49 protein-coding genes and 2 tRNA genes (1 of these 51 running past the window's edge) are annotated in these 57,671 nt (G+C 56.1%); 19 read left to right on the forward strand and 32 right to left on the reverse strand.

The genetic code is table 11. The features are described 5' to 3' along the window. The first annotated feature begins 8 nt into the window (after positions 1–8). Positions 9–99, forward strand: a tRNA-Ser gene (locus tag NUV55_RS04740). 61 nt (positions 100–160) lie between these two features. Continuing rightward, a tRNA-Arg gene (locus tag NUV55_RS04745) sits at positions 161–237 on the forward strand. Between the two features lie 63 nt (positions 238–300). Here the strand turns inward: NUV55_RS04745 and NUV55_RS04750 are convergent. From NUV55_RS04750 to NUV55_RS04805, 12 genes are read right to left on the reverse strand one after another with little or no spacing between them, the layout of a single operon-like run. After that, positions 301–1,362: a tyrosine-type recombinase/integrase gene (locus NUV55_RS04750; protein ID WP_296670837.1), complete on the reverse strand. Its 1,062-nt coding sequence runs from the start codon at positions 1,360–1,362 to the stop codon at positions 301–303. Then, entirely contained in the window at positions 1,334–1,573 is a 240-nt protein-coding gene (locus tag NUV55_RS04755; RefSeq protein WP_296670839.1) for a DUF4224 domain-containing protein, read from the reverse strand. Before NUV55_RS04755 ends, NUV55_RS04750 begins: the two co-directional genes overlap by 29 nt. Positions 1,574–1,580: 7 nt before the next feature. Beyond that, positions 1,581–4,772 carry a hypothetical protein gene (locus tag NUV55_RS04760; RefSeq protein WP_296670841.1) on the reverse strand — a complete coding sequence of 1,064 codons (3,192 nt, stop codon included), beginning with the start codon at positions 4,770–4,772 and terminating at the stop codon, positions 1,581–1,583. 25 nt (positions 4,773–4,797) lie between these two features. Further along, positions 4,798–5,295 (reverse strand): hypothetical protein, encoded by a 498-nt coding sequence (locus NUV55_RS04765; protein ID WP_296670842.1) that lies wholly within the window; start codon positions 5,293–5,295, stop codon positions 4,798–4,800. Between the two features lie 4 nt (positions 5,296–5,299). Then, a complete protein-coding gene (locus NUV55_RS04770) occupies positions 5,300–5,992 on the reverse strand; it encodes a hypothetical protein (RefSeq protein ID WP_296670844.1) in 693 nt (230 codons plus the stop codon). After that, the gene (locus tag NUV55_RS04775; RefSeq protein ID WP_296670845.1) at positions 5,989–6,234 is read right to left on the reverse strand and encodes a hypothetical protein; all 246 of its coding nucleotides are present in this window, start codon (positions 6,232–6,234) and stop codon (positions 5,989–5,991) included. Before NUV55_RS04775 ends, NUV55_RS04770 begins: the two co-directional genes overlap by 4 nt. After that, positions 6,231–6,527 carry a hypothetical protein gene (locus NUV55_RS04780; protein ID WP_296670846.1) on the reverse strand — a complete coding sequence of 99 codons (297 nt, stop codon included), beginning with the start codon at positions 6,525–6,527 and terminating at the stop codon, positions 6,231–6,233. The genes NUV55_RS04775 and NUV55_RS04780 overlap by 4 nt, the downstream gene beginning before the upstream one ends. 3 nt (positions 6,528–6,530) lie before the next feature. Beyond that, a complete protein-coding gene (locus tag NUV55_RS04785; RefSeq protein ID WP_296670848.1) occupies positions 6,531–8,096 on the reverse strand; it encodes a terminase family protein in 1,566 nt (521 codons plus the stop codon). Beyond that, positions 8,093–8,773 (reverse strand): hypothetical protein, encoded by a 681-nt coding sequence (locus tag NUV55_RS04790; protein ID WP_296670850.1) that lies wholly within the window; start codon positions 8,771–8,773, stop codon positions 8,093–8,095. The genes NUV55_RS04785 and NUV55_RS04790 overlap by 4 nt, the downstream gene beginning before the upstream one ends. Then, positions 8,770–9,270 (reverse strand): sigma-70 family RNA polymerase sigma factor, encoded by a 501-nt coding sequence (locus NUV55_RS04795; protein ID WP_296670851.1) that lies wholly within the window; start codon positions 9,268–9,270, stop codon positions 8,770–8,772. The genes NUV55_RS04790 and NUV55_RS04795 overlap by 4 nt, the downstream gene beginning before the upstream one ends. Continuing rightward, positions 9,257–10,000, reverse strand: a complete 744-nt coding sequence (locus NUV55_RS04800; RefSeq protein ID WP_296670853.1) for a hypothetical protein — start codon at positions 9,998–10,000, stop codon at positions 9,257–9,259. Before NUV55_RS04800 ends, NUV55_RS04795 begins: the two co-directional genes overlap by 14 nt. Next, on the reverse strand, positions 9,919–10,200 hold the full coding sequence (locus NUV55_RS04805) for an AlpA family transcriptional regulator (protein ID WP_296670855.1): 282 nt from the start codon (positions 10,198–10,200) through the stop codon (positions 9,919–9,921). The genes NUV55_RS04800 and NUV55_RS04805 overlap by 82 nt, the downstream gene beginning before the upstream one ends. Before the next feature lie 559 nt (positions 10,201–10,759). On the opposite strand from NUV55_RS04805, the gene NUV55_RS04810 reads away from it, so the two are divergent. Continuing rightward, positions 10,760–10,966: a hypothetical protein gene (locus NUV55_RS04810; RefSeq protein WP_296670857.1), complete on the forward strand. Its 207-nt coding sequence runs from the start codon at positions 10,760–10,762 to the stop codon at positions 10,964–10,966. A gap of 619 nt (positions 10,967–11,585) precedes the next feature. Further along, positions 11,586–12,344: a recombinase family protein gene (locus NUV55_RS04815; protein WP_296670859.1), complete on the forward strand. Its 759-nt coding sequence runs from the start codon at positions 11,586–11,588 to the stop codon at positions 12,342–12,344. A 29-nt stretch (positions 12,345–12,373) separates the two neighbouring features. Here NUV55_RS04815 and NUV55_RS04820 read toward each other — a convergent pair whose 3' ends face one another. The 4 genes from NUV55_RS04820 to NUV55_RS04835 all read right to left on the reverse strand — a co-directional run bounded on the left by NUV55_RS04820 (position 12,374) and on the right by NUV55_RS04835 (position 15,563). Further along, positions 12,374–12,622, reverse strand: coding sequence for a hypothetical protein (locus NUV55_RS04820; protein WP_296670861.1), 249 nt, complete (start codon positions 12,620–12,622; stop codon positions 12,374–12,376). A gap of 69 nt (positions 12,623–12,691) precedes the next feature. Beyond that, on the reverse strand, positions 12,692–14,926 hold the full coding sequence (locus tag NUV55_RS04825; protein WP_296670863.1) for a bifunctional DNA primase/polymerase: 2,235 nt from the start codon (positions 14,924–14,926) through the stop codon (positions 12,692–12,694). 20 nt (positions 14,927–14,946) lie between these two features. Then, positions 14,947–15,147 (reverse strand): hypothetical protein, encoded by a 201-nt coding sequence (locus NUV55_RS04830; protein WP_296670865.1) that lies wholly within the window; start codon positions 15,145–15,147, stop codon positions 14,947–14,949. 59 nt (positions 15,148–15,206) lie between these two features. After that, positions 15,207–15,563: a hypothetical protein gene (locus tag NUV55_RS04835; RefSeq protein ID WP_296670866.1), complete on the reverse strand. Its 357-nt coding sequence runs from the start codon at positions 15,561–15,563 to the stop codon at positions 15,207–15,209. 448 nt (positions 15,564–16,011) lie between these two features. On the opposite strand from NUV55_RS04835, the gene NUV55_RS04840 reads away from it, so the two are divergent. Next, positions 16,012–17,412, forward strand: a complete 1,401-nt coding sequence (locus NUV55_RS04840) for a TIGR03013 family XrtA/PEP-CTERM system glycosyltransferase (RefSeq protein WP_296670868.1) — start codon at positions 16,012–16,014, stop codon at positions 17,410–17,412. 20 nt (positions 17,413–17,432) lie between these two features. On the opposite strand, the gene NUV55_RS04845 is transcribed toward NUV55_RS04840, so the two are convergent. Continuing rightward, positions 17,433–18,335, reverse strand: coding sequence for a DnaJ domain-containing protein (locus tag NUV55_RS04845; protein WP_296670870.1), 903 nt, complete (start codon positions 18,333–18,335; stop codon positions 17,433–17,435). Between the two features lie 477 nt (positions 18,336–18,812). Here NUV55_RS04845 and NUV55_RS04850 point away from each other — a divergent pair, with 477 nt between their 5' ends. The 10 genes from NUV55_RS04850 (at position 18,813) to NUV55_RS04895 (ending at position 30,587) form a co-directional block, all read left to right on the forward strand. After that, positions 18,813–19,445, forward strand: coding sequence for an XrtA/PEP-CTERM system exopolysaccharide export protein (locus NUV55_RS04850; protein WP_296670872.1), 633 nt, complete (start codon positions 18,813–18,815; stop codon positions 19,443–19,445). Positions 19,446–19,460: 15 nt separating this feature from the next. After that, a complete protein-coding gene (locus NUV55_RS04855) occupies positions 19,461–20,999 on the forward strand; it encodes an XrtA system polysaccharide chain length determinant (protein ID WP_296670873.1) in 1,539 nt (512 codons plus the stop codon). Position 21,000: 1 nt separating this feature from the next. Further along, complete coding sequence (locus NUV55_RS04860) at positions 21,001–21,942, forward strand: CpsD/CapB family tyrosine-protein kinase (RefSeq protein ID WP_296670874.1); 942 nt, start codon at positions 21,001–21,003, stop codon at positions 21,940–21,942. Between the two features lie 3 nt (positions 21,943–21,945). Further along, positions 21,946–23,295, forward strand: a complete 1,350-nt coding sequence (locus NUV55_RS04865; RefSeq protein WP_296670875.1) for an outer membrane beta-barrel protein — start codon at positions 21,946–21,948, stop codon at positions 23,293–23,295. 7 nt (positions 23,296–23,302) lie between these two features. Then, the gene (locus NUV55_RS04870) at positions 23,303–24,376 is read left to right on the forward strand and encodes an AAA family ATPase (protein WP_296670876.1); all 1,074 of its coding nucleotides are present in this window, start codon (positions 23,303–23,305) and stop codon (positions 24,374–24,376) included. After that, complete coding sequence (locus tag NUV55_RS04875; RefSeq protein WP_296670878.1) at positions 24,345–25,733, forward strand: GNAT family N-acetyltransferase; 1,389 nt, start codon at positions 24,345–24,347, stop codon at positions 25,731–25,733. Before NUV55_RS04870 ends, NUV55_RS04875 begins: the two co-directional genes overlap by 32 nt. Before the next feature lie 142 nt (positions 25,734–25,875). After that, the gene (locus NUV55_RS04880; RefSeq protein WP_296670880.1) at positions 25,876–26,718 is read left to right on the forward strand and encodes an XrtA system polysaccharide deacetylase; all 843 of its coding nucleotides are present in this window, start codon (positions 25,876–25,878) and stop codon (positions 26,716–26,718) included. Positions 26,719–26,763: 45 nt separating this feature from the next. After that, positions 26,764–28,239: a lipopolysaccharide biosynthesis protein gene (locus tag NUV55_RS04885; RefSeq protein ID WP_296670882.1), complete on the forward strand. Its 1,476-nt coding sequence runs from the start codon at positions 26,764–26,766 to the stop codon at positions 28,237–28,239. 26 nt (positions 28,240–28,265) lie between these two features. Next, the gene (locus NUV55_RS04890; RefSeq protein ID WP_296670883.1) at positions 28,266–29,519 is read left to right on the forward strand and encodes an O-antigen ligase; all 1,254 of its coding nucleotides are present in this window, start codon (positions 28,266–28,268) and stop codon (positions 29,517–29,519) included. A 42-nt stretch (positions 29,520–29,561) separates the two neighbouring features. Next, entirely contained in the window at positions 29,562–30,587 is a 1,026-nt protein-coding gene (locus NUV55_RS04895; protein WP_296670885.1) for a polysaccharide deacetylase family protein, read from the forward strand. On the opposite strand, the gene NUV55_RS04900 is transcribed toward NUV55_RS04895, so the two are convergent. The 11 genes from NUV55_RS04900 to NUV55_RS04950 all read right to left on the reverse strand — a co-directional run bounded on the left by NUV55_RS04900 (position 30,584) and on the right by NUV55_RS04950 (position 45,950). Beyond that, complete coding sequence (locus NUV55_RS04900) at positions 30,584–32,191, reverse strand: hypothetical protein (RefSeq protein WP_296670887.1); 1,608 nt, start codon at positions 32,189–32,191, stop codon at positions 30,584–30,586. The two genes, NUV55_RS04895 and NUV55_RS04900, sit on opposite strands and share 4 nt — an antisense overlap. Before the next feature lie 19 nt (positions 32,192–32,210). Beyond that, positions 32,211–32,870: a polysaccharide deacetylase family protein gene (locus tag NUV55_RS04905; protein WP_296670888.1), complete on the reverse strand. Its 660-nt coding sequence runs from the start codon at positions 32,868–32,870 to the stop codon at positions 32,211–32,213. A 2-nt stretch (positions 32,871–32,872) separates the two neighbouring features. Then, complete coding sequence (locus NUV55_RS04910) at positions 32,873–34,222, reverse strand: hypothetical protein (protein WP_296670890.1); 1,350 nt, start codon at positions 34,220–34,222, stop codon at positions 32,873–32,875. After that, positions 34,219–35,310 (reverse strand): glycosyltransferase family 4 protein, encoded by a 1,092-nt coding sequence (locus NUV55_RS04915; RefSeq protein ID WP_296670891.1) that lies wholly within the window; start codon positions 35,308–35,310, stop codon positions 34,219–34,221. The genes NUV55_RS04910 and NUV55_RS04915 overlap by 4 nt, the downstream gene beginning before the upstream one ends. After that, positions 35,307–36,503 (reverse strand): glycosyltransferase family 4 protein, encoded by a 1,197-nt coding sequence (locus tag NUV55_RS04920; protein WP_296670893.1) that lies wholly within the window; start codon positions 36,501–36,503, stop codon positions 35,307–35,309. The genes NUV55_RS04915 and NUV55_RS04920 overlap by 4 nt, the downstream gene beginning before the upstream one ends. A 16-nt stretch (positions 36,504–36,519) precedes the next feature. After that, positions 36,520–37,611: a glycosyltransferase gene (locus NUV55_RS04925; protein ID WP_296670894.1), complete on the reverse strand. Its 1,092-nt coding sequence runs from the start codon at positions 37,609–37,611 to the stop codon at positions 36,520–36,522. A gap of 29 nt (positions 37,612–37,640) precedes the next feature. Next, on the reverse strand, positions 37,641–38,753 hold the full coding sequence (locus tag NUV55_RS04930; RefSeq protein ID WP_296670896.1) for a hypothetical protein: 1,113 nt from the start codon (positions 38,751–38,753) through the stop codon (positions 37,641–37,643). Continuing rightward, the gene (locus NUV55_RS04935; RefSeq protein WP_296670898.1) at positions 38,753–39,907 is read right to left on the reverse strand and encodes a glycosyltransferase family 2 protein; all 1,155 of its coding nucleotides are present in this window, start codon (positions 39,905–39,907) and stop codon (positions 38,753–38,755) included. Before NUV55_RS04935 ends, NUV55_RS04930 begins: the two co-directional genes overlap by 1 nt. 22 nt (positions 39,908–39,929) lie before the next feature. Then, positions 39,930–41,645 (reverse strand): phosphotransferase, encoded by a 1,716-nt coding sequence (locus NUV55_RS04940; RefSeq protein ID WP_296670900.1) that lies wholly within the window; start codon positions 41,643–41,645, stop codon positions 39,930–39,932. A gap of 324 nt (positions 41,646–41,969) precedes the next feature. After that, positions 41,970–43,859 (reverse strand): right-handed parallel beta-helix repeat-containing protein, encoded by a 1,890-nt coding sequence (locus tag NUV55_RS04945; RefSeq protein ID WP_296670902.1) that lies wholly within the window; start codon positions 43,857–43,859, stop codon positions 41,970–41,972. A gap of 153 nt (positions 43,860–44,012) precedes the next feature. Next, complete coding sequence (locus NUV55_RS04950; protein ID WP_296670905.1) at positions 44,013–45,950, reverse strand: Ig-like domain-containing protein; 1,938 nt, start codon at positions 45,948–45,950, stop codon at positions 44,013–44,015. Between the two features lie 367 nt (positions 45,951–46,317). On the opposite strand from NUV55_RS04950, the gene NUV55_RS04955 reads away from it, so the two are divergent. After that, the gene (locus NUV55_RS04955) at positions 46,318–47,241 is read left to right on the forward strand and encodes an SDR family oxidoreductase (protein WP_296670907.1); all 924 of its coding nucleotides are present in this window, start codon (positions 46,318–46,320) and stop codon (positions 47,239–47,241) included. A gap of 11 nt (positions 47,242–47,252) precedes the next feature. Here the strand turns inward: NUV55_RS04955 and NUV55_RS04960 are convergent, their stop codons facing one another. From NUV55_RS04960 to NUV55_RS04970, 3 genes are all read right to left on the reverse strand, one after another. After that, positions 47,253–48,227 carry a DUF3187 family protein gene (locus NUV55_RS04960; protein ID WP_296670909.1) on the reverse strand — a complete coding sequence of 325 codons (975 nt, stop codon included), beginning with the start codon at positions 48,225–48,227 and terminating at the stop codon, positions 47,253–47,255. A gap of 165 nt (positions 48,228–48,392) precedes the next feature. Beyond that, a complete protein-coding gene (locus tag NUV55_RS04965) occupies positions 48,393–49,064 on the reverse strand; it encodes a TVP38/TMEM64 family protein (protein ID WP_296670912.1) in 672 nt (223 codons plus the stop codon). Then, positions 49,061–49,909 carry a sterol desaturase family protein gene (locus NUV55_RS04970; protein WP_367280355.1) on the reverse strand — a complete coding sequence of 283 codons (849 nt, stop codon included), beginning with the start codon at positions 49,907–49,909 and terminating at the stop codon, positions 49,061–49,063. Before NUV55_RS04970 ends, NUV55_RS04965 begins: the two co-directional genes overlap by 4 nt. A 196-nt stretch (positions 49,910–50,105) precedes the next feature. On the opposite strand from NUV55_RS04970, the gene ppsA reads away from it, so the two are divergent. The 3 genes from ppsA to NUV55_RS04985 all read left to right on the forward strand — a co-directional run bounded on the left by ppsA (position 50,106) and on the right by NUV55_RS04985 (position 54,457). Further along, positions 50,106–52,499: a phosphoenolpyruvate synthase gene (ppsA, locus tag NUV55_RS04975; RefSeq protein WP_296670915.1), complete on the forward strand. Its 2,394-nt coding sequence runs from the start codon at positions 50,106–50,108 to the stop codon at positions 52,497–52,499. A gap of 116 nt (positions 52,500–52,615) precedes the next feature. Then, positions 52,616–53,332 carry a DsbC family protein gene (locus NUV55_RS04980; RefSeq protein WP_296670917.1) on the forward strand — a complete coding sequence of 239 codons (717 nt, stop codon included), beginning with the start codon at positions 52,616–52,618 and terminating at the stop codon, positions 53,330–53,332. Positions 53,333–53,371: 39 nt separating this feature from the next. Next, on the forward strand, positions 53,372–54,457 hold the full coding sequence (locus NUV55_RS04985; RefSeq protein WP_296670918.1) for a DUF484 family protein: 1,086 nt from the start codon (positions 53,372–53,374) through the stop codon (positions 54,455–54,457). A 98-nt stretch (positions 54,458–54,555) separates the two neighbouring features. On the opposite strand, the gene NUV55_RS04990 is transcribed toward NUV55_RS04985, so the two are convergent. Then, a protein-coding gene (locus tag NUV55_RS04990) for an exodeoxyribonuclease V subunit beta (RefSeq protein WP_296670920.1) crosses the window boundary here: on the reverse strand, positions 54,556–57,671 show its 3' portion. 358 nt of this gene lie beyond the right edge of the window; the window shows 3,116 of its 3,474 coding nt (coding positions 359–3,474); its start codon lies off the right edge, out of view; the stop codon is at positions 54,556–54,558.

Here is a 57,671-nt window from a genome sequence, read left to right on the forward strand (position 1 = left end):
GCTTGCAAGGAGAGATGGCCGAGTGGCCGAAGGCGCGCCCCTGCTAAGGGCGTATGGGACAAAATCCCATCGAGGGTTCGAATCCCTCTCTCTCCGCCAGTGTTTTCTTCAAATATTGCCTTTTTCATCCCCTCACTGTTCAGTATAATCCGCGGCCCATGCGCCCGTAGCTCAGCTGGATAGAGTATCAGGCTACGAACCTGAGGGTCGGGAGTTCGAATCTCTCCGGGCGCGCCATTTTTAAGATGTTTTCGCGGTGTCGAAAATAGGCATTGTGCTATTAAAAGCCGTTTGTGCTATTCAGCGCAGTGGTTTTACTCGCTCCGGTTTCCGCCGGTAAATCCTGTTTGTTGTGGCGCTGCTGGCGTGCGCGAGTAGTTGCTGCGCGTGCGCCAGGGTGTCGGCATCGGAGGCGCACTTAGCCCTCAGGTCGTGTTCCGTGAACCGCTGCTCAAGACCTGTTTCCTTTATTACGCGATCCATGAACCGCTGCCACATGCTATCCCAGCCGTTCGCGGTGCCGTTGTCCTTCACATAGCATTCGCCGTCAGCGTTGCAGAACAGCCACGGTGCGATATGCACCGGGCGTGCCGATTTCGCTTCATCCACGGCATCCTGTAGAGCCTGCGTCCATTCTATAATCAGGCGCTTCCCCGTGGTTTGCGCGGTTTTGTGCGGCTGCACATGGATGCCGTCTGCTTGCAGGTCGCCGATACGAAGGCGCAGCAGATCGCCACGGCGTAGCCCAGTCAACAGCTTGACGCGCATGTAAGCCTGCACCGCCAGCACGCTGCCGCGCTTGCGGCGCGGCTTGAGGGATAACGCCTTGACGATCTCGTCGTCCTCCACGTATCGCATGCGTGGCGGGGTCGGTATTTTACGGAACTTCCCTTCGATCATAGGGTGCGTTTCTCGCGCACCCCACTCAATCGCCTTAGTGAAGGCGTGGCTCAAAACTTCCAGTTCGCGGTTTGCGGATGTTGGTGCTAGCTTGCCGCGCTTGTCCCGATATTGGTACGCGTGAATCGGTTTGAAGTCGATAACCGGCACGCCGCCAAAAACAGCCTTCAAACGACGGATCGCTTCGCTGTTGGCGGCTTGCGTCCTCGGCGCCTTCGCGGGCACGACTTCAAGCGAGTAGCGGTCCAGCAGGTCGTCGATCGTTCGCAGCTTCGTATCGGCGGCCTGTAGCCTGGCCGCCCATGCCCGGTAGGCTTCCGGTAGCGTGCTTCCGAGTTTGAATTGCTTTTTCCCCTCCCATCGGTTTTCCATTCCGGGGGGAACTTGGTAATAGTAGGCGCCGTGATAGTGGCGCCAGCGGGCGGGCAGTCCTTTATTTTCGGATCGTCTCGGCCGTGACATTCAGCGTATCCCAGTTAGGTTCGGCCCCGCGCGAGCGAGTGGAGAAGGGCAGGGTGGCACCCATTCTAACCTCAACAGCGGCACGGAGCACAAGCGGGCGCCCATCGGCGTCCCGCAGCGCCTCGAATCCGTTAGCGCGCAGCCAGCGTGTTTGTGCGCCGTGTCGCACTCGTCCGGTCAGGTCGCGCATTTCGTCGGTGGTCAAAAACATTATCGTGTCAGCGGGTTAACTGCGCCGCCATTTCGTTGGCGATCCGCTGTATTTCCACTGCTCGCGCTTCCGGCGGCAGGGCCACTAGGGCGGCTTGCTGCCTCGCGCCTCGTAAAACCTTCGAGTAAATGCCTTCTTTCACGATGTCCGGTATGCGGTCCCAACCTTCGCTGCCCACGATACGGGCCAGCAGGTCGTGCGCAAACTCGCCTTGCTTCTGCGTGTAGGCGTTGCGGGCTTCCGGCGTGATCTCCACGTCCCCGATCTTGCCGGTGCCGCGGCCGACGTGGACTTTCTTCGGCGCGATCGGCAGGCGGATACCCATTCGCGCCGCCTCGGTTAATACTTTGTCCTTGGACTCGCGCGTGACCGCCACCGGGGCCATCGGGAATAACCTCTCGGGTTCGACGGGCTGCCCGGTCAACAGATTCCTTTTTGGCAACAGTTGCTCGCGCCAGATCGGGATGCGGCCCTGGATGGCATCAAAAATAGAATTAATCTCGCGTGTATGCGGATCCATCGCCGCGGCTGTTTGACCGAGCGCGGCCGGGATGAGTGAGGCCGCATACTGGTCGAGGAACCGCCCGCCGTATCGTTGCGGATCGGTGACGGCGCTGACCAAGTTCGACAACCCGGAGAGGTAGGTTTTAGAAATGGTCGCGTTGCCGATAGCGGCGACGATCGTGCCGTACATATCGATTTTACTGGAATCTTCGTTGGCCGCCAGCGTGATCTCAGCCATGTCCGCGGCAGCGCCGACCATCAACCCGAGCGGGTCCAGGCGTTCGTAACTGTAGTAACTGTCGCCAATCTTGATACTGTATGGCTGCCAACCGGCGGCCATCATGGCGCGGCGCTTGTCCGGGTCGGAGATGCCTCCCCCCGTTATGCCCCCATCTTTTACCGCAGCGACGACGATTGTCGCCACCACGCCCCCGACAATGGTGCGCGCGATCGCCAGGTCTTGCGCCACCTTGCCGTTCTTGCCAGCCAGATCGCTGCGCGCGCTTTCCATCAGCAGGTTCACGCCGGGAATGCGTTCCGCTGCCCACTTAACGAGGTTGACGGGGGTACGAATGAACGGCATGACGAATTCCAGCGGTGTGCCGCGCGTCATCCGCTGTAAAGCGACACCCATCTTTCCGAGCTTGTTGGTGAACACGGCTTTGTCGCCGGCCGCAAGGGAGGTTTCCAGCATTTTCTCCGTGGGGTTCTGCACCAGGTCTTCGACGCGGGTGTTGAACTCGCGTGTCTGAGGCGCTAATTTTTCTTTGTACGCTTGACGCACCGCGAGTGCGTACATCTCCCCGCGCTCAGCCATCGTGCGGAAAAACACATCTTCGGCGGATAGCGCCCGGAACGGCGTGCGGATGACTTTACCCGCCGTGCCCTTGATCGCCCCCTGCGGGCGTTTCACATCGACCTTTTCGCTCAACGGTTCGCGCCCAGCCAGCACTTCCCGCGCCATTTTTAATCCGTCCATCACACCGCGCGACATACCGGTTATAAGCGCGTGCGTCTCGACGAGTTCTACGCGTTCCCCAGCCGCGGAACCGCGGACGCGACCAATAAACCCTGCCAGCGCCCGTTCAGGGATGGTCATACTGAGGCTGCTGATGTTGCCGGTGAGGTTCGCCATGTGGGTGGTGGGTCCAGACAGGATGCTGGCCTTCCACGCCTCGATGACCTTTTCCAACACGGTCGGGTCGCTGTATTTTCTGGCCGCCCTGCCCGCGGCGGCCGGGCTATCAGCCTCGCTCGCAACGCGAGCAAACTCGGTGATGCGCTCGCGCCCGCCGTAGGACTCGATGACCTCCGTCATCTGTTCCAGCTTCTTCGTCAGCTTGGAGGTGGACTTCAGCATTTCCAGCGCCCGGCCGGCTTCCGCGCGCACGCCCATGAACTCCGAGAAGATCATGGCGGTGCGCTCGGTCTGCGCCAGGAACTGCGTGACCTGCTCCCCTGTCGCGTTGGCGCCTAACTCGGAAATGGCTTTTCCTTTTTGCATCAGGTCGACGTAAGCGCGCTCGGCGATGAACGCTCGCGCCATAATTTCCGCTTGGTTGCCGGCCGTTCCAGGCAACCGTTCGCCGGTTGTCCCCAATATGTCGGCCAGTTTCTGTTTCGCTTCCAGCAGAGACTGTTCGTGCGACACCGTGCCACGGCGCTGCGCCTGAATTTTGTCCCCGTACAGTTCGATCGTGCGCGCCACGGCCGATTGCAGCTCGGCCGGGTTGTTGATGTAATCGAACTTCGGCAGCGTGATTTCGCTCTGCAAGTCCTTTGGTTCGATGAAGGGTTTCTCCATGAACTTCACCGCCGTCGCACGGTCTTGCAATTCGGGGACCGCGGCCTTGGCGTTTTCGGCGGCGGCCAGTTCCTGATACTTTGTTGGTACTTCTCCCGATTTCGCCAGTTCCGCTTTCAACGCCGGATCCTTCATCGCGTCCATCGCCACCTGCTCGGGCGGGATGCCGGTCTTGGCGTAGATGTTGCGTATGCGGCCAACCGTAGCCGCTACTCCGTGCAGCCCACCCACCACGATCGCGGCGTCCAGAAAATCCTGTGCGGTCGGCATCCGACCTTCGAGCGCGCTGCCGGTCCCGACCAGCGCCGTGACTTCCGCGCCGGTTCGGGCGACTACGCCCCCGCCGAGGCCACGGACAAACTTGCCCGCGCCACCGGTAGCCGCGCCAATGACGGCGCCTTTACCGCCACCGATTACTCCGGCCTTGGTGATTTCCCAAACCTCTTCCCAGGTATCAACCGCCCCGCCTTCGTAAGCCGTCATCAGGGCTTCACGGATAGCGGAAGGCACGGCGAATGCACCGGCGGCTGCTGTAACGGGAGAAGCTGGGCCACCGCCTATTGCTCCCCCGACAAGTATTCCCGGAATATCGCCGACCAGGCCGGCCGCAGTTCCGAAAGCACGTTCGTACCATGCAGCATCTTCGGACATCACTGTGTCGGGGGCTTTACCGCGCACCATGAGCCCGCCGGAGCTGGCTTGCAGATTGGCGATGATAGAGTTGAGAATGCCGCCCGGCGCGTTGACGTGCGGCTGTTCGAGCATTTGCACCCGCTGCGCTACGTCCCAAGGCTCGACGACGCCCCTAGCTGGCGCAGCTTGGGGTATTTCCCACGGTTCGATGACGGCAGGTTCGGTCATTGGCCGGGTACGATCTGATTCATCAGTCATTTGTTTTTCCTCCTAACGCACGCCATTAATCGAATCCACCCGGGCCGTCATCGTACCGGCTGGCAATGGGTACAGGCCGGCCGTAGTCATACGCCCGGGCGCCACCCATGAGCAAACTGCTTGCGGCGCCGAAGTACCCCGAGGTCTTAGCCGTCTTACCTTCAGCCCCGTAAAGCAAGGCATCAGTCGCGTAACCGCGCTCCCGCAACGTACCGGCATATTCGGCCCTTTGAAGGTCCAAGGTGGACTCAATTACCGATTCCTCCAACACCTCAAGTGGCGATCCCTCCATTGTCACGCCAGAAGCGCCCACAGCAGCGCGGATCGCTCCGAGCTGCTGGTACTGTTTCTTACGCAGGCTGATGACGTCGGCCTTCGTCTGCTGCTTGGCAATTTCAGAATTCTGAAGCGAGATGTCTCTATTGAAATCCGCCGCCTGCGATTTAGCCTTCGCGGACGCAATGGACCCCACCGCCTGCATCCCGGCGCCCGCAAAAAGCATTATGCCTGCCGTTGCGCCCATATCATCACTCCTTTCTTTTGCGCATGGACAAGCGTTCCGCCTGCGCTGAAACCAGATTGATTATCATGGCGCTGTTTCCAAGCCCGGATTGATCTATGAAGTCGAGAATACCTGGCTGTTTTGCGTCCAGCTCGGTCAGCAATTGCCGCGCCAAGTTCATGCGTTCGCTGAATTTATCCTTCCACAGGCTTTGCAGCTTGAATGCCTGATCGCGCTTGTAGAATTCTTTTTGGTTGTCGTCCATTTTGGAATGCGCGTCGATCACCTTGCGCGCTTCCGCCGCAAGGCTCGATCCGACATCGCGCGGGAACTTGGCGCCGGCCAGCCAGTTGCGAAGCTGCATGTCAGCTTGGCGGTCTTTGGGTGTCATCTCGCCGGCCGGCTTGGGAAAAATGTAATGCTCCGGCCGCGCGGGTTCGAAGCCAAGCTCGGCGGGCGCGGCACTGTCCACGCCATCCGCCTTCAGCATTTCGTCAGCTTGTGTTTGTGTGAGCCTGCCGGCTTGCGCTTCGTTTGTAACCAGGAATTTCAGTTGATCGGGATTCAGGCCGCCATCACTCATCTGCGATTTGAAATCGGCCTCACTCACGGCGGCCAGGTCGGGGACCGGATCGGGCGCGGGCGCCGCTGTTGCTGCTGCCGGCGCTGCTTCGGGAGGCGTCATTAAAATTTGTGAAGGGCTGGCGTTCTCGGTCATTGCTTTGTTTCCTCATTCACTTTTGTATGTCGGTAAACCTTGGCGCGGTGCTGGCTGCAATAGCTCCCGCGTCGTGCTGCCGGTGCATTGCAGAACACCAGGCCGGTGCGCCTCGTTGATCGGACGACGTACTGGCATCCAAATGGCACGGCGGTGTCGCCGTCGTCGAAATCGACCGCCTCAGACGGCGCAGGGCCAACGATCTCGACCATACCCGGCACCTCGATATCCCCCTTGTTCACACGTAGTCAAACATTGCCAAGGAGCTGGGAATCATGGAGCTTTCGTCACCTTCCAATGTCGCACGGCGGCGCTGGCGCTCAAGCCACCTTAGCTCGCGCGCTGCTCCGCACTCGCGTTCCGCTCGTATGGTGTGTTCGGCAACAAGACGCTCGTCAACGTCGAAAGCCTTCGCTCCAATATCGATCGCGGCGCCCGTCGCAGTCTCGCCTCGGCGGATCAGAAAGCGGGCACGCGCCACGGCTTGATATAACCGCGTCGGGTCAGAAGTAGCCGTTTGGTGTTCCTCTTGCATTTTTTAATCCTCCGTCGCTATGCGCGGCACCCGTCGCGGCCGGTCGCCGTGAATCTGGGCGTATCGCATTTCGGCTTCTGGATTCCCAGGGAAACGTCTTGGCAGATCGAAAGATGCAGACGTAGACGAGGGGTTGTCGTATATCGGCGAATCGCCGATCCCGACCGCCATGAAGGGCTCGCGGCGCTTCCGCTTGCCGCCGGGGCCAACGTCGGTCTTGGCGTGCCGGATCATCATCAAGCCGATGCGCAGGGCGGACAGCAGGTCGTCATTCTCTTTTACGATCAGCCCGTCCTTGCGGTGATACACCCGAAACTCTTCGAAGAACGGTTCGAGATGGCTGAAAACCCGCAGCGTGCCGTTGTGGAAACGGTTCGCCATGAGTTGGACGCCGGCTTCCGTGCTGTAGCCGCCCGCCTCGAAGGTTGCGTGCTCTTCCAGCATGTTCAGCCCTTCGTTTTTGAATAGCTTGGCGAATGACACGCCGCTTGTTGGATCCTGGCGGGCGGCATCGTGCGGCCACGCTACCGGGATCGTCTCGCCGCGGGCGCGAATGGCGCTCGCCATAGTGACCATGATTGAGGCGCCGGGTATGCCGCGGGCTTTCCAAGCGTCGTACAGGTATATCGTGTCGGTGTCGCGATCGTGCGCGAGGAAAGCCGCAGCACTCGGATGATCGAAGCCGAGGTCTATGCCGGCGATACGGGCCCAATGAGAGGGGATTTCCATCGGATCGACTTTTATGACGGACTCGGAAATCTGGAACACCCGACCGCTGCCAAGCATGGGCACGCCCTTGGTGCGTGCTTCGCGTTCGTGCTCGGGGTATCCGTCGCTAATGCGCTGCCGTTCTTCGGGCGTAAAATGGCCGGACTCTTCCAGGCTCATCTGCACATACGCGCGATCAGGCGAGGGCTCGGAAATGAATCGCTGGATAACAGCCGTCATACCCTTGAGCGGTGTCGCGGTCAGGTAAACCATTCCGCCCGTGGCGGCCACGCGGGCCATTGATTCGGAATACACATCCAGGTCGGGCTCTTCGTCCCAAGCCACAACATCCAGGGTTTCACCTTGCAGCTTCTCGCGGCCTTTTTCCTGTGACTTGAAGCTGAGCTGGGACACGCCGCCGCTGCTGTGGCGGACGAGCACCGTATCAACGGCATCGGCAATACCTCGCCCCATGTTTACTTCAAGGATTGCATCGGCAGGGATTGACCCGGTGCCTTGTTGCCCTAGTGAGCCGAGCAGAAGTCGTTGCAGCGTGTCGCGCGTTGACTCGCCGGTCATGCCCACCGCCCAAGCGCGCACCGGGCGCACGAATTTGCGGCCGGTCCACCATTCGGGATAGCGGCCGGTCAGGTGCGCGGCCAGCTCCATCGCGTTCGCCCAGGTCTTGCCGGATTGGTTGGCGCCCAGCAGCAGCCGTTCACGCTTCGTCGCGCCCAGCGTGTGGAAGTCCCGCTGCTTGGGGTACGGCGCATAATAGGCGAGTTTATTCTGAGCCCGGCGCCGTTCCAGTTCGGACAGCGTAGCGTGGTACTCGCGCAGCTTGTCGTTACTGTCCGTCATTTCTTTACCTCGATCACTTCCGCGTCGATCGCGTTCGATTTATCCATGCCCAAGTCGCGCGCCAGTTGCGCCGCGTGCGCGCGCAGTTCGTCGTCGGTGCGGGTGTCTGTGATGGTGTGCTCGTGCTTATGCCGAATTTCGCCGGACACTTTATGGTCTTGAAGATGGCCGGCGATCTTTGACTTAATCTCGATGCACCGCACGAGCCCAATAGGACTCTTGTTGTCTTTCGAGAATTGCATCGCGTCATTCAGTTCGGTGAATGTCTCCCGGATTCCGTAAGACAGTTTCGTCGCAAGGCTTCGGCGAATGTGCGCGAGTGCGATCTGTAACCGCCTGTTTCGCGCCAGTGGGTTTTCGTATGCGTACCCAGCGGCACGCGCCGCCCGAGCGGCCACTCCGTGCTCCATGTAGCTTGAGAGGAAGGCAAACTCCTGCGGGTCCAGTTCATCGAGCGCCTTCCGCACATCCTCGTCTAGCAGGTCAGGCAGGGCGGCCAGTTCGCGCGGCTGTTCGGGTTGTGACACGCTGGGTTGCTCGAAAAAATTGGCAAACGGATCGACCGCAAGAGATTCAGGCGTGTCTAGGCCGAGCATATCGGCCAAGGTGGGGGCATCGGCTGCCGCCGGCTCGTCGTCATCGAGTGAGGCGAGAAAATCATTTTTGGCGTCGTTCAATTCAAAAATTCCTGTATGGTCTTGCGGGTGCGTGATACACGATCGCGCGCGGCATCGGCGCTACAGCCCAGCGCGCGGCCGATCTCGGGGAAGCTGCGCCCGGCTGCGCACAGCTTGATCGCGTCGTGTTGTTTGTCGCTTAACTGATCGCAGGCGCGCAGGATGTCACGCGCATGATCCGTATTTGAATCGTGCCCGACTTCCATGTCGGAGATGTTTTCAAGCCAGCCGTGCGGATGTCCTTCATCGTCGGCGCCAACGTCCACCAGATGTCCTTCTGGTCGGCGCTTCGTGTGCCGCAAGTAATCAAAAGCCGTGTTTCGCATGATCGTGTTAATCCAGCCTTGCAGGTTCTGCCCGTTGAACGTGTCGTATTTTTGCCACGCCTTCAGCAGCGCGACTTGTGCCACGTCCTCGGCCGCATCGCCAACGATGCTCCGCGCGATTCGCACGAGCCGCGGCCGGTGCTCGCGCGCGATCTGCTCAAAGTCGGACATTCGCGCGCACGAGGGCATGCTGGTCTGCCGTGATCTCAGCCAGTGGCCGCGTCGTAAGATGTCTTTTGTAGCCATCGGCGGCTTCGCCCAGCAGCACGCGCAAGTTGCCCCGAATCGCATCGAGGCCGATATACTGGACTGCCGGCCCCATGAGCGCCGCCAAAAGCGCGGTCTGGTGCTCGATGTCGCGTAGTGCCTCGGCCAGTTCCACCAGCGCCGCATCAGCGCGGGCGCCTGCTTGCTCCCGGCGAGCGGCGATCTCGTCCACCTGCCGCCACACTGCGGCATCGACCGCACGTTTCTCCGCTGCTTGGGCGTCGGCCAGTCGCCGCGATTGGCGGTCCAGCACGATTTCGAGGTCGCGTAACTCATCCTTGAGGCGCCGCGCATCCTGGCGTGCCGTGTCGCGTGCTTCGGCGGCCTCGACCATGCCATCGGCAAGGGCCAGCAGTGCGCGTTCCTCGCCGGCCAGTGCCTCGTCGAGCTGTGATCGGGTCTTACCGATGCTTTCCTGAGTCGTGGTGATATGGGCGCGCGCTTCGGTTGTTGAAGGCGTGCGGCTGATAAAGCTGATTACCCGCCCGGTAAGGGTGGGCTGTTCGGGTCGTATTTTTGCCATCGGGTCGGTTCCTTTCGTTGTCTCAATAACTAGACGACGGCGGGGGCTGAAACCGAAGGCGTGCGTTTTGATGTCCGGCGAGGGGCTGCCGGCGCCAACTCTGCCAGCCACCGGGCGATATCCGAATGTCGCCAGGCGATCTTGTTGCGCGACAAGGCAATGCGTTTCGGAAATTTCTTACGCTGCTCCCACCGGAAAATTGTCACGTAGCTGGCGTCGATGCCGAACAGCGGCTCCAACTCGTCAAATTTGACCAGGCGGTCGTGATCGTGGAATGCTCTCGCGTCTGCCGAATCCGTACCTGCATCCATTGAGTATCCTCCGCGCAGTGCGGTGTGTTGACGCCCTAATCATGGTTGAAGGGTGCGCGTTGGCATAAGGTTGCAAAGTGTTGTTGCTTGTGGGCTTAAAAAAATCAGTTGCTCTAAAAAATTAATATTTGCATTCAAGGGTTTTCGGTTGTGCTTTTTGCCGCAGGTCGCAAAATTTACGAAGGGGAGCGGGTCGCGCGAAAGGAAAACAAAACTTTTTGAAGTGGAGGGGCTGCGCGCGGGGCGAACACATGCGTATGTGGGACCTAGGCTCTTCACGTTACCGGACGCAATCGGCCCCCCACCCCCCTCGATTTGAGAATCAGACTTTTTTAACCTTTCCTGCCTGGGAAATATTTGACGGTCGATCTGGGCGGGCTCGCTTTCGACGCCAGATGCGCCGGCACGATCGACGACGGAGCGAGGGCACGATGGTCGAGGGCACGACGGTCGAGGGCACGATGGTCGAGGGCACGACGGTCGGTGTTGACAACATACAAACGAACGTATAGATTTGTAGTCGGTAGGCAATCCCGCCCACCAATAACGAGGAAACACCATGAAAACCCGATATATGCACACAGTAAACGGGCAACCGGCCGCACTCCGCTCTTGTGGCTGGATATGCAAGGCAAGCCGCAACATCAAACTGGCGGCCAGTCTGAGACAGATACAGGCAGATCAGCGGGCATCCGCGGCACGCCTGGGCAAGATGGGGGTACGCCAGGCGATCAGCCAGCTTGGATACCTGCAAGTAGCCGTTTAGCTATCCCGAAGCGCGCTGATTGCCAGTGCGCTTCGGCGTGGCGTAACTGTTGCCGATTTCACAACGCGATGCGGAAGCGGCAACACGTGCGCGGGGTACTGACCTACGCATTTAAAAGGGCGGTTTTTGGCTTGTGACCATAGGGGGAGGCGAATTGAAAAACGGCAACACGGTTACAGAACGGTTACGCGTTTGCCGCTATGTTTAAAGCCACTGTAACCGTTGTAACCGTTGTAACCGTTTTTAAATTAAAGTTAAGGTAAATATATGTATGTCGTCAGCACCGCCAGCCCATCTGCCCCGCGCCAACTCGCGCAGGCCATGGTAAAACGGCAACACGGTTACAATTACAAAAAACACCCGCATTTATAGCGTAAAATCTGTATCCGTTCTGTAACCGTTGTAACCGTTTAACGATACCGATCCATGGCGGATGCAGATAAGAGACAAGGGAGGCGCGGCGGCGAGAGCTGGCGCCCTTTGCTGTTGGCGGCGCTGGCCTCCCTGGTGTTCTGGTTGCTGTTGACTTGCTACCTGATCTGCTAGCCGGCGCGCCTCAGCAGCACCGCGCGCCCTGCGGCGCCGATTTTAACCGTATATCCCAAAGGAAAAAGCGACAATGAAAACAATTCGGCAGAAAATATCTACCCCGCCCACAGGAAAAGCAGCGGCGCATCCTGACTTGAGCGGAATCGACGCCAAAAACCGAAAGTTTGTGGCTTACTATCGCGTGAGCACGGCCAAGCAAGGCCAATCGGGGCTCGGCCTCGATGCCCAGCGGGAAGCCGTCATGCAATACCTGAACGGCGGGCGCTGGGAACTGCTCAAGGAATTCGTTGAGATCGAGACGGGGCAGGGCGCCAACGCGCTGGATCGTCGGCCGGTCCTACGCGAAGCGATCAACTACGCCAAGCGCCACAAAGCCACCCTCGTCATCGCTAAACTCGACCGCTTGGCGAGGAACGTCCGGTTCCTAGCCGGCCTTATGGAGCAAAAAGTTGATTTTGTTGCGGCTGATCTCCCTTTCGCTGACAAGTTTATGCTTCACATACACGCAGTATTCGCCGAGCATGAACGGGACCGCATCAGCGAACGCACGAAAGCCGCTCTTGCCGCGGCCAAGGCGCGGGGAAAGAAACTCGGAAACCCAAATTTGCGAATAGACAACAAGAAGCGCCGGCAGCAGGCGGTACAGTTCGCAAAGACGCTCCGCCCCACCCTGCGGGCGTTCTTGGCGCAAGGGATGTCACAGAGACGCGTGGTCGATGAATTAAACGCGCTCAAGGTGCAGGCGCCACGAGGTGGAAGCTGGAAGCTCGTGCAGTTGCAGCGGGTTCTAAAACGGCTCGATATGTCGCCGCCGGCTGCGTTCCGGTGAATGACGACAGTGCTGTTGCTTGTGCCGGCCTACCCGGGAAGCGGTTTCGCGCGATACGAAATTGATTGGCTGATTTTAAATTGCAGAGGATCATCTTCGTCGTACACTGAAAATCCGCCGTTAAACGAGCAGTAGTAAACGGCGGCCGTATGGCCGCATTTTTTGATTGCTTGCACCCTGTCCCACGCCAAATCGGCGTCCGGGTGCGTACCTTCGCCCATGAGACGCCACAGGCGCTCTACACTTACCGCGTATTGCTGCTTCGCTTTTTTGCTCACTGGCTGTTCCCTCGGAGGTTTTCGCGCGAAACTATACAACACATCTCGCGGGCGGCAAATTGGGCTGCGCTACGTCGGCCACTCAACCTCATCCCCGATGAAGTGGTTCCATGCGGCCCGGCACTCCACCAGCTCGGGCAACGTATACACCCGCATCAGTTCGTCGCCGCGGCGCCGTTGCACGCGAACTGCTCCCGGCGCGCAGCGTTTCAACAACCATCCGAACGCGCGCCCGTCTGGCGCCCATGAATGGATGTTCCGATCCTTGCTATAACGTCGGAACGCCGATCTAAACCGCTCGGTTTCGACTTCCTGCGGCCAGTCGCCGCCGAAGTCGCTGCCGACGATCTGCCCTTCGGACAAACACTCATACCACCAAGATTCGAGCGGCTTCAGGCTCTCGTGTTTCTGATCCAGCAGAGCGGCTGTTTTAGGCGCGGCGTTCACGTCTACCGTACTCAAATCGAAGTCCAGCAGGTAGCGCAGCAGCAGCCCGTAGCCTTCGCCGCCGTCCGCCGCCATGCCGTCCTTCATCTCTTGAAAGAAGGCGCGGTCCTGCCGGCGCCCGTTGCCGACGTGAAACACGGAGTAGCGTCGTTCATCGACTGAGGCCGGCACAAGGTGCCCGTCGTTCCCCAAGATCACCACGCGGGTCAAATTCTCGGCGGGGTAAGGCTCGAAATTTTTTAATTCAATTATGTGCTTCTGGCCCGTAATGAGGGCTTTTAGTTTTCCCTCCATGCGTCGGTCGCCGGCCCAAAAAGTTTCATCCAGACCCAGCAGCAAGCACCGCTCCAAATGGGAATTAAAGTTCCCGACGACATAGCGGTCGTCTGCCGTGACCATAGCGTGCGCCCCCAGCAGATCACACACGCGCTCGATAAGGGCGTTCTTGCCCGTCCCTTTCTCACCGTACAGGCAGAGCGCCACGAAAGGCTTGTCGTAAGGACGCTGTAGTAGATGACCGAACCATCCTGTAATCCAGCGGGCGTGCTCATCGTTGCCCCCGGCGACGTTCTCGCGGAGATGATCTTTCCAGGCTTCCACCGCCGCGCGAGCGCGAGGCGAGCCGGTGCTTTTCGGTTCGACAGCGAAGCCGCGGAACAGGTTGTAGTATCCTGCGGGCGCCTTGCGCCCTGGCATAAAGCGCATCCCTGAATACGATCGGCGGGATTTGTCGCGCATCCATTCCTGTGTGACCGGCACGCTTTTTTTGCCGGTCTGCATGAGCCAGGCGGCGTGCTTGTCGTGGAACGCTTCTTTTCTGAGTATTTCGACGGTCGGTTGCCCACGTTCGTCGGTTGTATCCCACAAGATCGCGGATCGACCCTTAATTATCACAAAAGCATGCTCGCGGTTTAATTTTGCGAATGGATGCAGATCCTCGCCGTCGCTCTCGGTCCGATCCACCGGCTCGAATTGCACCTCCGGCGCCGCCGCTCCCGGCGTTTCTTTACCGTACCGATAGGCGTTTGCCACCTTCACGGCCAGATCATCGTCCCGCCACGGCGGCGTGCATCGTTCGTTCCAGTGTTCGATCAGCAGCGCCAGGGCATCCGCTTCTGATACGCCAAAATCCTTCAGCCGGGCGGCCACGGTGAATGCCACTTGATCGCCGCCGCTGCCCTCGACCGCCAGCAGCGCGCTGCCGGTCAGGTATTCGATCGCGCGCTTGCGTGCCCGCGGTGCGTCGATATGCGCGACCGTTGCGCTTGGGCGCGGCTTTTTCTTCTCGGCCGGCGCGCTGCACAGCTCGACGAGCCAAGCCGGCGCCTCGGCGATCGGCGCGGAGTTCTTCCAGACGTACTCACCTTGGTCGGTCGTGCTGCCCGGTGCGACGACGTAACCGTGATGCCCGCGCACGTCTACACCCGGCGCCAGCTTGGAAGCGCTATTAGCTGTCGGTCGACCGCTGGTATAAAACAGATGAAACCCGCCGCTGGGCGTTTTGGCGGTCAGAGTTTCGGGGATGCCGCCGTGCGGTTCCGCCAGCTTGCGCAGCTCGGCAAGCCCGTCTTTTCCGTTCTTCCGGTCAAGGTCGATCACGAGCATGAATCGGTCGGTTTTCCCGTCCCACCATCTTGTCGTGCAAACGCCTACATTGTGCGACTGGCCCCAATCCGTAACAGGGCAAGACCACCAGGCTTTGATCTGCTTCGGATCCCGGGTCGCCTTCTCGGGCCATGCGTCGATCCGGGGTGTTTTGCCGTCACACGGGAACACATAAAGGCCGCGCTCGGCGAGCGCCAGGACGTGCTCTAGCTTCGAGCCGGTGGCGGGTTTGGTAATTGCTGCCTGATTCATGCGAAAATCTCCGGCGTTGTTCATGGTCCGTTTTGGCCGCCTGGTGTGGATGGTTCCCGAATATCGAGCGCCAGTGTCAGCAGTTTGTCAGCCAGCTCCCCGAGCTTGCGCGCCAGGCGTAGCCGCCGGGCGCACGTGTCCGCGTTCTCGACGGCATAACTGAGCGTTTCGAGTTCGTTTGCCAGCCGGTCGAGCTGTTCCGCGTTGGTATCTTGTCCCATACCATGTAGACGCCAAGCAGGGGCAAAACCGCAGGCGTCAAAGGGCCGCTATTTTTAGGTTAATGCACCCACAGCTTTTCGGTTTCGTACTCGTAAGCAATAACGGCTTGCCCCTCCGGTGGCGCCCGCCACTCCACGCGGCCCTCAACAACGACGGCGGGCGTGAAGCCCGAGTATTGCAAGCAAACGACCGCAGAAGTGCCGAATACGGTGTCGACCAACATACGCACCGTGCCGCTTTCGGGACCGGACTCGTCTATGAGTAACCGGCTACCTAGTTGCAGGAAGCGAACCGGATCGCGGACGATGGCGCGGTGCAAATTAACTGCACGCCTTACTTCGTCGCCGACCAGCGAGTGCCCCCCTTGGCCGAGGGGGCCGGCGGGCTGTACTGCGGTTCCTGTGGCTCTTTTCATTTGTGCTATTCGGGCAATAGGTTTGACGTAAGTTCAGCGGCTTAGCTGTTTCGTGCTCATTGTTGAGTAGCACAACGACTGCCGAAGTTTGCCATATCCATTAGTGTGTTACCTCGATTAGAATTACTCCCTACGAACCTGAGGGTCGGGAGTTCGAATCTCTCCGGGCGCGCCAGACAGCAAACGGGGCCCCTTTGGCCCCTTTTTGTTTGTTTCACCTTTGTTTTCATAACACGAGTTTTCATGAATCTTAAAATAAACAGGCACTTTCACGTGTCTGGCACAGTACTTGCAAAATCCTGCTAAGTAACCGTTAGTTTAGTTAAGGCCATGCATGACGGTGGCCTTGCGTTAAACCCGAATTGGATTGTTCACGACAGAGTGAACAGGTTCGCCAGGTTAGCGCAGCTAAACGGAGCCTTTGTAAAGGATTGACAGAGCCGCTCTTATGATTCGATTGTTCAAGCACTATGTGCCGTTGCCGCTTTTCCTCATGGCTGTTACCGAGGCAGCGGTTCTCTTTGGTTCCATGTACGCCGGCGCGTCCCTGCGTTTTCTCTGGGAAGATGTCGGCGACATCAGGTTAATCGGCCCCATTTTCCCTCGCGCCCTGGTTTTCACCGCTGTCATGCTCAGCATCCTGACCGCTTTCGGGTTGCATCAGCGCGATGTCCGGGTGGAGGGACAATGGGGCTATCTCGTCCGGTTTTTCGCCAGCTTTGCCGTCGGTTTGGTGGCAATGCTGTTGATTTTCTATGTCGTCCCGAAACTGCATCTTGGTCGTGGTGCTTTTGCCTTGGTGTTTCTGTTTGCCTTCGTGGGCACGGCGCTGGCCCGCCTGATTTTTGTGCGGCTGTTCAAGCTGGACGCGATGCGCCGACGCGTATTGCTATTGGGCGCTGGCAGCCGTTCCGCCAGAGTCGAGGGGCTGGAGCGCGACGAGCAGGGACACCGCAAATTTAATCTTGTGGGGTGTTTGCCTCTCACCAATTCGGAATGTTGCCTCGACCGGACCCGGATACTGCATGACAAGGGCACCATACTTTCTGTTGCCAAGAAGTACAAAATTGATGAAATCATTGTAGGTGTGCGTGAGCGGCGGGGCGGCGGATTGCCCGCGGATCAGTTGCTGGAATGCAAATTGGCGGGTATCGAGGTCGTTGATCTGCCTTCCTTCTACGAGCGTGAGACGGGACAGATTCAGGTTGAATCGCTGAATCCAAGTTGGATGATTTTTTCCGATGGATTCAAACGGAGTCCCTTCAAGGATCTTACCAAGCGCACATTTGATGTCGCGGCAAGTGGCGGATTATTGTTGCTTACGCTTCCCGTGATGCTGGCGACCACCTTGCTGATCTGGCTGGAAAGCGGCAGCCCGATTTTTTACCGCCAGGAACGCGTCGGCGAACTTGGGCGCATTTTTCGTGTGCTGAAATTCCGTAGCATGCGCCAGGACGCCGAGCGCGATGGCGTGCCACAGTGGGCGAAAAAGCAGGATGCCAGAGTGACACGCGTCGGGCGGATCATTCGAATATTGCGCATCGATGAGCTGCCACAGGTTTTCAATGTATTCAGGGGCGATATGAGTTTTGTCGGACCGCGTCCGGAAAGGCCCTACTTCGTGGATGATCTCGCCAAGAAAATTTCCTACTATCCATCAAGGCACACGGTCAAACCGGGCATCACCGGGTGGGCCCAGATACGCTATCCCTATGGAGCCACCGTGGAAGATGCGCTGCAGAAACTGCAATACGATCTTTATTACGTGAAGAACCATACTTTGTTCCTGGATCTGATTATTCTATTTCAGACCGCGCAAGTAATTCTTTTCGGCAAGGGTGCTCGCTGAGTCTGTCGATTGGATGCGAGTCAATTTCTGACCCGGAGCGGGTTGTACTGCGCCTCATGCCATCTCGTCACACGATCTTTTTCGAAGTACACCCGGGAGAGACCGTAATCCCATACGCTTCCGGCATCACGGTCGGGCTTTCCCTGCGCGACCAATACCTCATCTTTTGTAGAGCCACGCCCAAAAAATCCTGTGTTGGCCTTTTCCAATCCAGGGAAAATATCGACTTGCAGAGGATTGTCGGTGTTTTCATCCCAGTGAAATACCTTACCCTTGGCAAAGTAGACCTTTGAGTTGCCGTAGTACCAGACATCATTCTCGGTCTTTGTGGGCACACCCTGGATGGCATACACCTCACCCAGGGAGGAGCCGATTCTGAAATACTTCTCAGCCGGTATTTCTTCCGATGAAGACTCTTCATGACCGCTATTCGGCTCCGGGTCGTCGTTTACTTCCGTCGAATGGTGATATTCCTGGGGGCTCCACGGGACTATTTGCCAGATAAAGTAGATGGATCCGAGGAGCGCCAGAGCGGCAAGGACACGGGCTCGTCGCTTGGACAGTTGGAATTTTGGGGTCCTGGCTGAAGGCGCCACGGAAGCGGGCTCATGAAACTGGATGTCGGCAGGAGGACCTTCTGCCGGCGTAACGTGACGACCACGATCTTCGATAACCGGTGGTAGTTGTTCCTCAAGGGGCAGCGGCAGCGCACCGAACTTCTTGTAATAATCCGCGAGTTCCTTGTAGGACTGGGTAATTTCCTTGGTTTTTTCCTCGGCCTGTTTTTTTTGGCGTACATTTTGCTGAAAACGGTCAGGATGCCAGACATTGACCAGTTTTTTATAGGCTTGGCGCAGCTGCTTCCAGCTGGCCCCGGGCTGGATGCCGAGTATGCGATAGTTCTTCAGATAATCTTCGGTCATGGCTGCTTTGTTTGCCTGAATTTCAGCCTGCGGACACGCAGGCTTTGTGCCACAGGCCGTGAGATTCCGGGCTGAATTGCAGGGTTGCTGTATTTATGGCGTGCTGTAATTTCTTGATTATAAGTGCAGGTAGAGAGTTTTTCCCACTATCGCCGATCACCTAACCCATCAGAAGTTCAGGGATAACCTCATGTTTCGCTATGAGATTTAATCACGGCATTATACGGCAGCTCACATTTATCCGGAATAAATGTATAATCGCAAAGTCGTTTGTGGAGCGGTAGGACAGGATGCGGCATCATCGTTTATTGGTGGTGAATCTACCGGTTTGTACTGGCCGGCAAACAAACTGACGATAGAATCGCCCTCGCAATACCAAAAAACAACGCGCTAAAGGTGGACTAATCAACTCGGGGTATCAGGCCAGTTCACGGCGATGTTGTTTGTTGAGTTTTTTGAAGAAATAAGCAGGTAAAAATGAATTTGCTTCGTATTGTTTCAGCATTGTTGGCAGGGATGATTTTACTGGTTTCGGGTTGCGCATCAGTACCGGATACCGGAGAAGGGAAGGAGGAGGCGAATCGGTTTACTTCTTACGTGGAAGGCGATTATCGTATCGGCGTAGACGATCGTCTGCAGATAACGGTATGGCGCAATCCCGAATTGTCTTTGACCGTGCCGGTGCGCCCGGACGGTAAAATATCGGCACCCTTGATTGGTGACGTTCAGGCCGGTGGCAACACGCCGACGCAGGTCGCCGCCATCATCAAGGACAAGTTGTCGGCGTATATCCGTGAACCGAATGTTGCTGTTATTCTGACGGAGTTGCGCAGCCATGAGTTTCTTTCTCGTGTGCGAGTAACGGGAGCTGTCCGTACCCCGCGTTCCATGCCCTATCGTCCGGGTATGACGGTGCTTGATGCTGTGCTTGAAGCAGGTGGCGTCAATGATTTTGCCTCACCGAATCGCACCAAGCTTTATCGCAAGGGAAAAACAAAAACCGATGTGCTCGAAATCGATCTCACCGATATTCTTACCAAAGGAAAGCTCGAATCCAACTTTGAGCTGAGGCCCGGCGACGTGGTAACGGTTCCTGAAAGACTTTTCTAGGTTGAGGATGATGCCATGAGTCTCCGCCCAGAACAGATTTTGAAGTTGCTGGCCAACGAAGCCTTTCATTATCGGAAGGTGCTGGTGATCGCTTTTTTTGCCATTAATCTTGCCATGTTAGGCTTGGGCCTGATCTGGCCCAAGGGCTTCACCTCCACCACCACCATTCTGGTGGAAGACAAGAAAATCATTCAACCGTTGATGCAGGGCGCAGCCGTCGCCACGGAAGTCACGGATCGCTCCCGATTGGCACGGGAAGTAATCCTTGGCCGGAAAGTCATGAATCAGGTCCTGGAAGATGCTGGCTGGATGAAAACCAATCCGACGCCCACGGAGCAAGAAAAAATCATCGAGAGAATCACCAAGCGCACGACCATTACGGTTGTCGGCAAGGACATTATCAAAATCGAATACAAAGACGACGATGCGCAGCGTGCTTTCACGACCACGAAAAAATTCGCCGATCTTTTTATTTCTGAAAGCCTGGGCGCCAAGATTGACGAAAGCAAAGCCGCTTTCGACTTTATCGACAAGCAGACACAGGAATATCATGACAAGCTTCTCAGGGCTGAAGAACAGCTGAAGGAATTTCGCTCCGCGAATCTGGATGCCCGGCCGGGAACCGACGCTGATATCAGTTCGCGACTCAATACGCTGCAGACAAAAATCGAACAGTCAAGTCAGGACCTCAAGGAAGCCGAAGTCAAAAAATTCTCGCTGGAAAAGCAGCTCTCCGGCGAGGCGGAAGTGGCTACGACCTTATCCCGTGAAGGTCAGTTCCGCTCGCGCATTGCGGAACTTCAGTCTCGGCTCGAGACCTTGCGCCTCAGCTATCACGACAACTATCCCGATGTCATACAGGTCAAGCATCAGATCGTGGACCTGAATCAGGCTATTACCGAGGAACGGCAACGTCGTGATGCCGCCAAGGTCAGCGGCAAAGTGATCATTGATGAAGGCGTGATCAATAATCCGATGTACCAGCAGCTCAAGCAGGAGCTTTCCCAGACGCGTGTCAATATTGAGATGCTCGCCGCCCGCATCGGTGAGGCCAAGCGGCAGTTGCAGCAGGAACTGGAACGAGGGCGGCGCGTGCACGGCGGCGAAGCAACCCTGGCCGAACTCACGCGTGACTACCAGGTTAACCGCGATATCTATCAAGACCTGCTGAGACGCCGTGAGAATGCCCGCGTTTCAATGAACCTGGACAAGGAAAGACAGGGCCTCTCGATCAAGATTCAGGAGCCAGCCACACTGCCGTTGTCGCCGAGTGGCCTGCGTTTTCTTCATTTTGTCATTGGCGGTCTGGTGCTGGGTGTGTTGTTGCCCTTGGCAATACTTTACGCGATACATCAGGTGGACCCGCGATTGCGCATCGGCTCATTGATTTCAGAGAAACATAAGATCCCGTTATTGGCCGTGGTACCTCATTTATCTGCCCCTGCGGAAACACAGGCGGTGCGTCGCGAACTGGCATGGCTTTCGCTGATGGTGAACGGCACCATTCTTGTTGTGCTCGTCACAGCAGCATTGCGTGTTGCAAAGGTTTTCTGAGATGAGCAAGATCGAAAAAGCACTGAACAAGGCCCGCACCACGGGTAGCCTGCGGATAGTTTCACCGCAGCCCCAGCCGGTATCGCGCGAGAAGGTTAGCGATGACGCATCCACCGCGAGCCATGTGACGGCACTGATCGAACAGCGTGCCAGCTCGAGCGAGGCCATTGCCCGAATGGAGGAGAAGGCGCCGCTCAGCAAACAGGCACTGTCCCATAATCGCGTTATCTATCCAGAGCTTGGTGACAATGCTACGGTGCGTGCGTTTCGCGAGATTCGAACCAAGATTATTCAGAAAGCCCAGGGCCGCAACTGCGTCATCATGGTTACCTCGGTTTCCAGTGGTGGCGGAAGCAGTTTTGTCTCGCTCAATCTGGGGGTAGCGTTTGCCTTTGACGCCGGAAAGACGTCGCTCCTGGTGGATTGCAATCTGAAGAATCCCTCGCTGCATCGTCTTTTCGGACAGGGTTCCTTTCGGGGATTAACGGATTACATGGAAAATTCGGAGATGGATATAGCCGACATCATTCATCCCGTGGGCATTGAGCGACTTCGCGTCATCCCTTCCGGCGGCAAGCGTGAAATTCCTGCCGAGTATTTTACGTCCCTGAAAATGAAACAGCTTCTGGAGAACATCAGACAGCGTTACCGGGAGCGGTATGTTCTCATTGATGCGCCTCCCATGACAGAATCGGCGGATACGCAGATCCTGGCTGAATTGTGTGATTTCGTGGTGCTGGTGGTGCCCTATGGCCGCGTGACGGATGCTCAGATTAATACTTGCATCAAGGCCATCGATGACAAGAAGCTGGTGGGTGTCGTGTTCAACGACGAGCCCGCTCTCCCGGACTTTCGCTGGTTGGATATGCTGAAGAATCCGTTTGCCGCCATCAGGGAGGTTATTTCCCGCCCGGTTAACCACAGGAACAAAAAGGTAAAATAAAAAATGCAATCATTCACAATTGGGGGAGTCGCCAGCAAGCGGCTGGTATTGATTGTACTTCTGGCCGGTGCCGTATCAGCGGTCCAGGCGGGTGATTTTGCCTATGGGCTCGGCTACACGGCAACACGTAGCGATAACATTACTCGCGCCCCCTCGAATGAACGCAGTGATACGGTTCATTCCTATTTGGCCGGCTTTGCTTATCAGGAGCGCACTTCGGAGGTCGTAGCCCGAATACTGGCCCTGGCTGAATACCACGATTACCAGAACGATACTTTTAGCGATGAGGGTGTATACAACCTCAATTCCTCCCTTTTGTGGACTATATCGCCGCAGCGTTTTACCTGGACCGTGGAGGATGTCTACCAAGAAACACAAATCACCAACACGACAGCGGATACGCCATCCAACCGGACCAATGTAAACGTATTCAGTACCGGCCCGGATTTTTACCTGCGGTTCAACCCGGTGCACACACTTGCCCTTGGCGCGCGAGCTGGGAATGTCAGCACGGGGCGGGCCAATGCAGATAACGATCGTTTCAGCAGTTCGGCCAGTTGGTTGTACCAGGCCAATTCCACTTCCGTATATTCAGTCAATTTCCAGCTGCTAGATGTGAATTACGACGATTCGACGCTTAATAACGACTATACCCGTCATGATGTCTTTGCCCGCGCCGAGTACCGTCCGTCGCGCTCACAATACGTCATCGATCTTGGCACCAGTAAAATCAGCCGGGATCGGGGCCAGGATTTGGACGGAACGCTGGCCAGGCTTTCCTGGGTCCGCCAGCTGACAACGGAATCCAGCTTCGGAATGTCTGCCAGCGGGGAATTTTCCGACACGGGGGCGGACGTCCTGTCCGCCTCGACCGCGACGGCATCATCCACAGGGTTGCCTGTGTCAACATCGACCAGCCAAACATCCGATGTCGTCACCAGCGACGTTTACTATGCCAAGCGTGGAAGTATCTTTTATAACCGTCGTGGTTCCTCGTTTGCGATAGACTCCTCAGCGTATACCCAAGAGCTTGATTTCGAGACCACCCCGCAAGACCGGAAAGAAAACGGTGTACGCCTGCAGCTGGACTTTTTCTATTCCGGTGCGACGACAGTCACGTTGTTCACGGAGCAGGCGCGAATCCAGTACCAGAATTTCGTCCGGGAAGACACCGACCGTGATTCCGGTCTCCGCCTCGGCTATCGCGTGAACAGGACAGTCAGTCTAGGATTGGAAGGCCGCCGCACTGATCGTACCAGTACCATTTCAGTCGTGGAATACGAGGAAAATCGGGTATTCCTTTCAGTTCTGTACAGCAGCAGCCCGCTGTTTACTCCGATCTCCACGAGGTAACGCGTTAATGTACCTTGAGTATTTCAAGCTGAAAGAATTGCCGTTCCGGCTTACGCCGGATTCGGATTTTCTTTACATGAGCGGTGCGCATTCCCGCGCCAAGGCCTACATGGATTACACCGTGTGGAACCGTGAGGGGTTTGTCGTTATCACCGGTGAAATCGGTTGTGGCAAGACCACGCTAATTCAGAAATTGCTCTCCGAGCTGGATGAGAATGTTGTGGTGGCAAAGATATTCCAGACCCAGCTCGATGAAGTCGAATTTCTGCAGTCAGTGCTGGTTGAGTTCGGCCTCAACCCTTTCAATGCCAAGAAGGTCGAACTGATTGACATGCTTAATACCTTTCTGGTCGACAACTTTCTTCAGCTCAAGCAGCTGGTGCTGATTGTCGATGACGCGCATAACCTCAGCCTCAAGGTGCTGGAAGAGATCCGGATGCTGTCGGGACTGGAGACGCGCAAAGAGAAGGTGTTGCACGTGATTCTCGTGGGACAACCTGCCCTTACCGAATTGCTTGACACAGCGGAGATGGAGCAGCTGACGCAGCGCGTACGACTGCGATACCACATCAAATCGCTGACCGAAAGCGACATGCATGACTATATTCATCACCGCTTGCGCATCGCCGGTGCTGCGAAACCTGAAGAACTCTTTACGCCAGACACGTTTCCCACCATCTATAAATACACCGGGGGTTTGCCACGACTTATCAATACCCTGTGCGACACGGCCATGACTTGTGCGTTTGCTGACAACGTGCACACCGTTTCGATGAGTGTTTTGAATACGGCCATCGAGGAGCTTCAGTGGCTGCCCTATGCCAGACGGATCAACAAGCGGCGCACGGAGATCAGCACTTCCGGTGGCAGCGAGGCGCAAGGCCTGCTGCGTGACAATACCCGCGCATTGGCGAATATCGGGCAGCAGCTCAGCAGGCTGGATAATCTCGCCCCGGCGCTATCTTCGATTGCAGGAAAGATGGGAAATATCGAGACGTTACTCAAGCGTATTAGCGATTCGCTGGAGACAGGAAAGCCGACCATGGAGGATGCTGCTTCCAAGCGCGTCAGAGAACGCTGATTTCATCCCCGAGCTGGCTCATGCGTTGTTTTACAGAGACAGCTGCTGCCGAGTTATTTTCTTATCAGGTGCCCAGCCTGTTTTTTATCACTCCAGTAACGGGTCAGGTAGCCTCGCCGATTCCAGCATTACGTTTCAGCCTGATTCCGGCTTCACGTTCTTTCCAGTCAGATCCCTGATCGTGGGGAAACAAATCACCTTGTCTGTGGTCGATGCGCCCGAAGGTTTGGCGGGCTTGCGGGAGGAATGGAACCGAATACTGGACGAGTCGCGTGCGCGGAGTATATGCCTGCGTTGGGAATGGCTTCATACCTGGTGGGAAATATTTCACAACAGCGGCATAAAGCCCCATGTGTTGTTGGTGCGGGACGGTGGCAGGCTGGTCGGTCTGGCGCCTTTTTATCTACAGGTTCAGAAAAAACTTGGCCTGCTCAGGATTCGCACGCTGCGTTTTCTTGGAACCGGCGAACCGGAATGGGAGGAAGTGGCGTCTGAGTATCAGGATATTGTCGCGTTGGATGGTTATGAGCAAGACGTTGCGACGGCTGTTTGGCACCATTTGCGCGACAGCAAGTCCTGGGATCAGCTGGTATTCAACGATGTGCTGGATGAGTCGCTGCTTCTGACAACGTTGCGGCGTATCCTGCTTCGTGAAAAATATTCCGTGGTCGTTGAAAGAGTGGGGATCCGTTACAGTGTCAAAATCCCGCGCTCGTGGCAGGAATATATTTCGATTCTGGATGCAGGGGCTGCCAAGCGTTTACCCTACAAGCGGCGCAAGTTTGAGCGCGCGGGCCAGGTTAATTTTCGGAGAATTATTAGTGTAGGCGAGCTGGATCAGGCCTTTGATGAGTTGATACGCCTGCACGCGAAACGCTGGGCGGCGCGAGGAAGGGAAGGCGTGTTCACCAGCTCGCGCTTTACCGATTTTCATCGACGTCTCGCGCGAATTCTGCTTCCACAGGGCATGCTCAACTTATGTTTCCTGTCGCTCGATAATGTGAATATCGCCGCACTTTACAATCTCCGTTATGCGGGCACTGAATATTTTTATCAAGGCGGTGCCGATGTCGAGCTGGCTTCCAAACACTCACCTGGCGTGATCGCGCATGTCTATGCCCTCGAGGCGGCAATTGGGGAAAAACTCGACTGCTATGACTTTATGAAGGGCGGAACCGATTCTTACAAAACAGAATTTGGTTGCCAGGAGAGCCCAATGCAAGACATGCGTGTATTTTCCAATAATCTTCGTGGAAGAATCCTGGCTATTGAAGCCTGGACGCGTCGTCGCCTGCGGTCATACAGGAAGAGGCATGCGCGCGTCATTGAGACAGAAACTGGCCAGCAAGCGGAATGAGGTTGCGGAAGGGCGTGAGGATCGACCGTAAAAGAACTGTGATATGCTGAAATATATATGCATATATAAACGAATAATCCGGAATTAAAGTAATTCAAAAACATGCTGAGGCATGTTTTTTCAAGTGTTGAGCCTGTCTATTATGAAGAACGCATTTACCATCGACGTGGAAGACTACTACCAGGTGGAAGCCTTTGCCGGCGTGGTGAACAAAGGTGCCTGGGGAGAATACGAGTCGCGGGTGGTCGAAAATACTCATCGGCTTCTGGACTTGCTTGATACGTATTCAGTCAAGGGGACCTTCTTTATATTGGGATATGTGGCACAGCATGAACGCGCGCTCGTTCGTGAAATTGCCGACCGCGGCCACGAGATCGCGTCACACGGGATGAGTCATACGCTGGTATACACCCAGACACCCGAGGTATTCCGCGATGAAACCCGTCGCAGCAAGGCGCTGCTCGAGGAGATATGCCAGCGTCCGGTCATCGGATACCGCGCCGCGACGTATTCAATCACCCGTAAATCGCTGTGGGCGCTGGATATCCTTCATGAGGAGGGATTCCAGTATGATTCGAGTATATTTCCCATGCGCCACGACCGATACGGGATTCCCGATGCGCAACCCTACCCGAACCGCCTGCGCACGCCCGCTGGCTACACACTGGTGGAATTTCCCATCTCCATCTTTCGTTCGGGAGCGGTCAAGCTGCCTGTCGCGGGTGGTGGTTACTTTCGTCTGTTCCCTTATCCTGTCACACGTTGGGGCCTTTCTCGGATAAACCGGTCCGGACATGAATTTGTGTTCTATCTTCATCCCTGGGAGGTTGATCCAGAGCAGCCCCGTATACAGAACGCCGGGGCCATGTCCCGATTCCGGCATTATCTCAACCTGTCGCAGACCCGTCCCCGGCTTGAACGCCTGCTCAGTGATTTTTCCTTCACGACCATGGAGGATGTGCTTCGGACTCAGGCCTTGCTGTAGGCAGTATCTTGAGAAACCGGTAACCATCTTGTAACGGAGCAGATCTTGCCTTCCGATAGCTCGCCGCTGGGGCGATTTTTCAAGCATTCGACGATATACGCGTTCGGCAACTTGCTGAACCGTATTGCCGCGTTGTTGCTGCTGCCGATATATACCAACTACCTCACCGTCGCTGAATACGGCGCGCTCGAGCTTTTCTATGTCATTGCTGCAGTAGTGACGGGTTTTCTTTCCGTGGGTATTGCGCACGCTACCCTGCGTTTCTATTTTGAGTATGAATCCGAGACTGACCGAAATTCGGTAGTGACAACTAACTTGACGGTATCCCTGTTGATCACCATCGCGGGCGTATTGCTGATAGGGCAGTGGCACGAACCACTTGCCCGTTACGCATTTGGTGGCGCGGAATACAGTCGCGGCGTTCAGATTATTCTCGTTACCCTGGTGCTTGAACTTTCTTCCCAGGTGTCCCTGGCCTATATGCGTGCCAAGGAATATTCAAAGCTTTTTGTCGGTATCATGTTTTTCAAGCTTCTCATCCAGCTTGGGGCCAATACGTATTTCGTGGTTTTCCTGGACAAGGGCGTCGAAGGTGTTTTGACGGGGAATCTGATTGCCGTGGCCTTCGGATGGACCTGTCTCACCGCGTTTGTTCTTTCAAAATGCGGGTACCGATTTGAGTGGAGCAAGGCCGTGCCCTCTCTTAAATACAGCTTCCCCTTCCTGCTAAGCACGCTCACGGGCCTGACGTCTTCCTTCGCCGACAGAATCCTCATTGATGCCTTTTTGAGCCTGCAGATACTTGGTATTTATGCGTTGGCTCTCAAGTTTTCAGAGTTGCTGGAAAGCCTGATCGGCGAGCCCTTTAACCGCTCCTACGGAGCCTTCCGGTTTTCCATCATGAAAGATGGCAATGCAGCCGAGATTCAGGCGCGCATCGTCCGCTATTTGCTGATAGGACTGTGCACTACCGGTCTCGGCATCGTTTATTTCGCGAAAGATTTGCTGATTGTCATGTCTGACCCCGCCTATTGGCCTGCCGCCAGTATATTGCCCATCCTGATGGTTGGCGGCCTGCTCAAGGTGCTGAACTATTCGTTTCAAACCGGCATTCTCTATGAAAAGAAGACGCACCATATCTTTCAGATCGGATTGATCGCTGCCTTTACCAGTGTTGTATCGAATTTCCTGTTGATCAATTGGCTTGGGCTGATCGGGGCCTGTTTCGCGCAGGTCCTGACCGCCAGCGTGGTACTGATCGTCACCAACCGGATATCCCAGCGTTATTTCAAGGTTAAGTACGAGTATCGGCAGCTCATGAGAATTGCAGCGGTCACGGTACTTTTTTATCTGCTTTCCGTGCCACTGGATAGTCAGCAGGTTAGCATGGATTTTCTTGTGAAAATCCTGCTATATGTCGCGTTTATGGCCGTGATGTTTTTTTCAGGAGCCTTGCATGCAACGGAAAAGGCCTGGTTACGGTCGACATTGATGCGGTTGATCCAGCGTAAAGGCATCTAAATCACTAAAGTCACCAGGATACCGTTGTGTTGATTATTCTTGTATACCTGACCACGCTCTTCATTGCCCCCCAGCTCTGGATCGAGCCCTTTGTGGACATGCGCATAGACTATTATGTCTACCCGTTGTGGGCGCTCGCGGTTTTTTTCTCCCGGGAAAAAAATCCACTTACCCTGACACCCTTGGACAAGTTTTTCCTGCTGATGCTGCTATGGATCGTCCTGTCCATGGCCGTAAACGGGTTCCATGAGCGCAGCACGGAAATCATCATCAATTACACCAAATGGCTCGTATTGTTCAAGCTGGTTTCCATGACGGTGACATCTGCCGATCGCTTGCGAACGGTGGCACTGATGCTGGTATTTTTCGCCCTGGTTCTCGCGGTGGAGGGCATTGAGCACAAGACCGGTGAGTCGGGCCTGGGCTGGGCCGGTCAGACCCTGGGGTGGATTGACCCGGAAGCCGCGGCCGCGGGTGAACCTGGTCGCACGCGGTGGATCAACATTTTCGATGGTCCCGGTGTATTTTGCGTTGTATACACGGTTGGGTTGCCATTTGTGATGCAGTATGTCGTGACGCCGTTTGGTTTCGGTACCAGGCTCCTTGGCATGGGCCTGGTAGGTCTCCTGCTGGTGGCGATCTACTTCACGGGCTCGCGCGGTGGTTTTCTGACAACGATGGCATTATTCGCGCTCTTCATAGCCGTACGCTACAAGGTTTCGTTGATGAAGATTGCACTTGTGGGAGGCGTCATCGGCGCTGCTTTCATGCTGGCGCCCAGTCACTTGACGACCCTGGACGATTCGAGCAAGTCCACTAAACACCGCGTCGAGATGTGGATTGAAGGTGTCGAAATGGTGCAGCACAACCCCCTGTTCGGGATTGGCAAGGGCAACTTTCTCAAGTACACCAGCAAGCTCATCGCCCACAATTCCAGCATCGAAATTATGGGTGAGACCGGCCTTCCCGGCCTGTTTTTCTGGATTGGTTTGATTTATCTGTCGTTAAAAAACGTGGTGTTTTATGTGCGCGACACCGAGGATGAACGCGACAAGGCCTATGCCACGGCTTTGGGGCTCAGTGTGCTTGGGTATATCGCCAGCTCCATGTTTGTCACGCTCGAATATGAAACGTTCTACTTCCTGCTGGGGCTCTGTGCCGCCCTGGGATTCAGACTGAAGCAGCCAATTGTATTCACGGAAAGGGATTTCTGGGCCATTTCCGGGATGACGGTGGGATGGGGCATACTGATCAAGGCGTTTGTCATTATTTATGCCTGATTCGAAACTGGTGGCGTACTGGACGGCGCGACAATATCCGACATGAGAAAGAAGGAATATCTGGCGAAGGCAATGGCAGTGACAGGTATGCATGGCCTGTCATCCTTTCTGCGCGAGCTGAAACTCGGCGAGCTTCCGATTCTTGCCTATCATCGTGTTTGCGATATCGAAAACGAAGAGAAATTCCCGTTCGATCCCGATCTGGTCAGCGCCTCTCCCGCGGCATTTGCCTGGCAGATGAATTACCTCAAAGAGCGATATCATCCCATCACATTTGAATTTCTCTTGAATGTCCTAGACGACAAGGAGAAACTGCCCCGGCGTCCCGTAATCGTGACCTTCGACGACGGTTACGACGATAATTATGTAAATGCCTTTCCCGTGCTCCGTTCGCTTGAGATGCCCGCCACCATATTCATCTCTACCGGCTATGTTGGCAGCGGCAAGCCATTCTGGTTTGATCTGGTCGCGCATATTCTTTATCACGCTCCCAACGGCACTCTGAATGTTAATGAGCTGGATCTCGCGCTATCTCTGGATTCCGGCGTCGACTCGCGACGTGCAGCAGCAGCTGCCCTTGTCGCAAAACTTAAGCGCGTCAATAATGCGCAGCGACTGAAATGCCTTGGCTGGCTCGAAAGCGAGTTCGCCGGTGCCATGAAAATCAGCGAATTCCGCCTCAGCCGTCCGCTTGACTGGAATCAGATCCGTGAAATGAGTGCCGCCGGCATGGAATTTGGCTCGCATACCGTAAGCCACCCCATCCTGTCTCGACTTGATGCGACGGAACTTCAGCAGGAGCTGACGGAATCAAGGCAGCAGCTTGAGAAGGAATTGGGAAAGGTGGCGCCCGTGCTGGCCTATCCGGTGGGTGGACCCGAGGAATTCAACGACGCTGTAGTGCGCGCGGCAGTAACGGCAGGCTATCGTCTGGGAGCTTCCTACATGCCCGGGGTAAACCGGCTTGGCAGCATGGACCGGTTTCGCCTGCGGCGTCAGCATGTCGAGCGCTACGTGTCTAACGCCTATTTTTCTGGCCTGCTAAGCCTGCCGGAAATATTTCATTAAGGTGTTGTACTGATCAGACCGCCGCGGACGCTGCTGGATGATTGTTTCGTTTCTGCTGGTGCGTAGGGGGCTGCCGGCATGGGGTTTCCCATATACTCCCAAATATAATGTGTCAGTGATCTGGCCTTGCAAAAACCACGTGCCACCCCGGTTTTTTCGCACATCTCTTTCTTGATTCTTTCTTCATTGGGCCAGGGCCAGAGCGGCACTGTGGTTAGTTTGTTAAAGTCAGGATTGCCGTAGCGCGAACCGTCGACGCCATAACGGTAGAGCACGTTGGCGCCGATATCCCCCCCCCGGTAGCCACTTCCTTTCAGTTTGGAACCGGGCTCTATGCGAACCAGATATTTCAGCGAGGGAATCTTGCCGTCGGCGCGTGGGTCGCTTGAAAAGCAGCCGGTGGCGCAATCGTTTTGCCGATAGGCCCCCTGTCCGGCGTTGTACACATTGACATGGCTGAAAGGGTAGCGCGAATTGATGCCATTGCGTGGCGCATCCACCGAAATGACGTTGCGCAAACTGCCGGACGTCAGTGCCGGTGCAATGCGCACGCCATCGCCGCCCAGCGCCCTTACGGTCAGGTTTTCCAGTTCGTTATTGGTTCCGGCACGGGAAAGATTGAACCCCAGATGGGCGGCGTCCCAGGCGACGGCATTGGATATATGAATGGTCGGATCGACGACGCCCTCATGATCGGGTTCCATGTAGTAACCGGTATCGGGCGCGCGCAGCGAAATCGTGCCAAGCCATTCGCTTTGCCCGAATAAATGGGCGCCGCGCGTATGTTGCGCCACGGCGAAATCCGCATAGGGTTCGTCGCCCGGCGCCAGTATGCGGTCCACCACCATGACGTTCTGCAGGGACACGCTGCTTGAATCGTAGACAGTGATGCCGACGTTGGGGTTGGATTCGCCGCGGCAGAATTTCTTGTCGCAGCCGTCGCCGCGGACCAGCACACGCCGCCAGACATTGAAGCGTGAGCGGTAATTAATCGCAATAATACGTTCGCCGGAAGCCCAGATCCACACGTCTTCGATGAGGTTATGCTCGTTGCCGTGTGGGTGATCGTTGGTGCCAATGCTGAACCCTCCATGGAACCCGCAATCCTTGATCGTGACGTGACTGGTGTTGAAAAGGCTGCCGCCGCCCTCAAAAGTGATGCCCTGGATCTTGATGTGACTGTCCTTGCGGGAGGAGCGGCCGATGAACAGGACGCCAACGACGGTTACCTTCCCGGGATTCAGCGCATGGACATATGTCTTCCGTTCGCTGTTTACGCCTGACGGGATCTGCCCCGAACGGGAGCCGCCGATGCCTTCGTCATAATCCGTATAACTGATATAACCCGTCCCGGCCGGTTCCGAGTAGACGCCGTCCAGCAGGATCAGCTCGTCGCCGCCGGACATTTTGTCGAAAGCGTGCGCGAAAGTCTTGAAGGGCTTGTCAGCCGATTTGCCATTGCTCCAGTCGCTTCCGGTGGGGGAAATATAGTAGATCTTCCAGGTGGGCGGTTCATCTTCTGAAAAAACTGGAGGGGAGCAGGCGATGGTCAGCAGGGCGCTGAAAAACACCAGCCATCGACACAAGCCTGTATGGGAAGCCATCAATTTCCGCACAGCCCGATTATATTTCATTGTGACGGCCAAGATCACTGATCCGGGAAAATATCAGGGAACGGCCTTTCAGGGATTCCACTATTCGTGACAGCGATTCCACGGTGTGCGCATAGTCTTCGTGGAACAGCAGGATATCTCCACCGGTAATATGAAGTGAGTCTATGTACGCTATCAGTGCGGCCGGCTCACGGATATAGGAATCCCGACTGTCCAGTGACCAGAAAACGAAACGGAATCCATGCCATGCCAGCGCTAAAAAAGATGGTCCCGTGATGTTGCCGTAGGGTGGGCGGAATATTTTCTCGATCCGTTTCCCGAGAATATTCTGCAGAACATCCTGGGTCTGTTTCGCTTCCTGGACATAGGCACGCAAGCTTGCATGGCGCGCATCGAGATGTGAATAGCCGTGGTTGCCGATTTGATGTCCGCGTGCAGCAATTTCCCGAACAAGAGAGGGATGATCCTGCGCAATTTTTCCCTGGATAAAGAATGTGGCGGTGGCCTTGCCGGCATCGAGAATATCCAGGATTCGTGGCGTGTGTTGCGGGTGCGGCCCATCGTCAAAAGTAAGCGCGATGTCATGTTTCGCGCGCCTTTGCCTGATCAGCACCAGGCCGGGGAGTAAGGCGGCAAGCCCATGTTTGACCATTCTGCCTGCGCTGATCATGGTCAGATCCGTTCCCGGCTGACGGAGGAAATGATGAAACGGCGTTTGCCGGATTCAGACACGGCGATCTCCGGTACGATCTCAAGATGGATCTTGACGCCATCGCCAGTCATTTGCCGGAAGGCGTCAACGACATGCTGTCCGACGGTATCGGTGTAATGAGCATCCGGCACGACATAAAGCTTTATCTCATCCAGGGAATCCTGCCGTATTTGATAGGATTTTATTCCGCGCATGTCGCTCATCAATACGGCGATATTGGGCGTGGTCAGCAGACGGTCGGGAAGCACCAGTACGTCCGCGATCCGGCCTTCGATCCGGGCCAGTCTCGGCAGCGTGACGCCGCAGGCGCAAGACCTTGCATCGGCCAGTGAACCCAGGTCGCCAATCTCGTAACGGATGAAAGGAAAAACGTGATTTGACAGGTCGGTAATCAGCACGCGCCCCAACTCGCCGGGCCGACAGGGGCGATTTTCCCTGTCGACAATTTCGATGAACAGGACATCCGCGTGCATATGATAGCCCTGATGTTCCCGGCATTCGGCGCCCATGTACATCTCGCGACTGCCGTAGTGGTCAAACACCTTGTTGTTGCCGAACACCTCATTGATCAGACCGCGCTGTTCTGGCTGCAGGGTTTCCGAGCTCGTAATCAATGCGCGCAGAAAATCAAAGGAAGTTCCGGGATGGTGCTTGCGGATGAATTCCGCCAGGGCATGAATGCCGCTGGCATAGCCCCAAATGCTGGTCGGTTGCCAACGGCAGATGCCTTGAAAGTACTTTTCCAGTAATTCCTCCGTCATGAAGGCAACGGAATAGTCGCGGTAACGCTGTAGAAAGTAGGTAAGGCGGTGAAGCAGTTTCTGGGCGTTGTTATAGTCGAAGCGCGAGCCCGACATCTGCACGGTACGCTCGCCCAGCGCGACGCCGGCCCATTCAGCGCTGCGATAAACACTGGCACGGTTCCAGTCCATGCCGCGCTTGTCCCAGTAATAATAAGTGGGTTCGCCAGTGGAGCCGCCGGTGCGGGCCAGCTCAAAACGTGAGCGTGGCATGTTCCGGCATTGCAATTCCTTGAAATTCTCTTGAATCCGGGCCTTGGTGAGTATCGGGAGCTGCGCCAAATCCTCGATCCTTTTGAGCGGCAGGGAAGTCTGGCGCAACAGTTTCTGGTAATAATCTGAATGATCACGCGCTTGCCGCAACAGATCGTTGAGCCGCGCCAGCTGCCAAGACTTGAGTGTGGCCTGATCCCAGCGCTGTGACTGGCGCAGAAAGTGCAGCCGTTCGATGGTGCGTCGACCACGGAGGACATCCAGGCTTCGGAAAAATACGTCCTGATACAGGTTCATGTCCGGGATTCGCCGTGGTAAAGCTTCAGGAGTTTACTATGGATGGGCTCCCAGGCATGTTCTCGCACGCGTTGTCGGGCCTGGTGGATAAGGCGAGCGCTGAGCGCGCTGTCCTGGAGCAGGGCGACCATGTGCGCCGCTAGTTGCGCATGGTCATCGTCCGGCGCCAGCATGGCGTCTTCGCCGTGCCGGGTCATGTAGGGAATGCCGCCCACGGCGGTGCTCACCACCGGCAATCCGCAGGCGAAGGCTTCGAGTATCGATACCGGCTGATTATCCACGCGCGAGGAATTGAGATAGATATCGGCGCGATCATAAAGCAATTTCATTTTTGCGTTTTCGACATTTCCCGTGAAGATTACGCTATCGCTTATGCCAAGCTCGTGACAGAGAGAAGCCAGCATGGCTTTTTCACTGCCGTCGCCGGCGATAGTGAGCGTGGCGTCAGGGCGGGATTGACGCAGGATTGAAAACGCCCTTAACCCGCATGCGATGTTGTAATCCGGTTCCAGATGCCTGGCCATGATGACGTGCGGCCGTAGAGGAGAGCGCTCCCGGAAAGGCAGGCTGTCGACTGGCAGTATGTTCGGGATTTCATGCGTGCGCAGATGATGACGCATGAATACCGCTGCCAGAAAACCGGACGGAACGATGATCATGTCAGCCGATTCCAGCGCCAGCCGGGCAAGCCAGAACCATCGCCTCAGGAAGGCACCGGCAGCTCCGCCGTGATAATGAATGATGACACGTTTCCCCATCACCTTGCCCGCAGCGACAGCGGGAAAGGTAAAGAGAAAGAAACTCAGATACGAATGGCTGAATACATGAACCACATTGGACCTGAAACAGCCTGGCCACAGCCGCGATAGGAATAGGGAGAGGTTGACTATGCCACGCACCAGCGGAATTCGGCGCCAGGCCGAATTTTGGGGCAGGGCATTGGTTGGCACATTGATGACTTCGTGCCCTTGCTGACGCAGCCCGGCTCCAAGCATTTCCGCCTGTACCGCCATGCCGCCCGGAGGCGGGGGCAGCTCTGATACCAGGCATATGATCGGCCACGGGCCGTTCTTCCGGGCGGATTTCATGGAGCGGAGGGTAGCCCGGCCGATTCCAGTATCAGGGCGGCATTGCGGTGCCAGGTGTGATCGGACTGGAGTTTCTGGAAGGCGCGTTGTGCAATCTGTTGGCGCAGCGCCGGGTTCGTGATCAGCCTTTCAATGACCTGCCGGCATTTTTCAGCATTCAATGGTTCGAACAGCATGGCGGTTTCACCCTGGGTGTGCACATCCTCAATCGGTGGCAAAAATGGCGCCACGATGGGAATCTTCAGCCCCATGAATTCAAACATGACCACCGGCGAGCCGAAGTCATTGGAGTGAGGCAGCACGGCAATATCAATCAGAGACAGGTATTCATAAATTCGGTCACGTGCCACGGGTCCGGTGAAGGTCACATGAGGGGTCAGACTGTTGCGGGCTACAAACTGTCTGATCTCGGTCAGAACCGGTCCGTCACCGATCAGGACCATGTGCAGATTATCATGCTTCTTGCGCAGCTCGCGGAAGACCTCGACAAAAAAGTCGAGCCGGTCCCAGCGATCGAACCATCCGGCAAAACCGAGTACCAGTTTCTTTTCCAGATGGTGCTCGCTGATCAACGCCGGATTTTTCCCGTGGGTTTTGATTTTGGCGATATTGAAGGCATTGGGCGCGACGTGTACACGTTCGTCCGGAACCTTCTGTTGCAGAATCATCTGCTTGAGTTTAGATGACACCGTATGAATACCTGTGCAGCGTGAAAACAGGATGCGTTCAAACCAGGCACACAGCCGCGGATAAGACTGTGGCCGCGCCCGATGGGCGATGCCGCTGACCTCGTTGGCCTCCAGCACAAACGGGATTCCACGGCGACGCGCCAGCACAGCTCCGGAAACAAGAAAGAACGCATAACGCTCATAGATCAGATCAAATTTCTGCGTGGCCAGCAGGCGCCGCAGGCGCAGCCACGCCGGAAGGTTATAGCCGATCTCGGCAAGTTCAAAAAGAAAATTTGGAAGATACCGGCTGATCCATTTCCACAGAGTCTGCACGCCTCCCGTCTTGACTTGCGATTTGTCCACGGGCGCGCTGTGTATGGGATCGAGCGGGTCCACGCCCGGAGGCGACAACACCGTCACGGAATGCCCCATGGCCTGCAGGGCTTGCACGATGCTGACGATGTGGACGCCTTCTGCGCCACGACCCTGGGTGCGGTGGTGATAAAGAATGTTGAGCTTCATGGATACCGTTAATATTTCAGTTGTTGCCGGTGTACAGCTTTTCATAGCGTGACAGCATGGTGGCAAGTGAAAATTCTTTTATAAAGTAATCGTAGCCTTGCCGGCCCATGTCGTCGCGCCCCGTTTTTGAATCAGCCAGCCTTAGCATGGCCTTGACGAGGTCTTCCTGGCTGTCCGGGGCAACCAGCAATCCAGTTTTTCCGTCAATAATGGTTTCCGGTATCCCGCCCACAGCGGTCCCGATAGCCGGCAAACCGGCGCGCATGGCCTCCAGCAAGGCAATTGATATTCCTTCGTAGTGTGATGTCAGCAGGAAGACGTCGGCTTCACGCAGAAGCAAGTCAATATCGTCGCGAAATCCCGGCAGAGTGACTTTGTCATCCAGGCCATTTTCCCGAATAAAGCGCTCCAGCGCCGGCCGTTCCGGGCCATCCCCCACTATCACGAGTCGGACATTCGGATTTCCCTTGGATACTGTGTGAAACGCTCGCAACATCAGTGCGTGATTTTTGATCGGCGCCAGGCGCCCGACTGTCATGAAGGTGACATGCGGGCGTTCCGGCCGTTGTATGAAACTTATATTGTTGGCAGGTATGCCGTTATGTACCGTAATCAGGTGACGTGCGGGTATGCGAATGTCCTTTTCGATATAGCTGCGTATGGCGTCGGATACCGTGGCGATGCGACAAAATCTCCGCGCCAATCTTCTTTCGAGAGTATGGCGGACGGCTATTTTAAAACGTGACAGCCTGGATGGCGCGTAATCTGCGTACGGTCCATGCACGGTATGAATCAGTATGCGCGTACCCGCCAACAGGCCGGCCAGGCCGCCTTCCAGGAATACCGCCCAGTTGTGGGTGTGCACTACGTCGAAACCATGTTTCCTGATCAGGCCGGCCAGTCGCAGTGGCAGCAGGTATTCGTTGCCTTCACCCTTGTCGAGACAGACAATTCGGACACGTTTGTCGGTCTGGGTGCCAAGGACGCCCACGCGTTTCAGGCAGCAGATGGTCACGTCGTGCGAAGCCGCCATGCCGTTGGCCAGACTGACGGTAACTTTCTCGGCACCGCCAAAATCAAGCGATTCGATGATGTGCAAAATGCGCAATCGGATCCCCTATGAACAGATGGCAATAGTCATGATGCCCGCGCAAGTTCCCTGATTTTTTCGTACATTTCCCACGCCGTAACGTAGTGCAGCGAGCATTCGTCTCCGCGGCGGTATTGTCGTTCCAGCTCGGTCCACAGGAGATCGAAACCGCCATTGAACAGCATCTGCATGGAAGGTTCCGTGGCGCCATGCGTGTGGACCTTGATAAACACATGCTCGTCCTTGCCCTTGACGCCAATGGCGCATTCACCCCATAGACGGACGCGCTGCGCACTGGGCGGAGTATCGAAGGAAAGTTCGGCGCTTTCAATTTTGGGAATGATGCCGTAGCGGGCGTCTTTCCAGTTGAGTGTCAGGGGTCCCTGTATCAGAAGGAGTTCATCGGGTTTCCCCCATTCTCCCGTGCGCAGGTCACGTCCGGTATCGTGGGATTTACGCTGTCCGGGACGGCCGCAGGCGAAATAGATCGAGTTGATCTTGCGCGTCTGGGTATCGCTCGGCGCGGACGGCATGGTCATGTCGGCATAACATCCGGTCTCGACCAGGATGTCGATTTCGTTATCCACTCCGCACCAGCGGCCGTCCGGACGTGAATTATCGAGCGCCCAGTTACCGTGGATAAATGAATAGATAATTTTTCCGGTTTCAGGGTCTTTTCGCAGCAGCCGATGCCGCTCGTTTAATGTCTGCACATACCGGCGGATGGTTTCACGAAAATTCTCCGCGCTATCGTTGTCATGATGCAAATGCACTTCAATGTCACCGTAACCGGCGTCACACAAGCCTTTGAGCTGGTCGATCAGGCCGGCATCATATTCCTCGATGGGATAGAAGTAGGTGTGTTTTGGCCGGTTGCCAAAACTGTCCTCGTGTTTATCGGCGATTAGCGGGTATTTCTCCAGCCATTGGCGTACCCGCTCGTTTGCACGCGCCTTGTCGGTTGTCCCGCCATAGGGCTCGTAATGGTCGACGAAACAGAAGTAAACATGACGGGGGGGAGACGGCCGATGAAATATCCGGGAGATCTTCCATGCCAGGTAAGACCCGATCCAGTACTGCATGTTGCGCGAGCGGACAACGCGCCACAGCACGTAGGCGCAGGCGACGAGAATAACAATGACGCTGGAGCTCGCAAGCATCAGCGTTCCGCCTTGCGCCACTGGGTAGTCTGGGTACCAGCGAGGAAACGCCACAGCCCGTGCAAGGCCGCAAGATTCATGGCGCAAAGATAGAAAGGAATATAGAAAACCGCCCGGCGGCCGATTCCTTCGCGCGTAATCCAGCCTAATACGGCAAGCGCATAGAATGCACCCTGAAGGATGATCATGGCGAGAAAAAACGGGGATGAAATCAGCCATAAAGAGGAGATCGCGATCAGGATCATGAACTCCGGGGCAAGCCAGCGCAGCAGCTTGTGCGATACAAAATTAAAGGCAAACCAGGACCGCGGTGGGAGCAGAAAGGCCCAATGCCGGGCAATGGTCTGAAAACCGCCGGATATCATGCGGACTTTCACGTGGAAATCATCCTCGATCCGGATGGAGGCCTGCTCATGGGAAACGGCATGGCGCTCGTACAATACCCGATAACCTTGCTTGATCAGGATGAAGGTAATCTCTGCATCATCGTTGATGAGCATGTTATCAACAGGTTGGTACAGGCTCCGCCGAACCGCAAAAATTTCGCCGTCGGCATTGGTAATGGAGCCCAAACGGCTTTCCGATTCCTTGATGGCTGACTCATATTTCCAGTACAGGCTATCACCTTGGCTCGATTCCCGTTCCGCGGAGTGGTAAATCTGCTTGAGGCCGCACACTCCGCCGACGCGTGGATTGGCAAAGTGCTTGACCAGTTGTCGAAGTGCGTTTTTATCGAATATGTTGTTGGCATCCGAAAAAACCACGATGTCCGAGGTCGCCGAAGCCACGGCACGGTTGAGGGCGGCGGTTTTCCCGCGTCGTTCAGGATCATGCAGTGATAGAACACCCTTGTTCTGGAAGCGTTGCACGATTTGTGGCGTGGAGTCGGTGGATCCGTCTGAAACCACCAGGATGCGCAGTAACTCCACCGGGTAATCCAGATCCAGTGAATTCAGAATTTTCGCCTCAATGACCCGTTCCTCGTTATAGGCAGCAATCACGAGTGTCACGGTTGGTAGCGACTCGCTTGCGGTGCTCAATGTTTCAGCCACCTTACTGCCACCCATCCGGGCCATCAAAATGATGCCGGCCGGGAACAGAAGATAGTTGTAGAGCAGCAGTGCGGCAGAGATGAAAAAAATAGCCTGGGCCATGAAATAGCAGAGATTATTGTAATTAGATGCTCAGTCTGGCAAGACGCTTTTCAACATTGTCGAGCGCATTGAATATATTATGCCGGTCCAGCTCGCGGCGCATAACGTAAATATAGCGGAATCCGATGTGGTGCAAGAGGAAAAGGCACGACAGAACCGTCTTCATGTCTGGTGTTACAGGTATTGTGCTGGCGTAGGATGCCATGACCGTATTTTCGTGGTTTGTAAGGTTCTCATCGAGAATCACTTCACGATAGGCCGCAAAGAAGTCGTGCTCTTGCGTCATGATGCGGTTGTAAACGAGCAGATACATCAAATCGAGCCATGGCAGATTATCCCGACGCGAGTGTTCCCAGTCGATAATGCCGTTGATCTCAAGAGTCTTCTTGTCAAAGATGAGATTTTCCAGCTTGTAGTCACCGTGGAGCCAGACAGTGGCTATGTTTCTGCCAGGAACGACGCGGCGCAAGTGGGCCTCAATTTTCTCCATGATTTGCCGCGTATCAGGATAAGTGGCGATGACCTGCCTGATCAGCGAGCCGAACAGGCCATCAAAGACGGCCTCATCGATGGAAATCTCGCGCGTGGTGATCTGATTGAAGCGAATTAGAAAGTCCACCGCGTTGCACGTGAGTCGTTCCAACTCGCGCACACGACGATCGATGGTCATGCCCGGGATCTCGCTGATGGCGAAATAGGTCATGTCACCGATCGAACACTCGGTATACAAGCGCGGTAGCCGTGAGGCAAGAAACGGTGAAACCGCGCGCACCTCGTTAACGATGACTATTTCCTTCCGGCGCCAGTCCAGCACTCTGGCAACTTTGGGAATAACGATGATGACGTTTTGTTTGTCGTCTCCGTTATTACCCAGGGTGATGATGGCCTTGCCGGGGAGCGAAAGGTAACGTTGAAAGCCGAAACTTTTCCCAGCGGTTTTAGACAGAATATTCCGAGCGCACAGATCATCAATAAAACTTTCTAATGGCAATGGAAGGTTCTGGTTCTTGGAGCAGACCAGTCCATAAGCTGGCGCCAGAAATCTGGCACCGGTCTTTCCAAGAACGATTTGTTTTAATCTCTCGCTGGTGGCAAGGCTGTTTTTTGTTGAGCGGTAACCGGATGGCGCAATGATCTCGTGGACATTATCGTTCTCCACCAGATAAGGGTGAGCACGGAGGTGGAGGAAACCGGCCTGCCGAATCAGATTCTTGGCACGATGCATGGGTGTCAGGCGGGAACCTTTCGACGGGCTGCCAGATGAATTCAGCACCCGTCTGAGCAGGCGGGCATAACCATATGGATTTTTTGCTCCGAAATGGGCAAACCCCCCGGGTTTCAGAACGCGATAAGTTTCACTGAAAAGCGTTGATGTGAGTGAAGCGAAAGGACTGGCCGCGATTGCCTCATCAGCATGTAATGTCGCTACTACGTCGTGATGAATAAAGGCATGGAAGGAATTATCCGGAAATGGAAACCTGGCAGTTTCAAGCGGCACGTGGATAACTTCCACGTTCTGGATGTTCATCGAGGCGAGACGGTGCTGGATGATGTGCACAGTCACGGGGCAGGGATGAATGACGGTTACCGAAACCCCGGTTTCGGCGAAGGCGGCCGCGGTGTTACCAAAGCGGGCATCGAGACACAGCACTGAGTCGGAAGCGGATAGTGCCGGCAGGATATGCCGCCAACTGTCCTTGTCGTAGGACCAGGCTTGCTCGACATATTTATCCGCCACGGCGCGCGGAAGTGTGTCCAGCAGCCGTATCAGCTCATCATCCCATCCATAATAATTCGCCAGCTCGCCCAGCGTCTGGCCCGGACGGCTGTTCAAGGAACGCACCCAGGAAGTGACTGATTTGGCCGGGACAGATTCAGTTCTATGTGATCAGGATAGGAGCGCACGTATTTGCTGCAAACCAGTTGTTTGCAGTGCCCGGATAATTCCGAAGCAGCACTTTACCAGCCCCGGTGCCCGTTCTCTAGGGTTGGTACCTGCGCGAATACCGTGGAAATAGGGCCCACGGGGCATGAAGCCCCTTGGGGAGAGCGCTAAACCAATTTAATTGGACTCGTAGGCGCCCATATCGAAAGTGACGCCCTGTGGCCTTGAGGCACCGAGGATGTCGGCCAGCGGCGCCAGGACGTTATTCAACGAGATGCGCCCGGTATCTATCGCCGGTGCTCCGGCCTTGAGTTGATAGTTGGCCGCGCCGGCGTTGACAAACAGGCTTGATGAGGTGGTCGTGAACGAATTGGCGTCAAAGCCGGCTGTTTGCCAGGCGCTCAGGTTCACAATAGAGCTTTCGCCGTTGTAGGTGAGACGACCAACGAGGGCATTGTTGTTGCTTACGAAGTTGGTGTTGGGCATGGAAATGCTGCCCGTGCTGCTGTTTTCGCTCAACAGAATATTGTTGAAGATCACATGTCCACCAAGATCCTCGCTGAATTTTATGGCCCAACCGCCACCGCTGGGTACGATCAGGGTGTTGTTGATGACCTTGATGTTTTTTGGACCTTGGGCTGAATCGATACGAAAGAGGCGCAAGGCATTGCGGCCATTGCCGTACATCAGGTTATTTTGGAACACGGAGTCTTGCACGCCGTCAGCATCGACACCGTTGTCGTTGTTGTTATAAAGAATATTGTTTTCAACGGTGAGCCCGCTGTGCAGTCCGTCGCCGCCGATACTGCTGTCGCCGTTGAAATGAATCCCGTTCTTGAAGTTATTGAAGCAGCGGTTGCCGCGCAGGACGGTGTTATCCGACCCGCCGTTGGCGAGATAGATGCCATGGCTGGTGACAGCGCCGCTCGCGATGTTTCCTTCAATCAGTGAATCGGCGGTTTGCGACATGTAAATATTCATGAAACCGGAATTTTGCACGGTGTTGTTACGAATAATCACGCCGCGCATGGGACTGGTGGCCGAGGCATTGTGCGAGGCAATGCCGGCATCCGGCATACCGACGACGGTGAATCCCTCGATAGTGACGTAATTGGCATTGCTGAGGGTGATACCTTCGCTGTTGCTGTTGGCCTGGTTGATGACGGCCGAACTGCCCGCGGCCTTGACCACGATGCGGCTGGACGAGGTGCCGTCTGCCGAAATGGTGAAGCCGGTGTAGCTACCGTCATGCACCAGGATGGTGTCGCCCGGACGCACAACGTTGACCGCCGCCTGGATGGTGGAATACTCCTGGTTGGCTCCCGCTGTGTCTTCGACGCACAGAACTGTAGATATGCTGCATTCCAGCGAGGTAGAAACGGAATAAGCCACCGTCAACACATCGGTATTCTGGTTCCCCGCTGCATCCCGTGCCGTCACCGTGATGACGTTGCTTCCGCTCTGCAGCGTAATGCTGCCAACGCTCCACGAAGTGGTGCCGCTCGCCGTGCCGCTGCCGCCACGACTGTTCGACCAGGTTACCTGGGTGACGCCGACATTGTCCGAGGCCGAACCCGCCAGCGTCATTGTTCCGCTCGTGGTGGTATAGCCGGAGGCGCTGGTAGGCGAGGAGATGGTGACGACGGGAGCCGTCGTATCGCCCGGTATGGTGGTGGAATAGGTGACGACCAGAGTGTCGGTCGCGGTATTACCGGCCGCGTCGCGCGCTGTTACCGTGAGCGTATTTGATCCGCTTTGCAACGTAATGCCGGACGCATTCCACGCTGTCGTGCCGCTGGCTGTGCCGCCGCCGCCGCGGCTGTTGGTCCAGTTGACCTGAGTCACGCCGACGTTGTCTGATGCTGTGCCGCCCAGGTTAATCGTGGCGCTGCTCGTGCTGTAGCTCGAGCTGCTTGTCGGGCTGGAGATGGTTACCGACGGTGAAGATGTGTCCGTCGGCGCAGGGGGTGGTGAACTATTGGTTGGCGTAGTGTTGCTGTTCGCGCCTTGGCCGCAGCCGGTAACGAGAAATATAACTAAAGAAAGAATGAGGGGGTATTTGAACATTGTGTTTCTCCAGACGGCTATCGGAGCCATTCGTTATGTCACCCCCACGGGACATTACGGACAGACTCCAAACTGAAATGGACTGCTTAAGGACGCTCAGGTATTTCTCCTGACGGTTAACGGAGCAATCTTTCATGTCACTTACACGGAACATTACGGATAAACTCCAGATGGAATCGGATTGCCTAGGTACTCCCAGATGTAAGTGGTCAGTGTTACCGGCCCTACGTTGCCAAGGCGCTGGCCAGTGGAACAAAAGCCACGCGTGGTGTTGACGCACATCTCGCGCTTGATGCGATCCTCATTCGGCCACGGCCACAAGGCCGTAGACGTAAGCGTGTTGTAACCCGATTCGCCAAAACGGCTGTCGTTGCTGCCGTACCGGTTGAGCACGTTGGCGCCGATATCCGCGCCACCGTTGCCCTTGCCTTTGAGGAACGAGCCGGATTCGACGCGGGTGATGTATTTGAGTGAAGGCGTGGCGCCATCGGCTTGCGGGTTCGAGGTATAGCAACCGACTGAGCAGGTTGTGTTGTTATAGGCGCTGGAGCGGGCGTTATAGGCGTCCACGTAGCTGGGCTTGTAGGCCGAATTGATCCCATAGCGCCCGGAGTTTGTAGAAATCACGTTACGCAGGGTGCCGCCGGACAATTCTGGCGCTACACGGATACTGTCCCCGGTTCTGCCGTAGGCCGTGAGGTTTTCCAGAAGATTATTGCTGCCGGAGCGCGCAATATTGAAACCTTCACCATCTGCATCCCATGCCACGGCATTGGAAATCCTGATGGTCGGATCTACGGTCCCGCCCACGTCCGGTTCCATGTAGTAGCCCGTATCGGGCGCTTTGAGAGAAATAGTTCCGAGCCATTCAGCACGGCCGAAATTGGGACCGGGCGCGTGCTGGGCTACCGCAAAATCACCATAGGGTTCGTCGGTGGCGGCCAGAATGCGGTCTACGACGATGACGTTCTGGACCGAAACGTCCATGGAGTTGTAGACCGTAAAACCAACATTGGGATTGCCGCTGCCGTTGCAACCGGACGTGCCGCATCCGTCGCCGCGCACGACCACGCGTCGCCATACATTGTGATGTGAGCGGTAGTTAATGGCGATGATGCGTTCGCCCGAAGCCCACACCCAGACATCCTCGATCAGGTTGTAGTCGTTACCATTATCGTGGTCGTTGGTGCCGATACCGAAGGATCCATGGAAACCGCAATCCTTGATGGTGACGTAGCTGGTGTTATATAGATCGCCGCCACCTTCGAAAGTGATGCCCTGGATCTTGATGAAACTGTCTTTGCGGGTGGAGCGGCCGATAAACAGACCGCCCTGAACCGTGACATTGCCCGGGTTCAGTGCATGCACATAAGTCACATTGCTCAGGCTGGTCCCGGAGGGTGGCTGAGCGGAACCGGAGCCCTGATAGTTGATATATCCCGTCCCCGCAGAAGATGAATAATTGCCATCCAGCAGAATCAATTCATCGCCCGCAGTCATGCTGCCGAAGGCCTTGGCGAAAGATTTCCACGGACTGGCAAGCGAGAGTCCGTTATTGGCAGTGTCGCTGCCTGTTGGAGAGAGATAATAGGTTGCACGGCTTCCTGAGCCGCTGTTGTACGAAACAATCAGCGTATCGATGCCGGTATTACCTGCCGCATCGCGCGCCGTTACCGTAATGGTATTGGTGCCATTTTGTAGCGTGACGCTGCCAACGTTCCATGAGATGGAGCCACTGGCCGTTCCGCTGCCACCCAAGCTGTTCGACCAGGTTACTTGCGTGACGCCAGTATTGTCTGAAGCGCTGCCGGCAAGATTGATGGTGTTGCCGGGAGAAGCGTAACTGGCGCTGCTGGTCGGACTGATAATTGTGACAATCGGCCTGGTTGTATCGCCTGAATTGCCACCGGAGACGCCGCTCGATCCGCCGGAGGTTGTTCCGGAGCTGCTGGTAGCCGGGCTGTTGCCACTTTCGCTCGCTCCACCGCCGCAGGCGGTCAGAAGAAAGACAAAAATAAAAAGAAGGATGACAAGTGGCTGAAAGGCAGAGATGTTGCTCGACGCGAAGCGTAGCCCGCTAGTAGTTTCCATTTAGTTTCCCTGACCTCATCCGCGAGATCGATTAACAGCACATTGCGACTTTCACTACCCCGCAATCGCGAATCTGCTGTTCGCTTTGTCAGGCACTTTCCGCAAATATATCAGCTGGAAACAGCTCCAAAACATTGGAAACTGATTTACGGATGTTTATGACTGATGAGTGGCAATTGCCCCGATAAAAGCAAAAAACCGGGTACCCGACGGTTACCGGTTTCGGTCCGCCAGGGCTGTCGGCCATGGAAAAAATGTCTGGGCAGCTCCAAACCCTGACTGCCTGCTGGCACCGGCTATGGTACATTCCGGTTTTAGTGTGAGCGGAACACATGCCGATACCGGTCAATACAAGCAGGAATAATAAATGAAGGTGCTGGTTACCGGCGGTGCCGGATTTATCGGCTCGCATCTGGTGGAAAAATTACTCGCGGCGGGAGACCGTATACGGGTGGTGGACGATCTTTCCACTGGCAGGCGCGACAATCTTGTCAGGCATGAGGCGCTTGAATTTATCGAGGGCGATATTCGTGATGCCGGGTTGATTGACCGATGCGCCAAGCAGATGGATGCCGTGGTGCATCTCGCCGCTGTCGCCTCGGTACAGGCGAGCATGGACGATCCTGTTCGCACGCATCAGGTCAATTTTGACGGAACCCTGAATTTGCTCGAGGCATCGCGCCTTCAAGGCGTTAAACGGTTTATCTATGCCTGTTCCGCAGCAGTTTATGGCGACACCGAGACCATTCCGGTCCCGGAAGAGGCGATCCCTAAACCATTGTCGCCTTACGCCATAGACAAGTTGTCCGGCGAGCATTACCTGCTTCACTATTATCGGGCCTATGGTTTGGCCGCCACATCCTTCCGGTTTTTTAATATTTACGGTCCACGTCAGGATCCGTCATCACCCTACTCGGGCGTCATCAGTATTTTTGTGGAACGATTGATGCGCAACCAGCCGATTACAGTATTTGGCGATGGAGTGCAGACGCGTGATTTCGTTTACGTGGCTGATCTGGCTGACTTGCTCGTGCGGTCGGCGCATGGAATGGAAGGCAACGGCGGCGTGTTTAACGTTGGCACCGGCAAGCGTCACTCGCTCCTGCAATTGCTGACGAACCTGGAGAAAATATCAGGAAAAAAAATCGAGCGACATCACAAACCCACGCGACCCGGCGATATTCAACATTCCTGCGCCGATGTGACTCGCCTGAAAAAAACGTTTGGCAGCGCGCCGGCGACGCTTTTCGAGGAAGGTTTGAAAAAACTACTCGCGTCGCTCGGTATTTGATGCTTTTTTATTCAAAAGGATGTAGTCAAAGACAGGTTGAACGCCACATCAGGTGCCGCACCGACCACCATATCCTCCGATATCGAGAACACGAAAGATTTTCGTGGTGCAAATTCCCAGTCCAGCCCCAGCAACCCCTGTACGGCGTACCTGCCTAATTGCCGCAATCCGCTGTCACTGTAAAACGGGCTGTGCACGTCCAGCTGTGCGTTGAATGTCAGTTGCGGGAAGAATTGCTGGCTGATTCCAAAGACACCGAAGGCCACGAGATGGCGTTGCTGCGCCGGCATGACATTTCCTTCGCTCATTAACAGCAGCCCACCTCCGCCATAAAGATTCCATTTATCAGGCTGACGGGTAGTGGCTGCGCTCATCCAGCCGGCCAGATCCGTACTCCCGCTGCCCAGCAGATCGGCTTCGTTGCCGGTGGGTAGCTTGAGGCTCACGCGCCAGGCAGCGGTATAGCTGTCAGAAGCTATCTTTGCGGTGACCGGCATCCCGGCGGTCAAACGCAAATCACCCACGCCGCTGACGGCGCGGTTGAGGTTCACCAGATTTACGCCCTGGCGCTCGTAGCGGTAATCAATCCGGTTGCGCGGAAGATCGGTGCGACCATTCTGCGGCAGGCCGAGAATGTCGTGGAATTCCTCAATGGACATGTCCAGAAATCCGCCATTGTGTGACACATAAGGCAGATCAAAACCCCATTCCCTGTTCCCGGGCAGGCCCTGGCGCCAGTGCAGCGTCAAACGCCGGGTTTCTCCATCCAGGCTCAGGGCTTCAGCGCTGCTGCTGGCGCCGGTGAAATGATTGGCAAGTTGCAGATGAAGCGCCAAAGCCGACTCATCCGGGCCCAAAACACGCGATTCCCCCAGGGCGGGCAGACCATATATTTGTATCAGGGGGCTTTGGTTAAAGCTGTAAAGCGGTCTCACGGTCTGGGCACCTGTTTCGGCCCAGGCAAGGCTGCCAGAAAGGGTCGCCACGCATAGCAAAAAGGTGGTGCAGGGAAGATTGGCGAGGCGCAAAGGGAAGAGGCTATAAGTTATTAGTTAATTATATTGGCCGCTAATCCTGCCACATTCCATCTTTTTTTCCAGCCATTTATTTAAAGAGATTGCTGGAATTTCTAGACAACACTGTAACGGTTGTTATTTGTTGTTGCTGCGCTTTCCGGTCCGACGAAAACGTTTGACGAAGCGCGGGAGGAAAACCAGCGCGGCCACCAGTCCCAGGGCGATCAGAATCTTGTGGATCATTCCTTCAGCCCCCTGTGCGACTTCTCGTCCGGCATAGCCGATATAGGTAAAGGCGAAGGCCCCCGGGAGCATGAACACGTAAGTGGCCAGGATGTAGTGCGCGAGGCGTATACGTGTCAGACCCAGCGCATAATTGAGCAGGAAAAACGGAAATAACGGCATCAGCCGGGTGAATGCCACGAAGCGCCAGCCTTCTTCTTGTACGCCCTGCATCAATTGTTTCACGCGATCACCGGCCTTGCGCGCGGCCCATTCAGAAGCAAGATAACGCGCAACAAGAAAAGCCAGGGTGGCGCCGAGTGTGGCGCCCGTCAGGTTATAAAATGTTCCGGCGAGCGGACCAAACAGCGCGCCGCCCGCGAACGTGAGGATCGAACCTGGGAGAAACAATACCGTGGCGATAGCGTAGATGATCATGAACAGGAGTGGACCCCATAAACCTGCCTCCTTGATTACGTCGTCCAGCGTCTCAAAGCTCAGCCGGTCGCGGTAGAAAAAGGCCACGATGATGCCCGCCGCCAGCATCAATGCCAGGACGATACGCGCCCAACGCTCCAGTTTCATTTTGAGGAATTCCAGCGGCGGTTGATGGCATATCCGGTTACCTTGCCTGCGAATGGAATGGTCAGCATCCCCCAAAGCCGTTCCGTCTGTCGCGGCTGGCGGAATTCGCGAATACCGATGGTCATTTTCTGGTGGCCATGTTCCGGTTGGTCTCGGTATGTGTCAAGCAAGCGGTCCCACCATGAAAGATTGAATCCAAAGTTGCTGTTGGTTTCATGATCCAGGATGGAATGGTGCACACGATGCATGTCCGGTGTCACGATCATGCTGCGGAGGAGGCGATCAAGCGAACGCGGCATGCGGACATTGCTGTGATTAAACATGGAGGCGGTACTGAGCAGAATTTCGAAAATGATGACCGCCAGTACCGGTGGCCCCAGTACCAGAATGACCGCGAACTTGATAACCATTGAAAGGATTATCTCAATGGGGTGGAAACGCGCGCCAGTGGCGACATCAAAATCCAGATCGGCATGGTGCACTCTGTGCAGCCGCCATAATACCGGGATGGCATGGAACATGACGTGTTGCAGGTATATCGCAAGATCCAACACCATCACAGAGACAACGAGGGCGGCAGCGTCGGGGATGTAAAACTGATTCAGTACGCCCCATTCATTTTCATATGCTAGAAGCGCCACCCCTACGGCGCCCAGCGGGAAAATAAACCGCAGCAGAAAGCTGTTCAGGAATACGATGGCCAAATTGTTTGCCCAGCGTGCGGCTTTGGGCAGTGACAGTTTGCGCCGCGGGGCCAGAATTTCCCATAACGCCATGGTGGCCAGGATTCCGAAAAAGAATCCCAAACGCATGGCAGGCTCATGACTCTGAATGAATTCAGTGATGGTCAAGCGTGATATAAAATCTGTTGAGCAATCAAAACAGCTTATCACGAGGAGATGGTATGTATTCGGGCCTGGTGGCGTAACATCATGATTTTTAGATTCATCGCTCTGTCGTCCAACGGCAATAGCTTTGAAAGGCTTTGATCCGGAACTTCATTGGAAATTGGTCTGGTTTGCGCTATTTTGTGCCCTCGTCATGCGTTATATCCGCAAATTTTCCGAGCTGGGGATTAACGACGTCCCCGTCGTCGGAGGCAAGAATGCTTCTCTGGGCGAGATGTTTCGCCACTTGAGCGCCGAGGGTGTGCGGGTTCCCGACGGATTTGCCACCACCTCCGAAGCCTATCGGCATTATCTGGACCACAATCAACTCACCGAACGCATTCAGGCGCGCCTGACGGGAGTCAACTCGGACGATCTTGCACAGCTGGGTCAGGCCGGCAGCGAGATTCGCCGCTGGATTCAGGAGGCCAGCATGCCAGCGGACCTGATCGGGGAAATCACGGCGGCTTACGAAAACCTGGCGCGGCAATACGGGCCGGAACCGGATGTGGCCGTGCGCAGTTCGGCCACGGCCGAAGACCTTCCCAATGCTTCTTTTGCCGGTCAGCAGGATACTTTCCTTAATATTCGTGGCGCTGAAAATCTCCTGGTGATTTGCCGGCGTGTTTTCGCCTCGCTTTTCAATGACCGGGCGATTTCCTATCGCGTGCACCAGGGATTCGACCACGCGCAGGTGGCGCTCTCGATCGGCGTGCAGAAAATGGTACGTTCTGACATTGCATCCTCCGGCGTGATGTTTACGCTCGATACCGAAACCGGATTCCGTGATGTCGTCTTCATCAATGCTGCCTATGGTCTCGGTGAGAATGTGGTGCAGGGGGCGGTCAATCCGGATGAATTTTATGTCTTCAAGCCGACACTCATGGAAGGCAAGCGACCGATTCTCAAGCGCCATCTCGGCAGCAAGGCCATCAAGATGATCTATGCGGAGAATGCCGCGGACGACAATCCAACACGAAACATCACGGTGCCGCAGGCGGATCGATTGCGGTTCTCCGTGACGGATGACGAGGCGCTGGAGCTCGCGCGGTTCGCCGTGAAAATCGAGCAGCATTATTCGAAACTCGCGGGTCAGGACCGTCCCATGGATATCGAATGGGCCAAAGACGGCGTGGATGGCAAGCTGTACATTGTGCAGGCACGCCCTGAAACGGTGCGCTCACGCGAAGCGCGCGATGTGTATGAGGTTTATGCGCTGGAATCGCGCGGTAAGTTACTCACCTCCGGCAAAAGTGTCGGCCGCCGCATCGCGGGTGGCGCCGCGCATGTGATCGAGAAAGCGGCTGACATGTCGAAATTGCGCGCTGGCGAAGTGCTGGTGACCGACATGACCGATCCTGACTGGGAGCCGGTAATGAAAACCGCCGCTGCCATCGTTACCAATCGTGGCGGTCGTACGTGCCACGCCGCTATCGTTGCGCGTGAACTGGGCATCCCAGCCATCGTGGGTTGCGGTGATGCTACCGAGGTTATTCGCAGTGGCGTGAAGGTGACGGTGAGTTGTGCCGAGGGCGATACCGGACAGGTTTACGAGGGCGAGCAGAAATTTCGCATCGACCGGATATCGCTGGATTCCGCGCAAAGGCCGCGCACGAAAATCATGATGAATGTCGGCAATCCCGACCAGGCCTTTGAAAACTCTTTCCTGCCGAATGACGGCGTGGGTCTCGCGCGCCTGGAATTCATCATCAATCACAGCATCCAGGCACACCCGCGCGCGCTGCTGGAATATGACAAACTCGGCCAGGATGAACAGCGGCACATCGACCGGCTGACAGCGGGGTATACGGATCGCCGCACCTACTTTATCAGTCGCCTTGCCGAGGGTATCGGCACCATCGCCGCTGCGTTTCACCCCAAGCCAGTCATTGTGCGTCTGAGCGATTTCAAATCGAACGAATACGCCTCGCTGTTCGGCGGCGCCGGTTTCGAGCCCAAGGAGGAAAATCCCATGCTCGGTCTGCGTGGGGCCTCGCGCTATTACTCCGAATCCTTCCGCGACAGTTTTGCCATGGAGTGTGCGGCGCTCAAGCAGGTGCGCGAAGACATGGGGCTGGACAATGTTGTCGTGATGATCCCGTTTGTGCGCAGTGTGGACGAGGCGAAAACTGTGTTGGCGGTCATGCGCACGCATGGACTCGAGCGCGGAAAGGCAGGGCTTAAGGTCTACCTCATGTGCGAGATCCCCGCGAATGCCTTGCTGGCGGAGGACTTCCTGCAGCACCTGGACGGTTTTTCCATTGGCTCCAACGATCTGACCCAGCTGACCTTGGGCGTGGACCGCGATTCGGGACTCGTGACCGGCTTTGACGAGCGCAACCCGGCGGTGCTCAAGCTCATGGAGATGGCCATCCAGACTGCCCGCAAAATGGGCAAATACGTCGGTATCTGCGGGCAGGCCCCGTCGGATTATCCCGAGATCACCACCTGGCTCGTGCGGCAGGGCATCGAGTCCATATCGCTCAATCCTGACAGTGTCATTCCCATGACGCGCGTGGTGCATCAGGCAGAGCAGTCGCTCAAGTAACGGCGAACTGAAATAGCCAACCATCGTCTAACATTGTCAGTGGGTGTCTTTGCCCAGTAAGATCACGGCTGGCACAGCCGCCTGACCCATAACCCAGACCAGCGAGAAATCATTTCATGTTACGATTATTTTTACTTTGTCTTACCAGCCTCGCCGTATCTTTACCCGTCATTGCCGGCGAGCCGGAAGTGAGTCAGATCAAAGCAGAACTTGTCCGTGCCTTCCCCGAGCTCAGCCCGGCGATCGTCAAGCCCTCTCCCGTACCCGGGATGTACGAGGTTGAAATTGATTCCAAGATTTTCTACGCCACGAGCGACGGCAAGCATCTCTTCATGGGCGATGTAATGGATTTGCGTTCGAAGAGTAACCTGACTGAGATCCGGCGCGCAGCGATTCGCACGCGCCTGCTCAATGAGGTAGGTGAAGAAAACATGATCGTAATCGGCCCGGACAAGCCCAAGCGCACGCTTACGGTATTTACCGACGTGGACTGCAGTTACTGCGCCAAGTTTCATCTTGAGGTGCCTGAGCTCAACAAGCAGGGCGTAAAGGTGCGTTACCTGTTTTATCCGCGCACCGGCATCGGTTCGGAGAGTTATAAGCGCGCGGTGGCGGTGTGGTGCGCGGACGATCGCGTGAAGGCTATCGGCATCGCCAAGGCCGGCGGCAAGCTGAACATGAAAACCTGCCCCAATCCGGTGGAAAGCCATTTCCAGCTAGGCCAGCGACTGGACGTCAATGGAACGCCCTCAATTTTCGTTGATAATGGTAAAGTGTTGCCGGGCTATATCCCGGCGCCACGGCTGCTCGGCATGCTTGGTCTCAAGAGCTGATTGCCGCGCCATCGGGACAGCGATTTGCGAGACCGAGGCATGGAACAGGGAACCACGACTCAGCAGGATCGGGAATGGGTGAGGCTTCGCAACCAGTTGCGCGATAATGAGCGCATCTGGTCCGGTTTTCGCCAGATAGAAGTACGCATGATTGGCTCACCATCGCTTCCCGATCTCATCCATATCGTCACCGCAGGCATTCCCGAGACGTTTCCCGGCATTGATTGTGTCACGGTGGCCTGTGTCGATCCTGAATACGAAATGACCCGTCTCATCGAAGACGGTGCCGAGCCGGGTTCCGGGGCGCGCCGCTTTATCGCCCTGCCGCGCGAGACACTGGATGGGCTGTTCACGCGCCCGTGGCGTCCCCGTCTGGGTCCGGTGGATGAGCGCCTCCATTCACTGCTTTTTTCCGGACATTCCTGCGCCTCGGGCTCAGTGGCGCTGGCGCCGCTGGTTCGACGCGGCGAACTGATTGGAAGCCTCAATCAAGGTAGCCGCCATGCGAGCCATTTCGCGCATGGCATTGCCACGGATCTGCTGGAGCATCTGGCGGCGGTCGCTGCCATGTGCATCGATAACTCCATCAATCACGAAAGGCTCAAGCTCGACGGACTCACGGACCCCCTGACGGGAATTTCCAATCGCCGGTTTTTCGGACGCCGGCTGGCCGAAGAAGTGGAGCGCTGGGCGCGGCAATCCGGTCCGCTGGTGTGCATGCTGGTGGATGTGGATTTCTTCAAGCAGGTAAACGACCAGTACGGTCATCAGGTCGGAGACAGGGTGCTGCGCCAGATAGCGAGCCTGCTCGGCCAGGATTTGCGTGGCAGTGACGTGCTGGCGCGTTATGGCGGCGAAGAATTTGTGCTGCTCCTGCCGGGCACCACCCCTGCGCAGGGTGCCGCGATTGCCGAACGCCTGCGTTCCAGTGTTGAACACAGCGCCTTTATTATTCCGGAAGGGGTTGATCTGGATGTCACGGTGAGTGTCGGTTTGGCCTGTCTCCATCCTGGCGTGGATTCCTACGGGCCCGACCCCGCCGCCTGGCTGTTCGAGCAGGTGGACGCCGCGCTTTACCAGGCCAAGGAAACGGGACGCAACCGCGTGGTCCAGGCCCAGTCATAGAAAACCTAGAACCACGGGGAGCACGGGGAACAGCAAAAATTAAAGAGTAGATACTCTCTATTTGTTTCCCCCGTGTTCCCCGTGGCCAGAAAAAATTCTTAGAACGATAATTCCACCATGCCGCCGCAGGCAGTAAAGAGCAGTAACAGTCTCAATTTTTTGCCCGGCCAGAGTCGTCGCGCCCCTTCGCCGTATTGACGCATCTGTTCCCTGAAGTTCTCCGCCAGTTGCGCGATGTTTTCCTTCGTGGCGCGTGCATGCGTTTTATAATCGATAACCACGATTTCTTCATCGCGCAAGATGAGCCGGTCGATGACGCCATCGACGTCGCGTTCGCCATCATGATAAAGAATCGGTATTTCATTGCGTGCTTCCTGATAGCGCGTGGGATCAAAGAAATCGTGGAATTCCGCGCGATCGACCACGGCGCAGGCTTCCTGCCACCACTGGTTGAAATCCTTTTCTTCCAGCCACTCACTAAATTCCTGCCATATTCTTTTTTCGATTGTTGTGTGCGCCTCACCGTTGGTCAGTCGTTCCAACATGCGATGAATCACATCGCCGCGACGTTTCGCTTGCGTGCGGGTTTCAGAAAATCCAGCGGTTTCGTCCGGTTGATGGTCATCCGTCGTGGCCGAACGGCTGGGATTGAGTATTCCGGTCTCCGGCATTGCGGAAAGAGGTATCGTCAGGAGCGGATCAATGACGAATCCGGCGTCGGGGGTTGGTATCTCGGGTGGTAACGAAGATGGTGGCTCACCGTATTCCAGCCAGGCACACGTGTTGAATACAGTTTTTCCCTCGTCCAGGGAAACCTGACTGAGATTGAGCCCCACGTGTGCCGCTTCACCGGAATCCCCGGCTTGGCGAAGGCGTTTTTCGATAAAACCGTACCAGCCGCGATCGCCCTGTCCGGGCTCGCAGCCTGAGATATAGAGCATCTGCCTGGCACGTGTCAGCGCGACATACAGCAGATTGGCCTCCTCGCGACGGATCGACCATTGTTGTTCATTCTGGAGTGAAAGGCTGACGTCATCATTATTCTTCTTGGTACCGGCAAGGTGAAAATAGCGAGGACGCGGATCGTTCACCGGCCAATCAATCAGCGAACGCATTCCGCGATCGCGGTTTCGGGAGCCTCGCGCCGCGTCGGCGAGGAATACCACGGGCGCCTCCAGCCCCTTGGCAGCGTGGATAGTCATCACGCGCACCCGGGGCTGGCGGTTCCAGGCCGGATCGGCGGGAGATTTATCGTCGTCTTCTGAATGTCTTTCGAGATAGGTCAGAAAATGCGCCAGGCTTGGGTAGCGCCCGCTATCAACTTCCAGCGCCAGCTCAAGAAAACGATTGAGATTGGCCTCCACGCGTGGCCGCTGATGCGGGATCGCGGCGGCGAGGTAGCGGGCCACCACGTTGCCCTCACAGTAGATACGGTCGAGCAGATCGTGTACCGGGAGATGGCCAACATAAGCTCTCCAGTGCGGCAATAAACGTTGCGCGCGGGACAAGGCGCTGTCTGGTGTCAGGCCGGGGGCCAATCGGGCCAGACGTTCACGCCAGGATCCGGGCGGATGTTGGGCAAGGAGTATTAAGTTGTCTTCCGTGGCGGCGAAAATGGGTGAGCGCAGGGCTGAGGCTAGCGCGAGATCGTTATAGGGTTCGATCAGGTTGCGCAGCAGGTGCATGAGGTCGCGCACCTCCAGCGACTGCATAAAGGCCCCCCGACCTGATCCTATATAAGGTATGCCGGCACGCCGCAGGGACTCTTCGTAAAACCGGGCATGAGTACGATCGCGCAGCAGGATCATGATGTCGTCCCCGGTTATGGGGCGCATCCTGTTCTTGTCGGCGACAGGATTTCCCAGAAGCTGCCGGATTTTCCCGGCGATCAAGTCGCCTTCCTCGCGATGCCGCGTGTCTTCATCCGTCTGGCGTGGTTGTTCCAGCGGGTTTCTCCATGCCTGATCCGTATTTTCCCGTGGCAGGTCCAGCCGCCGGATGAGCGGCAGCAACTCGGCCCGGCCCCATAATTGCTGATGGTGCGTGTCGTGTTTCTCGAAGTCCTGCAACGGATAATCACCGTCTGTTTCGATTTCAGTGTCGCCGGGGCGATGAAAGACAAGATTGACGAACCGGATAATGGCAGGCGAAGAGCGCCAGGACAGATGCTGCGTCAGCGTTTGTGCTTGTGCATGTTGTTGCAGCCAATGGCGGGCTGTATGAAACAGGCGCGGATCGGCGCGGCGAAAACGGTAAACCGACTGTTTTTCATCACCGACGAGAAAGACGCTACGACGACGCTCCGGGTCTCCGGCCACCATCTCTTGCAGCAGCGGCAGCAGCAGGCGCCACTGGGTCGGGTTGGTGTCCTGGAATTCATCCACCAGCAGATGGTCGATACGCTGATCCAGTTTGAATTGCACCCATTCGGCATGGCGGCTACGGTTCAGCAGTTGGTAGGTATTCCATTCCAGGTCGGCGAAGTCGAGCAGGCCACGCCCCCTCTTGAGTCGCTGATATTCTTCGAGCAGCGCCACACCGCACACATACCAGGCCTGGGAGATGCGGCATGTCTTCTGACGTTTGAACTCCGCAATGGCCGCCATCAACTGTGCAGCGATCCCCTGATGCAGGTTGACCAGATCATTGGCATGCTTGGCGCCAAGTTTCTTTTCCAGCACCTGAGAGCGCTTCACCTGGCGCGGCTCATCCTTATCGGTCAGCAGCACGGTACGAATCCGATTGAAGGTTTGCTGTGAAGGCGTCCCGTCCGACAGCGCGCGTGTCAGGTCCGCGACATGTTCCTGGTTCGTCGCCGTAGGATGACCGCCCAAAAGTTCTGCATAACGTGCGATTTGTTGACGCATTTCGGGATTTTGGACAAAGGCGATGAGCGGATCGGCGTCGTCGGTAGTGCCGAGCAATTGCCGAAGTTGTGTCACGGCAAAACCCTCAGGGTCTTCTTCATTTTCGGTATAGGCCCACCAGTCGCTGCGGTGTGCCAGAAAATCATTCAGCGCCGTACTTGTGCCGGCCACGCCAGCGCATTCTTTCAGCAGTGTATCCAGCGCCCCGGATAACACGCCTCCTTTTTCTCGGAACGCATATTGGTCTAGCGCAAGCCAGGCGGCTTGCTCCAGTTCAGCCGTTGTCTCGATAAGCTCAAATCCCGGCGGTACGTCCGCCTCGAGAGGGAAACGTCGCAGTATTTCCT

It is taken from the genome of Sulfuricaulis sp., from assembly GCF_024653915.1.
Lineage (GTDB): Bacteria > Pseudomonadota > Gammaproteobacteria > Acidiferrobacterales > Sulfurifustaceae > Sulfuricaulis.

What these genes read in the sequence shown, in the direction of transcription:
- NUV55_RS04915 (WP_296670891.1), bottom strand. Translation starts at nt 35,310, where the DNA reads ATGAAATCCGCCCGGAAGAACGGCCCGTGGCCGATCATATGCCTGGTA.
- NUV55_RS04870 (WP_296670876.1), top strand. Translation starts at nt 23,303, where the DNA reads ATGTACCTTGAGTATTTCAAGCTGAAAGAATTGCCGTTCCGGCTTACG.
- NUV55_RS04850 (WP_296670872.1), top strand. Translation starts at nt 18,813, where the DNA reads ATGAATTTGCTTCGTATTGTTTCAGCATTGTTGGCAGGGATGATTTTA.
- NUV55_RS04860 (WP_296670874.1), top strand. Translation starts at nt 21,001, where the DNA reads ATGAGCAAGATCGAAAAAGCACTGAACAAGGCCCGCACCACGGGTAGC.
- NUV55_RS04815 (WP_296670859.1), top strand. Translation starts at nt 11,586, where the DNA reads ATGAAAACAATTCGGCAGAAAATATCTACCCCGCCCACAGGAAAAGCA.
- NUV55_RS04900 (WP_296670887.1), bottom strand. Translation starts at nt 32,191, where the DNA reads ATGGCTTCCCATACAGGCTTGTGTCGATGGCTGGTGTTTTTCAGCGCC.
- NUV55_RS04755 (WP_296670839.1), bottom strand. Translation starts at nt 1,573, where the DNA reads ATGTTTTTGACCACCGACGAAATGCGCGACCTGACCGGACGAGTGCGA.
- NUV55_RS04845 (WP_296670870.1), bottom strand. Translation starts at nt 18,335, where the DNA reads ATGACCGAAGATTATCTGAAGAACTATCGCATACTCGGCATCCAGCCC.
- NUV55_RS04770 (WP_296670844.1), bottom strand. Translation starts at nt 5,992, where the DNA reads ATGACCGAGAACGCCAGCCCTTCACAAATTTTAATGACGCCTCCCGAA.
- NUV55_RS04760 (WP_296670841.1), bottom strand. Translation starts at nt 4,772, where the DNA reads ATGACTGATGAATCAGATCGTACCCGGCCAATGACCGAACCTGCCGTC.
- NUV55_RS04780 (WP_296670846.1), bottom strand. Translation starts at nt 6,527, where the DNA reads ATGCAAGAGGAACACCAAACGGCTACTTCTGACCCGACGCGGTTATAT.
- NUV55_RS04865 (WP_296670875.1), top strand. Translation starts at nt 21,946, where the DNA reads ATGCAATCATTCACAATTGGGGGAGTCGCCAGCAAGCGGCTGGTATTG.
- NUV55_RS04805 (WP_296670855.1), bottom strand. Translation starts at nt 10,200, where the DNA reads ATGGATGCAGGTACGGATTCGGCAGACGCGAGAGCATTCCACGATCAC.
- NUV55_RS04825 (WP_296670863.1), bottom strand. Translation starts at nt 14,926, where the DNA reads ATGAATCAGGCAGCAATTACCAAACCCGCCACCGGCTCGAAGCTAGAG.
- NUV55_RS04945 (WP_296670902.1), bottom strand. Translation starts at nt 43,859, where the DNA reads ATGTTCAAATACCCCCTCATTCTTTCTTTAGTTATATTTCTCGTTACC.
- NUV55_RS04795 (WP_296670851.1), bottom strand. Translation starts at nt 9,270, where the DNA reads ATGTCCGACTTTGAGCAGATCGCGCGCGAGCACCGGCCGCGGCTCGTG.
- NUV55_RS04905 (WP_296670888.1), bottom strand. Translation starts at nt 32,870, where the DNA reads ATGATCAGCGCAGGCAGAATGGTCAAACATGGGCTTGCCGCCTTACTC.
- NUV55_RS04835 (WP_296670866.1), bottom strand. Translation starts at nt 15,563, where the DNA reads ATGAAAAGAGCCACAGGAACCGCAGTACAGCCCGCCGGCCCCCTCGGC.
- NUV55_RS04980 (WP_296670917.1), top strand. Translation starts at nt 52,616, where the DNA reads ATGTTACGATTATTTTTACTTTGTCTTACCAGCCTCGCCGTATCTTTA.
- NUV55_RS04910 (WP_296670890.1), bottom strand. Translation starts at nt 34,222, where the DNA reads ATGAACCTGTATCAGGACGTATTTTTCCGAAGCCTGGATGTCCTCCGT.
- NUV55_RS04830 (WP_296670865.1), bottom strand. Translation starts at nt 15,147, where the DNA reads ATGGGACAAGATACCAACGCGGAACAGCTCGACCGGCTGGCAAACGAA.
- NUV55_RS04855 (WP_296670873.1), top strand. Translation starts at nt 19,461, where the DNA reads ATGAGTCTCCGCCCAGAACAGATTTTGAAGTTGCTGGCCAACGAAGCC.
- NUV55_RS04955 (WP_296670907.1), top strand. Translation starts at nt 46,318, where the DNA reads ATGAAGGTGCTGGTTACCGGCGGTGCCGGATTTATCGGCTCGCATCTG.
- NUV55_RS04920 (WP_296670893.1), bottom strand. Translation starts at nt 36,503, where the DNA reads ATGAAGCTCAACATTCTTTATCACCACCGCACCCAGGGTCGTGGCGCA.
- ppsA (WP_296670915.1), top strand. Translation starts at nt 50,106, where the DNA reads ATGCGTTATATCCGCAAATTTTCCGAGCTGGGGATTAACGACGTCCCC.
- NUV55_RS04880 (WP_296670880.1), top strand. Translation starts at nt 25,876, where the DNA reads ATGAAGAACGCATTTACCATCGACGTGGAAGACTACTACCAGGTGGAA.
- NUV55_RS04765 (WP_296670842.1), bottom strand. Translation starts at nt 5,295, where the DNA reads ATGGGCGCAACGGCAGGCATAATGCTTTTTGCGGGCGCCGGGATGCAG.
- NUV55_RS04785 (WP_296670848.1), bottom strand. Translation starts at nt 8,096, where the DNA reads ATGACGGACAGTAACGACAAGCTGCGCGAGTACCACGCTACGCTGTCC.
- NUV55_RS04950 (WP_296670905.1), bottom strand. Translation starts at nt 45,950, where the DNA reads ATGGAAACTACTAGCGGGCTACGCTTCGCGTCGAGCAACATCTCTGCC.
- NUV55_RS04875 (WP_296670878.1), top strand. Translation starts at nt 24,345, where the DNA reads ATGCTGCTTCCAAGCGCGTCAGAGAACGCTGATTTCATCCCCGAGCTG.
- NUV55_RS04895 (WP_296670885.1), top strand. Translation starts at nt 29,562, where the DNA reads ATGAGAAAGAAGGAATATCTGGCGAAGGCAATGGCAGTGACAGGTATG.
- NUV55_RS04985 (WP_296670918.1), top strand. Translation starts at nt 53,372, where the DNA reads ATGGAACAGGGAACCACGACTCAGCAGGATCGGGAATGGGTGAGGCTT.
- NUV55_RS04840 (WP_296670868.1), top strand. Translation starts at nt 16,012, where the DNA reads ATGATTCGATTGTTCAAGCACTATGTGCCGTTGCCGCTTTTCCTCATG.
- NUV55_RS04965 (WP_296670912.1), bottom strand. Translation starts at nt 49,064, where the DNA reads ATGAAACTGGAGCGTTGGGCGCGTATCGTCCTGGCATTGATGCTGGCG.
- NUV55_RS04935 (WP_296670898.1), bottom strand. Translation starts at nt 39,907, where the DNA reads ATGGCCCAGGCTATTTTTTTCATCTCTGCCGCACTGCTGCTCTACAAC.
- NUV55_RS04930 (WP_296670896.1), bottom strand. Translation starts at nt 38,753, where the DNA reads ATGCTTGCGAGCTCCAGCGTCATTGTTATTCTCGTCGCCTGCGCCTAC.
- NUV55_RS04750 (WP_296670837.1), bottom strand. Translation starts at nt 1,362, where the DNA reads ATGTCACGGCCGAGACGATCCGAAAATAAAGGACTGCCCGCCCGCTGG.
- NUV55_RS04810 (WP_296670857.1), top strand. Translation starts at nt 10,760, where the DNA reads ATGAAAACCCGATATATGCACACAGTAAACGGGCAACCGGCCGCACTC.